The organism is Pseudomonas sp. NS1(2017) (genome assembly GCF_002269425.1).
GTDB lineage: Bacteria > Pseudomonadota > Gammaproteobacteria > Pseudomonadales > Pseudomonadaceae > Aquipseudomonas > Aquipseudomonas reactans.
On the sequence record NZ_CP022960.1, the window covers coordinates 4,348,922 to 4,391,469 of the forward strand.

General features: G+C 61.0%; 33 protein-coding genes. 16 read left to right on the forward strand and 17 right to left on the reverse strand.

Going from position 1 to position 42,548, the window contains the following annotated elements:
- From CI807_RS20495 to CI807_RS20515, 5 genes are all read right to left on the reverse strand, one after another.
- On the reverse strand, positions 1 to 479 hold a 479-nt coding region (locus tag CI807_RS20495), incomplete at its 3' end, for a carbohydrate ABC transporter permease (protein WP_177409591.1).
- 10 nt (positions 480 to 489) lie between these two features.
- Positions 490 to 1,380, reverse strand: a complete 891-nt coding sequence (locus tag CI807_RS20500) for a carbohydrate ABC transporter permease (RefSeq protein ID WP_032864136.1) — start codon at positions 1,378 to 1,380, stop codon at positions 490 to 492.
- 135 nt (positions 1,381 to 1,515) lie between these two features.
- Positions 1,516 to 2,826, reverse strand: a complete 1,311-nt coding sequence (locus CI807_RS20505; protein WP_095015960.1) for a sugar ABC transporter substrate-binding protein — start codon at positions 2,824 to 2,826, stop codon at positions 1,516 to 1,518.
- 180 nt (positions 2,827 to 3,006) lie between these two features.
- Entirely contained in the window at positions 3,007 to 3,912 is a 906-nt protein-coding gene (locus CI807_RS20510; protein WP_095015961.1) for an AraC family transcriptional regulator, read from the reverse strand.
- Positions 3,913 to 3,984: 72 nt separating this feature from the next.
- On the reverse strand, positions 3,985 to 5,274 hold the full coding sequence (locus CI807_RS20515; RefSeq protein ID WP_095015962.1) for a glycosyltransferase: 1,290 nt from the start codon (positions 5,272 to 5,274) through the stop codon (positions 3,985 to 3,987).
- Between the two features lie 158 nt (positions 5,275 to 5,432).
- On the opposite strand from CI807_RS20515, the gene tpx reads away from it, so the two are divergent.
- The 7 genes from tpx to CI807_RS20550 all read left to right on the forward strand — a co-directional run bounded on the left by tpx (position 5,433) and on the right by CI807_RS20550 (position 18,265).
- Positions 5,433 to 5,933 carry a thiol peroxidase gene (gene tpx / locus CI807_RS20520; protein WP_016980349.1) on the forward strand — a complete coding sequence of 167 codons (501 nt, stop codon included), beginning with the start codon at positions 5,433 to 5,435 and terminating at the stop codon, positions 5,931 to 5,933.
- Positions 5,934 to 6,164: 231 nt separating this feature from the next.
- Positions 6,165 to 7,469, forward strand: coding sequence for an MdtA/MuxA family multidrug efflux RND transporter periplasmic adaptor subunit (locus CI807_RS20525; RefSeq protein ID WP_095015963.1), 1,305 nt, complete (start codon positions 6,165 to 6,167; stop codon positions 7,467 to 7,469).
- Positions 7,466 to 10,567 carry an MdtB/MuxB family multidrug efflux RND transporter permease subunit gene (locus tag CI807_RS20530; RefSeq protein WP_016980347.1) on the forward strand — a complete coding sequence of 1,034 codons (3,102 nt, stop codon included), beginning with the start codon at positions 7,466 to 7,468 and terminating at the stop codon, positions 10,565 to 10,567. Before CI807_RS20525 ends, CI807_RS20530 begins: the two co-directional genes overlap by 4 nt.
- Positions 10,564 to 13,671, forward strand: coding sequence for an efflux RND transporter permease subunit (locus CI807_RS20535; protein WP_095015964.1), 3,108 nt, complete (start codon positions 10,564 to 10,566; stop codon positions 13,669 to 13,671). The genes CI807_RS20530 and CI807_RS20535 overlap by 4 nt, the downstream gene beginning before the upstream one ends.
- A 134-nt stretch (positions 13,672 to 13,805) precedes the next feature.
- The gene (locus CI807_RS20540) at positions 13,806 to 15,215 is read left to right on the forward strand and encodes an efflux transporter outer membrane subunit (RefSeq protein WP_016980345.1); all 1,410 of its coding nucleotides are present in this window, start codon (positions 13,806 to 13,808) and stop codon (positions 15,213 to 15,215) included.
- 152 nt (positions 15,216 to 15,367) lie between these two features.
- Positions 15,368 to 17,464 carry a bifunctional diguanylate cyclase/phosphodiesterase gene (locus CI807_RS20545; RefSeq protein WP_095015966.1) on the forward strand — a complete coding sequence of 699 codons (2,097 nt, stop codon included), beginning with the start codon at positions 15,368 to 15,370 and terminating at the stop codon, positions 17,462 to 17,464.
- A gap of 54 nt (positions 17,465 to 17,518) precedes the next feature.
- Positions 17,519 to 18,265: an SDR family oxidoreductase gene (locus CI807_RS20550; RefSeq protein ID WP_095015967.1), complete on the forward strand. Its 747-nt coding sequence runs from the start codon at positions 17,519 to 17,521 to the stop codon at positions 18,263 to 18,265.
- Positions 18,266 to 18,380: 115 nt separating this feature from the next.
- On the opposite strand, the gene mapR is transcribed toward CI807_RS20550, so the two are convergent.
- The 3 genes from mapR to CI807_RS20565 form a co-directional block, all read right to left on the reverse strand.
- Positions 18,381 to 19,790, reverse strand: a complete 1,410-nt coding sequence (gene mapR / locus CI807_RS20555; RefSeq protein ID WP_016980342.1) for a GntR family transcriptional regulator MpaR — start codon at positions 19,788 to 19,790, stop codon at positions 18,381 to 18,383.
- Between the two features lie 25 nt (positions 19,791 to 19,815).
- On the reverse strand, positions 19,816 to 21,225 hold the full coding sequence (ccoG, locus tag CI807_RS20560; RefSeq protein WP_095015968.1) for a cytochrome c oxidase accessory protein CcoG: 1,410 nt from the start codon (positions 21,223 to 21,225) through the stop codon (positions 19,816 to 19,818).
- A gap of 184 nt (positions 21,226 to 21,409) precedes the next feature.
- Entirely contained in the window at positions 21,410 to 21,649 is a 240-nt protein-coding gene (locus tag CI807_RS20565) for a DUF3203 family protein (protein ID WP_095015969.1), read from the reverse strand.
- A 120-nt stretch (positions 21,650 to 21,769) separates the two neighbouring features.
- On the opposite strand from CI807_RS20565, the gene CI807_RS20570 reads away from it, so the two are divergent.
- Positions 21,770 to 22,264, forward strand: coding sequence for an MgtC/SapB family protein (locus CI807_RS20570; RefSeq protein WP_095015970.1), 495 nt, complete (start codon positions 21,770 to 21,772; stop codon positions 22,262 to 22,264).
- A 27-nt stretch (positions 22,265 to 22,291) separates the two neighbouring features.
- Here the strand turns inward: CI807_RS20570 and CI807_RS20575 are convergent, their stop codons facing one another.
- Together CI807_RS20575 and CI807_RS31485 are read right to left on the reverse strand one after the other, a co-directional pair.
- A complete protein-coding gene (locus CI807_RS20575) occupies positions 22,292 to 22,867 on the reverse strand; it encodes a hypothetical protein (RefSeq protein WP_095015971.1) in 576 nt (191 codons plus the stop codon).
- A gap of 207 nt (positions 22,868 to 23,074) precedes the next feature.
- Complete coding sequence (locus CI807_RS31485) at positions 23,075 to 23,233, reverse strand: hypothetical protein (RefSeq protein WP_177409592.1); 159 nt, start codon at positions 23,231 to 23,233, stop codon at positions 23,075 to 23,077.
- A gap of 204 nt (positions 23,234 to 23,437) precedes the next feature.
- On the opposite strand from CI807_RS31485, the gene CI807_RS20580 reads away from it, so the two are divergent.
- Genes CI807_RS20580 through CI807_RS20595 form a run of 4 tightly spaced genes read left to right on the forward strand, consistent with a single transcriptional unit; the run spans position 23,438 to position 32,262 of the window.
- Positions 23,438 to 25,417 (forward strand): alpha-1,4-glucan--maltose-1-phosphate maltosyltransferase, encoded by a 1,980-nt coding sequence (locus tag CI807_RS20580; RefSeq protein WP_095015972.1) that lies wholly within the window; start codon positions 23,438 to 23,440, stop codon positions 25,415 to 25,417.
- Between the two features lie 30 nt (positions 25,418 to 25,447).
- Positions 25,448 to 28,810: a maltose alpha-D-glucosyltransferase gene (gene treS / locus CI807_RS20585; protein ID WP_095015973.1), complete on the forward strand. Its 3,363-nt coding sequence runs from the start codon at positions 25,448 to 25,450 to the stop codon at positions 28,808 to 28,810.
- Positions 28,807 to 31,044, forward strand: coding sequence for a 1,4-alpha-glucan branching protein GlgB (gene glgB, locus CI807_RS20590; protein ID WP_095015974.1), 2,238 nt, complete (start codon positions 28,807 to 28,809; stop codon positions 31,042 to 31,044). Before treS ends, glgB begins: the two co-directional genes overlap by 4 nt.
- 51 nt (positions 31,045 to 31,095) lie before the next feature.
- Positions 31,096 to 32,262, forward strand: a complete 1,167-nt coding sequence (locus CI807_RS20595; protein WP_016980332.1) for a diguanylate cyclase — start codon at positions 31,096 to 31,098, stop codon at positions 32,260 to 32,262.
- Between the two features lie 3 nt (positions 32,263 to 32,265).
- Here the strand turns inward: CI807_RS20595 and CI807_RS20600 are convergent, their stop codons facing one another.
- The 3 genes from CI807_RS20600 to CI807_RS20610 form a co-directional block, all read right to left on the reverse strand.
- On the reverse strand, positions 32,266 to 34,446 hold the full coding sequence (locus CI807_RS20600) for an ATP-binding protein (RefSeq protein WP_095015975.1): 2,181 nt from the start codon (positions 34,444 to 34,446) through the stop codon (positions 32,266 to 32,268).
- A 152-nt stretch (positions 34,447 to 34,598) separates the two neighbouring features.
- On the reverse strand, positions 34,599 to 35,450 hold the full coding sequence (locus CI807_RS20605; protein WP_095015976.1) for a CAP domain-containing protein: 852 nt from the start codon (positions 35,448 to 35,450) through the stop codon (positions 34,599 to 34,601).
- Between the two features lie 81 nt (positions 35,451 to 35,531).
- Positions 35,532 to 36,746 carry an MFS transporter gene (locus CI807_RS20610; protein ID WP_095015977.1) on the reverse strand — a complete coding sequence of 405 codons (1,215 nt, stop codon included), beginning with the start codon at positions 36,744 to 36,746 and terminating at the stop codon, positions 35,532 to 35,534.
- A gap of 113 nt (positions 36,747 to 36,859) precedes the next feature.
- On the opposite strand from CI807_RS20610, the gene CI807_RS20615 reads away from it, so the two are divergent.
- Both CI807_RS20615 and CI807_RS20620 read left to right on the forward strand, forming a co-directional pair.
- Positions 36,860 to 37,768, forward strand: a complete 909-nt coding sequence (locus CI807_RS20615; RefSeq protein WP_095015978.1) for a LysR family transcriptional regulator — start codon at positions 36,860 to 36,862, stop codon at positions 37,766 to 37,768.
- 20 nt (positions 37,769 to 37,788) lie between these two features.
- Positions 37,789 to 38,457 carry a GNAT family N-acetyltransferase gene (locus tag CI807_RS20620; RefSeq protein WP_095015979.1) on the forward strand — a complete coding sequence of 223 codons (669 nt, stop codon included), beginning with the start codon at positions 37,789 to 37,791 and terminating at the stop codon, positions 38,455 to 38,457.
- A gap of 20 nt (positions 38,458 to 38,477) precedes the next feature.
- Here CI807_RS20620 and CI807_RS20625 read toward each other — a convergent pair whose 3' ends face one another.
- The gene (locus CI807_RS20625) at positions 38,478 to 38,855 is read right to left on the reverse strand and encodes a hypothetical protein (RefSeq protein WP_016980326.1); all 378 of its coding nucleotides are present in this window, start codon (positions 38,853 to 38,855) and stop codon (positions 38,478 to 38,480) included.
- 111 nt (positions 38,856 to 38,966) lie between these two features.
- Positions 38,967 to 39,560 (reverse strand): TetR/AcrR family transcriptional regulator, encoded by a 594-nt coding sequence (locus tag CI807_RS20630; protein ID WP_095015980.1) that lies wholly within the window; start codon positions 39,558 to 39,560, stop codon positions 38,967 to 38,969.
- Between the two features lie 69 nt (positions 39,561 to 39,629).
- Here CI807_RS20630 and CI807_RS20635 point away from each other — a divergent pair, with 69 nt between their 5' ends.
- Positions 39,630 to 40,229: an NAD(P)H-dependent oxidoreductase gene (locus tag CI807_RS20635; RefSeq protein WP_095015981.1), complete on the forward strand. Its 600-nt coding sequence runs from the start codon at positions 39,630 to 39,632 to the stop codon at positions 40,227 to 40,229.
- A 68-nt stretch (positions 40,230 to 40,297) separates the two neighbouring features.
- Positions 40,298 to 40,561: a hypothetical protein gene (locus tag CI807_RS20640; RefSeq protein ID WP_095015982.1), complete on the forward strand. Its 264-nt coding sequence runs from the start codon at positions 40,298 to 40,300 to the stop codon at positions 40,559 to 40,561.
- Between the two features lie 47 nt (positions 40,562 to 40,608).
- Here CI807_RS20640 and CI807_RS20645 read toward each other — a convergent pair whose 3' ends face one another.
- Together CI807_RS20645 and CI807_RS20650 are read right to left on the reverse strand one after the other, a co-directional pair.
- A complete protein-coding gene (locus CI807_RS20645) occupies positions 40,609 to 40,995 on the reverse strand; it encodes a hypothetical protein (RefSeq protein ID WP_095015983.1) in 387 nt (128 codons plus the stop codon).
- Positions 40,996 to 41,027: 32 nt separating this feature from the next.
- Complete coding sequence (locus CI807_RS20650) at positions 41,028 to 42,284, reverse strand: 3-phosphoshikimate 1-carboxyvinyltransferase (protein WP_095015984.1); 1,257 nt, start codon at positions 42,282 to 42,284, stop codon at positions 41,028 to 41,030.
- Positions 42,285 to 42,548 lie beyond the last annotated feature (264 nt).

Genomic DNA, 42,548 nt, shown 5'->3' on the forward strand with positions numbered 1-42,548 from the left:
TAAACCATCCACACCACAATCGGCAGGTTGATCAGGGTGTAGATGATGATCAGCGCAATGCGCGTATCCAGCAGGCCAAAGCTCTTGGCCAACAGGTAGATCGGCATCAGTACGCCCACCGGCGGCAGCATCTTGGTGGACAGCATCCACAGCAGCGTGCCTTTAGTGCGCTGGGTTTCGTAGAACGCCATGGAGTAGGCCGCTGGCACCGAGATCAGTAGGCACAGCGCCGTTGCACTGAAGGAAATCAGCACCGAGTTCCACGCATAGCTGAAGTAATTGCTGCGCTCGTTGATGTGCAGGTAGTTCTCCAGCGTCGGCGTGAAGATGAACTGCGGCGGCGTGGCGAACGCGTCGATTTCGGTCTTGAAGCTGGTCAGCACCATCCAGAAGATCGGGAAGAAGATCAGGATCGCGATGGCCCAGGCCAATGTGCCGAGCAACAGGCTTTGCAGGCGGCGGGATTGTTGAAGCGTCATGGCGCGGCCCTCAAGGCTTGTCAGTCAGGTTTTTGCCGATCATCCGCACCAGGATGATCGCCGCGATGTTGGCGATGACCACGGCAATCAAGCCGCCGGCCGAGGCCATGCCCACGTCGAACTGCACCAGCGCCTGGTTGTAGATCAGGTAGGCGAGGTTGGTCGAGGCGTAGCCGGGGCCACCGTTGGTGGTGGTGAAGATTTCAGCGAACACCGAGAGCAGGAAGATCGTCTCGATCATCACCACCACGGCAATCGGACGGGCCAGGTGCGGCAGGGTCAGGTGCCAGAAGATCGCGATGGCGCCGGCACCGTCCAGGCGTGCGGCTTCCTTTTGTTCCTGGTCGAGGGACTGCATGGCGGTCATCAGCAGCAGGATGGCGAACGGCAGCCACTGCCACGACACAATGATGATGATCGACAGCAACGGGTAGTGCGCCAGCCAGTCCACGGGTTCTGCGCCGAAGAACTTCCAAACGGCGGCGAGAATCCCCGAGACCGGGTGGAAAATCAGGTTCTTCCAGATCAGCGCGCCGACGGTGGGCATGATGAAGAACGGCGAAATCAGCAACACTCGCACCAAGCCACGGCCGAAGAACTCACTGGCCTCCAGCAGGGCGCTGATCAGCACACCGAACACCACGCTGATCAGCAACACGCTGCCCACCAGCAACAAGGTATTGGTGGCGCCGGGCAGGAAGCCCGAATCGGTGATGAAATAGGTAAAGTTTTCCAGCCCCACGAACTGGTTTTCGCCGGGGTAGAGCAGGTTGTAGCGGATCAGCGAAAAGTACAGGGTCATGCCCAATGGCACGATCATCCACAGCAGCAACAGGGCGACTGAGGGGCTGACAAGGAACCAGCCGGGGTTGGCCAGGCGGTTTTTGGCGGGTGTATTCATGGTAATCAAGACCGATTAGAGGCAGGTGCGCAAAACCCCTGTAGGAGCGAGCTTGCTCGCGAAGGCATTCCAGGCCCAGTGCGGCTTCGGATGTACCTTTTTCGCGAGCAAGCTCGCTCCTACAGGTCAGGGAGGTTACTTGGGATAACCGGCCCGCTTCATCTCACGCTCGGTGGTGGTCTGCGCGGCGGTCAGTGCAGCATCCACCGTTTGTTGACCAGTCAGTGCACCCGAGAAGAACTTGCCGACCTGGGTCCCGATCGCCTGGAACTCAGGAATGGTCACCAACTGGATACCGACATACGGCACCGGCTTGAGCGTCGGTTTAGTCGGGTCTGCGACTTTCAGCGACTCCAGGGTCACCTTGGCAAACGGCGCCGCCTTCATGTACTCGTCGCTGTAGGTCGACTTGCGCGTGCCTGGCGGTACGTTGGCGATGCCATCGGTCTTGGCGACCAATGCACCGTACTCCTTGGAGGTCGCCCAACTGGTGAACACCTTGGCGGCGTCCTTGGCCTTGGAGCTGGTCGGGATCGCCAGGCTCCAGGAGTACAGCCACGAAGTGCCTTTGTCGGTCTTCTCGTGCGGGGCAAAGGTAAAACCGACATGGTCAGCCACTTTGCTTTGAGTCTTGTCGGTGACGAACGAGCCGGCCACGCTGGCGTCGACCCAGATCGCGCACTTGCCGCTGTTGAACAGCGCCAGGTTCTCGTTGAAACCGTTGCTGGAAGCACCCGGCGGGCCGGATTTCTTCATGTTGTCGACGTAGAAGTTCAGCGCGTCTTTCCATTCAGGACCGTTGAATTCCGGCTGCCACTTTTCATCGAACCAGCGCGCACCGTAGCCGTTGGCCAGGGTAGTGATCAGCGCCATGTTCTCGCCCCAACCGGCTTTGCCGCGCAGGCACAGGCCGTATTGCTCTTTGGTCTTGTCGGTGAGTTTGCTGGCGAATTCGCCGATCTGGGTCCAGGTCGGATGCTCAGGCATGGTCAGCCCGGCGTTCTTGAACAGGTCGGTGCGGTAATAGGTGATCGAGCTTTCGGCGTAGAACGGCAAGGCGTACAGCGAGCCTTTGACAGACAAACCGTCACGCACCGAAGGGAATACATCATCGAGGTCGTAGGACGCCGGCAGGTCCTTCATCGGTTCCAGCCAACCTTTGGCGCCCCACAGTGCAGCTTCGTACATGCCGATGGTCAACACGTCGAACTGCCCACCCTGGGTGGCGATGTCGGTGGTCAGGCGTTGGCGCAGCACGTTTTCTTCGAGCACCACCCAGTTCAGCTTGATCTCCGGATGCTCGGTCTCGAAGGTTTTCGAGAGCTTCTGCATACGGATCATGTCGCTGTTGTTGACGGTGGCAATGGTGAGGGTTTGCGCGCCAAGGCTGACGGCGCTGAGGGTCATACAAGAAAAGGCAAGCAGTGCTTTTGCTGTGAACTTCATCGCGCACTCCATTTCCGCGCCCAGGGGGCTACAGAAGGACGGTTATTGTTGTTGTGTCTTCCTACAGGGAGTCAGGAAGAGTGTGCGGTTGATTACAGCCTTGAAATGGCGATGTGACAAATCCTTGGGCGCACTGGGACTGATACTTTTTTGCACTCTGTCACACTGCGGCTGAAACCTTTAAGCCAGGTTCTGCTCCGTCAGGCGTTGCACGGCGAGGCGTCGGTAGTGAGAAGGGGTCATGCCCTTGAGTTGCTGAAAGCGCCGATTGAAGTTGGAAATATTGTTGAAGCCTGACTCAAAGCACACATCGGTCACGGCCTTGTCGCCATCGGCCAGCAGTTCGCAGGATTTGCTGATGCGCAGGCGATTGACGAACTCGATAAACGTGCGCCCGGTGGCCTGTTTGAACACGCGGGAGAAATAGGTCGGCTTCATGCCCAGGTAGTCCGCCACTTCTTCCAGCGACAGTTCCCGCGCGTAATGCGCAAAAATGTAGTCCACCGCGCGGTTGGTACGGTCGATGCTGTGCTCGTCCGCCAACTGTGGCGTGGTTACCCCGGACAGCAGTTGGTAATCCTCGCAGGCACTCAGTACCTCCAGCAGGATAAAGAAATGCCCCAGGCGCGCCATGCCCTGGGCGTCCTCGATGCGCTGCATCAAGGTCATGGCCTGGGCGATGGTTTTTTTGCAGCGGAATTCGATGCCGTACTGCGCGCGCTCCAGCAACGGCGCCAGGGTCTTGAGTTCGGCGAAGATGTGGCTGCCTTGCTCGAACAGCTCATCAGTAAAATTCACCAGCATGTCGCGCTTGGGCACCACCTCGTCTTCCTCCACCTGGCTGATCCAGTTGTGGGGCAGGTTGGGACCCGTGAGAAACAGGCTTTCCGGGTAAAAGTTGCCGATGTAGTCGCCGATGAACACCTTGCCCGAGCTGGCCACGATCAGGTGCAGCTCATATTCCTTGTGGAAGTGCCAGCGCACCAGCGGGCAGGGGAAACCGTGCTGGCGATAGATGATGGACAGGCCGTTGTGGTCGTCCATCAACTCGTAGGAAGGGTCGGTAATTCGCGTTGCTCGGGTCATGTTGCCGTCGCTTTTTTGTGGTTGCTGCGTAGGATAATGCCCCGTCGCGCGCGCCCTCGCCAGCGCTGGTGTTTATAGGCTGCGGTTTTTTGCCTCGATCCACTGGGACATATACTGCGTACTTTTATGCGCATGGTGGCGCAGCATGCTGCCGGTGAAGTTGTCCCGGCGGTGGGCAGCCAGGTTGCCACGACAGTGTTCCAGGCACGCCACCAACGCCGGCCCGTGGGTGGCCGCGTTGTAGCGTCGGGCCAGCAACCGGCGGCCGTCTTCCTGGGCCTGGGTCCAACGTTCACGATCCTGATACAGCGCCACGGCGGCGGCTGCCAGGGCGGGGGCGCTGTGTTCGATCATGCCGGGCCACGGCTGATCATCACCCATGGCTTCGGCACCGATGGGCGTGGTGATGTTCGGTGTACCGCAGAGCATCGCGTCCGCCAGTTTGCCCTTGATACCGGCACCGAAGCGCAGGGGCGCCAGGCAGATACGCGCGGCGGTCATGACTTGCAGGGCATCTTCGGCCCAATTCATCACATGAAAACCCTGCGCCGGGTTGTGCAATGCCGTGGCCTTGGGCGGGGTATAGGACCCGTAGATATGCAACTGCGCGCCCGGCAATTGCTGGCGGATCAACGGCCACAGGCTGTTTTTCATCCAGAGCACCGCATCCCAGTTGGGCGCGTGGCGGAAGTTGCCGATGCTGAGGAAGTGCGCACGGTCTTCAAACGGCACGAAGGGCTCGGTCGGCGGCTGCAACATCAGCGGGCACCAGTGGAGCAGGGCGGCGGGTACTTTGAATTGCTCGGTGAGCAGATGCGCTTCCACGTCCGAGATCATCAGGCTGATGTCACAGCGGTAGATCGCTGCAATTTCACGCTTGGCGATGTCCGTATCGGCCATCAGCTGGAATTCATCATCCAGCGCCGGCACGAACAGTGCGCTGAAATCCTCGCTGTGGGGATGGGCTTTGAGGTGATCCTTCAGACGCTGCTGGCGCGCGTCGCGAAGGCTTTGCAGGTCGCAGGTTTCCAGCACCCGCAGGGCATCGGGACAGTGCTTCTCGACACGCCAGCCGAACTGCTCCTCCATCATGAAACGGTCAAACAGCACGATATCCGGCACCAGTTCGCGGATAAAATCATCGAAACTGCTGTTATTCAGTTCGATAGCGCATTCGGCGATGCCCAGCGCAGGCAAGTCGGCCTTGTGTTCGCCGATGGTGGCCGGGCTGCTGAAGGTGATATCCCAACCTTGTGTAAGAAAGCTCTCAAGAATTTGCATCATATGCCCGCCGGCAGCCGAGGAACGGGGTTCCGGCCAGACGTATCCAATGACCAGGACTTTGGTGGCAGGGGCATTCATCGACATCGTTTTCCTTGAAGGGCAGGGCGCAAAGCGTGCAATTAAACCATAACCGCCGACATGACAATTTATGTTTGGCGGTAGGTAGCGAACGTACTTTGTGGTTAACTTCGGCCTCTCGAATTCGTTAAACCCAAATCAGCATAAGGATTCCGTTCATGGCTCAAGTCACCCTTCGTGGTAACCCTGTCCAGGTTGAAGGCGAATTGCCGAAAACCGGTTCCACCGCTCCTGAGTTCAGCCTTGTTGCTGTCGACCTGTCAGAAGCGTCCCTGGAAACCTTCGCCGGCAAGCGCAAGGTTCTGAACATCTTCCCAAGCGTTGACACCCCGACCTGCGCCACTTCGGTACGCAAGTTCAACGCCCAGGCCAACGACCTGAGCAACACCGTCGTGCTGTGCATCTCCTCTGACCTGCCGTTTGCCCAGAAGCGTTTCTGCGGCACCGAAGGCCTGGACAATGTGCTGAGCCTGTCGGACTTCCGCAACGCCGACTTCGCGGTCGACTACGGCGTTTCGCTGGCCGACGGCCCTCTGCAAGGCCTGACCGCCCGCGCCGTGGTGGTATTGGACGAGAACAACAACGTGCTGCACAGCGAACTGGTGCCAGAAATCGGCCAAGAGCCGAACTACGAAGCAGCCTTGGCTGTTTTGAAGTAACTGTTTCGGTACGTTACTGTCGTTTTGCAGTAACACGCTTGATGCATGATTGCGGCCTGGCCTAGTCCAGGCCGTTTTTATTTGTAGCTCAGATGCTTAGCGAAACGGCCGATGAACTAAGGTCAGAAGTTAAAAGTTGTAAGCCCAAGGTAAATAGCCGGTAAAGGCGCTTTTCTAAATGCGCCCCAGTGCTTATCTTTCAGCCTCCCAAAGAAGAAGCTCTCGCGCCCAATGGTTGATCACTCCATGCAATCCTCCCCCCGTAAGTCCCGTCGCTGGCTGTTCGGCCTGCTTGTGCTGCTGGTTATCGCCGGCCTGTGCTGGAAGTTCTGGCCCGCCAGCCACAAGGATGGCGCCGCGCAGGCGCCAGCCGGACGTGCCGGCAAGTCGGGGATGATGCGCCCGGGTTTCGGTGGTTCTACCGGCCCGGTGCCAGTGCGTGTGGCGCCTGCGGTGCTGGGCGAATTCCCGGTGTACTACAAGGCCTTGGGCACGGTCACCGCACTCAATACCATCAATGTGCGCAGCCGGGTGGGCGGCGAGCTGGTGAAGATCGCCTTTGAAGAAGGCCAGATGGTCAAGGCCGGCGACCTGCTCGCCGAGATCGACCCGCGCAGCTACCAGAACGCCTTGCTCCAGGCCCAGGGCACGCTGATGCAGAACCAGGCCCAGCTGAAAAACGCCCAGGTCGACGTGCAGCGTTATCGCGACCTGTATGCCCAGGACAGCATCGCCAAGCAGACTCTGGACACCGCCGAAGCGCTGGTCCTGCAATACCAGGGCACGGTCAAGACCAACCAGGGCGCGGTGGATGACGCCAAGCTCAACCTCGAATTCACCAAGATCCGCGCGCCGATCAGCGGCCGCGTCGGCCTGCGCCAGGTGGACGTCGGCAACCTGGTAGCAGCCAACGACACCACGTTCCTCGCCGTGATCACTCAGACCCAGCCAATCAGCGTGGCCTTCACCTTGCCGGAGAACACCCTGGAAACCGTGCTCACCCGCTACCACGCCGGCAACAAGCTGCCCGTGGAAGCCTGGGACCGTGGCGATGTGAAACAGCAGGCCGTCGGCGTGCTGCAGAGCCTGGACAACCAGATCGACGTCACCACCGGTACCCTGAAATTCAAGGCACGTTTCGATAACAAGGACCAGGCACTGTTCCCGAACCAGTTCGTCAACGTGCACCTGTTGGCCGACACCCTGCATAACGTGGTGCTGGCGCCGTCGGCGGCGATCCAGTTCGGCAACACCGGTACCTTTGTTTATGTGCTCGACGGCGATAAGAAGGTCAAGGTGCAGCCCCTGGTGGTGGGGGATACCGATGGCGACAACACCGTGATCAAAGAAGGCCTCAAGGCCGGCGATCGCGTGGTGCTGGAAGGCACCGACCGCTTGAAGGACGGCAGCGAGATCGAAGTGGTCAACGACAGCAGTGAAGTGCCAACCACGCCGACTGAACACCTGCAAGGCAAGCCCGCGGCGAAAGGGGAGACCGGCACCACTGCCGGCAAGGCGCAAAAGGTCGGTTCATGAACCTGTCGCGGCTGTTTATCCTTCGCCCGGTCGCCACCACGCTGAGCATGCTGGCTATTGTGTTGGCCGGTATCATTTCGTATCGCTTGCTGCCGGTGTCGGCCTTGCCCCAGGTGGATTACCCTACGATCCGCGTGATGACCCTGTACCCCGGCGCGAGCCCCGACGTGATGACCAGTGCGGTCACCGCGCCGCTGGAACGCCAGTTCGGGCAAATGCCCGGCCTTACGCAGATGGCCTCCACCAGCTCCGGCGGTGCGTCGGTGCTGACCCTGCGTTTCAACCTCGACATCAATATGGATGTCGCCGAGCAGCAAGTGCAGGCCGCGATCAACGCCGCGACCAACCTGTTGCCCAAGGACCTGCCGGCGCCGCCGGTGTACAACAAGGTCAACCCGGCGGATACCCCGGTGCTGACCCTGGCAATCACCTCCAAGACCATGCTGCTGCCCAAGCTCAATGACCTGGTCGACACGCGCATGGCGCAGAAAATCGCGCAGATCAGCGGCGTCGGCATGGTCAGCATCGCGGGCGGCCAGCGCCAGGCCGTGCGCATCAAGGTCAACCCCGAGGCCCTGGCGGCCAATGGCTTGAACCTGTCGGACGTGCGGACCCTGATCGCCGCGTCCAACGTCAACCAGCCCAAGGGCAACTTTGACGGCCCCACCCGCGTGTCGATGCTCGACGCCAACGACCAGTTGGTTTCGCCCCAGCAATACGCCGAGCTGATCCTCGCTTACAACAATGGCGCGCCGCTGCGCCTGAAAGACGTGGCCCAGATCGTCGATGGTGCCGAAAACGAACGCCTTGCCGCCTGGGCCAACGAAAACCAGGCCGTGCTGCTGAATATCCAGCGCCAGCCGGGGGCCAACGTGATCGAGGTGGTGGACCGCATCAAGGCGCTGTTGCCGAGCATCACTGATAACTTGCCAGCCGGCCTCGACGTGACGGTGCTCACCGACCGCACCCAGACCATCCGCGCCTCGGTCAAAGACGTGCAGCACGAATTGCTCATCGCGATTGCCCTGGTGGTGATGGTGACGTTCCTGTTCCTGCGTCGGGTCAGCGCCACGATCATTCCGTCCATCGCCGTGCCGCTGTCCCTGGTGGGCACTTTTGGCGTGATGTACCTGGCGGGGTTCTCCATCAATAACCTGACGCTGATGGCCCTGACCATCGCCACCGGCTTTGTGGTGGACGACGCGATCGTGATGCTGGAGAACATCTCCCGTTATATCGAGGAAGGCGAAACGCCGCTGGCCGCCGCGCTCAAGGGCGCCAAGCAGATCGGCTTCACCCTGATTTCCCTGACCCTGTCGCTGATCGCGGTACTGATTCCGCTGCTATTCATGGCTGACGTGGTCGGGCGCCTGTTCCGCGAATTCGCGATCACCCTGGCGGTGGCGATCCTGATTTCCCTGGTAGTCTCGCTGACGCTCACGCCGATGATGTGCGCGCGTTTGCTCAAGCGTGAGCCGAAGGAAGAGGAACAAAGCCGCTTCTACAAGGCCAGTGGCGCCTGGATCGATTGGTTGATCGCGCGTTACGGCAGCATGCTGCAGTGGGTGCTCAAGCACCAGCCGCTGACCCTGCTGGTGGCCATCGCGACCCTGGGCCTGACTGTGTTCCTGTACCTGATCGTGCCCAAGGGCTTCTTCCCGGTGCAGGACACCGGCGTGATCCAGGGCATTTCCGAAGCGCCACAGTCGATTTCCTTCGCCGCCATGAGCCAGCGCCAGCAGGACCTGGCGAAGATCATCCTGGCCGATCCGGCAGTGGAAAGCCTGTCTTCCTATATTGGTGTGGACGGCGACAACGCGACCCTCAACAGCGGGCGCTTGCTGATCAACCTCAAGGCCCACGGCCAGCGCGACCTGAGCGCGGCCCAGGTGATCACCCGTTTGCAGCCGGAAATCGACAAGCTGGTGGGTATCCGCCTGTTCATGCAGCCGGTGCAGGACCTGACCATCGAAGATCGCGTCAGCCGTACCCAGTACCAGTTCAGCATGTCGTCGCCGGACGCCGAGTTGCTGGCATTGTGGAGTGACAAACTGGTCCACGCGTTGAGCCAGTTACCCGAACTCACTGACGTCGCCAGTGACCTGCAGGACAAGGGCTTGCAGGTGTACCTGGTGATCGACCGCGACGCGGCGTCGCGCCTGGGCGTCAGTGTGTCGACCATCACCGACGCGCTGTATGACGCCTTCGGCCAGCGGCAGATCTCCACCATCTACACCCAGGCCAGCCAGTACCGCGTGGTGCTGCAGGCCCAGTCCGGCGAAACCCTCGGCCCGGACGCGCTGAACCAGATCCACGTGAAAACCACCGACGGCGGCCAGGTGCGCTTGTCCAGCCTCGCCCGCGTGGAACAGCGCCAGGCGCAATTGGCGATTGCGCATATCGGCCAGTTCCCGGCGGTGATGATGTCATTCAACCTGGCCCCTGGCGTTGCGCTGGGCAAAGGTGTGGAGCTGATCAACCAGACCCAGAAAGACATCGGCATGCCGGTGGGCGTGCAGACTCAGTTCCAGGGCGCGGCCCAGGCCTTCGAAGCCTCGCTGTCGAGCACTTTGCTGCTGATCCTGGCGGCGGTGGTCACCATGTATATCGTGCTGGGTGTGCTCTACGAGAGCTATATCCACCCGATCACCATTCTCTCGACCTTGCCATCGGCGGCGGTGGGGGCCTTGCTGGCGTTGCTGCTCAGCGGCAATGACCTGGGCATGATCGCGATCATCGGCATCATCTTGCTGATCGGTATCGTCAAGAAGAACGCGATCATGATGATCGACTTCGCCCTCGACGCCGAACGCAACCAGGGTCTTGACCCACAGACCGCGATCTACCAGGCGGCGCTGCTGCGCTTCCGGCCGATTCTGATGACCACCCTGGCGGCGTTGTTCGGCGCGGTGCCGTTGATGCTGGCCACCGGTTCCGGCGCGGAACTGCGCCAACCGCTGGGTCTGGTAATGGTCGGTGGCCTGCTGGTGAGCCAGGTGCTCACCCTGTTCACCACGCCGGTGATCTACCTGTATTTCGACCGCCTTGGCCGCCGTTGGCGCAAAGAGCCGCAAAGCCTGGAGCCGGTTGAGTCATGAACCTGTCCGGACCTTTCATCCGCCGGCCGGTCGCGACCATGCTGCTGAGCCTGGCGATCCTGTTGCTCGGCGGCGTCAGTTTCAACCTGTTGCCGGTGTCGCCGCTGCCGCAGATCGACTTCCCGGTGATCGTGGTGTCGGCCAGCTTGCCCGGCGCCAGCCCCGAGGTGATGGCATCCACTGTGGCGACGCCGCTGGAGCGCTCGTTCGGCGCGATTGCCGGCATCACCACCATGAGCAGTTCGTCGAGCCAGGGCTCTACGCGGGTGATCCTGGCGTTCGACTCCGACCGCGATATCAACGGCGCGGCGCGGGAAGTGCAGGCGGCGATCAATGCCTCGCGCAACCTGCTGCCCAGCGGTATGCGCAGCATGCCCACCTACAAGAAGATCAACCCGTCCCAGGCGCCGATCATGGTGCTGTCGCTGACCTCGGACGTGTTGCAAAAGGGCCAGCTGTACGACCTGGCCTCGACCATTCTGTCGCAGAGCCTGTCCCAAGTGCCTGGCGTTGGGGAAGTGCAGATCGGCGGTAGTTCCTTGCCGGCGGTGCGCATCGAGCTGGAGCCCAAGGCCCTCGATCAGTACGGCGTGGCCCTCGACGATGTGCGCAACACCATTGCCAATGCCAACCAGCGTCGGCCTAAAGGTTCGTTGGAAGACAGCCAGCGTAACTGGCAGATCCAGGCCAACGACCAGTTGGAGAAGGCCAAGGACTACGAGCCGCTGCTGATCCGCTACCAGAACGGCGCGGCCCTGCGCCTGGGGGATGTGGCCAAGATCAGTGACGGCGTGGAAGACCGCTACAACAGCGGATTCTTCAACAACGAACCGGCGGTCCTGCTGGTGATCAACCGCCAGTCCGGCGCCAACATCATCGAGACGGTCCGGCAGATCAAGGCGCAGTTACCGGCGTTGCAGGCGGTGCTGCCGTCCAGCGTCAAACTGAGCCTGGCCATGGACCGCTCGCCGGTGATCACCGCGACCTTGCACGAAGCCGAGATGACCTTGCTCATCGCCGTGGGCCTGGTGATCCTGGTGGTGTACCTGTTCCTGGGTAACTTTCGCGCGTCGCTGATTCCGACCCTCGCGGTGCCGGTGTCACTGGTGGGCACTTTTGCGGTGATGTACCTGTACGGGTTCTCGCTGAACAACTTCTCGTTGATGGCGTTGATCCTGGCCACTGGGTTGGTGGTGGACGATGCCATCGTGGTGCTGGAAAACATTTCCCGGCATATCGACGAAGGCGTGCCGCCGATGAAGGCGGCGTTCCTCGGCGCCCAGGAAGTCGGCTTTACCTTGCTGTCGATGAACGTGTCGCTGGTGGCGGTGTTCTTGTCGATCCTGTTCATGGGCGGGATTGTCACCAACCTGTTCCGCGAGTTTTCCATCACCTTGTCGGCGGCGATCATTGTGTCGCTGATTGTTTCGCTGACCCTGACCCCGATGCTCTGCGCGCGCTGGCTCAAGCCGCACGTGAAGGGCGAGATGACCGGGTTGCAGCGCTGGAGCCAGAAGGTCAACGACCGCATGGTCGCCGGCTACGCCACCAGCCTGGACTGGGTGTTGCGCCATCGGCGCCTGACCTTGCTCAGCCTGTTGCTGACCATCGGCATGAACGTCGCGCTTTACGTGGTGGTGCCGAAAACCTTCATGCCCCAGCAGGACACTGGCCAGTTGATCGGTTTTGTGCGCGGTGATGACGGCCTGTCGTTCAGCGTGATGCAGCCGAAAATGGAAACCTTCCGCAAGGCGGTGCTCAAGGACCCGGCGGTGCTCAGCGTGGCCGGCTTTATCGGCGGCAACAACGGCACCAACAATGCGGTGATGCTGGTGCGCCTTAAACCCATCAGCGAGCGCAAGATTTCCGCCCAGGCGGTGATCGAGCGTCTGCGCAAGGATGTGCCGCTGGTGCCGGGCGGGCGGTTGTTCCTGATGGCCGACCAGGACCTGCAATTCGGCGGCAGTCGCGACCAGACCAGCGCGCAGTATTCCTACATCCTGCAAAGCGGCGACCTGGCGGCCTTGCGCCTGTGGTACCCGAAAGTGGTGGCGGCCTTGCGCGAGCTGCCGGAACTCACTGCCATCGACGCCCGTGAAGGCCGGGGTGCGGCGCAGGTCACGCTGATTGTCGACCGCGACCAGGCCAAGCGCCTGGGCATCGACATGAACATGGTCACGGCGGTGCTCAACAACGCCTACAGTCAGCGGCAGATTTCCACCATCTACGACAGCCTCAACCAGTACCAGGTGGTGATGGAGGTCAATCCCAAATATGCCCAGGACCCGATCACCCTCAACCAGATGCAAGTGATCACCTCCACGGGTGCGCGGGTACCGCTGTCGACCATTGCCCATTACGAGAACAGCCTGGCCGACGACCGCGTCAGCCACGAAGGCCAGTTCGCCTCGGAGAACATCGCCTTCGACATGGCGCCCGGTGTGACGGTGGAGCAGGGCACGGCCGCCATCGAGCGGGCGATTGCCAAGGTCGGCTTGCCCGAAGACGTGATCGCCAAGATGGCCGGTACCGCCGATGCCTTTGCAGCCACGCAGAAGGGCCAGCCGTTCATGATCCTCGGAGCGCTGGTGGCCGTGTACCTGGTGCTGGGCATTCTGTATGAAAGCTATATTCACCCGCTGACCATTCTCTCGACCTTACCGTCGGCCGGTGTCGGCGCCATGCTCGCGATCTACCTGACCGGGGGCGAGTTCAGTCTGATTTCCTTGCTGGGCCTGTTCCTGCTGATCGGCGTGGTGAAGAAAAACGCGATCCTGATGATCGACCTGGCCTTGCAGTTGGAACGCCACGATGGCATGAACCCGCTGGAATCAATCCGCAGCGCCTGCCTGTTGCGTTTGCGCCCGATCCTGATGACCACCCTGGCGGCCATCCTCGGCGCCTTGCCGTTGCTGCTGGGGGCGGGCGATGGTGCGGAAATGCGCCGTCCGTTGGGCCTGACGATTATCGGCGGTTTGGTGTTCAGCCAGATCCTGACCCTCTACACCACCCCGGTGGTCTACCTCTATCTCGACCGCGCGCGCCATCGCTTCAATAAATGGCGCGGCGTGCGTACCGATGCTGCCCTGGACACTGCGCTATGACCGATTCAATCAACGCCAATGCACCGCAGTCCCCTATAGGAGCCGGCTTGCCGGCGAAAAACTCACCGTCACCGCGTACTTTCAGGCAGGGCGCGTTTTCGTTGACGACCTTCGCGAGCAAGCTCGCTCCTACAATGGGATTGGCGTTATTGCTCAGTGCTTGCGCTATTGGCCCCGACTACAAACGCCCGGAAGTCGTCGAACCGGTCCAGTACAAAGAAGCCCAAGGCTGGCGCCAAGCCACGCCCAGCGACTCCCTGGCCCGTGGCGCCTGGTGGGAGCTTTACGGTGACCGCCAGCTCAATGACCTGGTGGTACGCTTGAACACGTCTAACCAAACGGTGGCCCAGGCCGAAGCGCGCTTCCGCCAGGCCCAGGCGCTGGTGCGCAGCTCCCGTGGGGCGTTTTACCCCACCGTTGACCTGAGCGCCGGGAAAACCCGCGCCAGCCAGGGTACCGGTAGCAGTAACGCAAGCCTGAGCAGTTCCAGCAGCGGTATTCGCGACACCCTCAATGCCCAGTTGGGCGTGAGTTGGGAAGCGGATATCTGGGGCAAATTGCGCCGAGGCCTGGAAGCCAACGAAGCCAGCGCTGAAGCCAGCTCGGCGGACCTGGCGGCGATGCGCCTGAGCCAGCAGTCCGAACTGGTGCAAAGCTACCTGCAACTGCGCGTCATGGATGAACAGACGCGCTTGCTGCAAGCCACGCTGGAAACCTATCAGCGCTCCCTGCAAATGACCGAAAACCAGTACCGTGCAGGGGTTTCCGGCAAGGACGCGGTGGCCCAGGCACAAACCCAGCTCAAGACCACCCAGGCCAGCCTGATCGACCTGATCTGGCAGCGCGCCCAACTGGAAAACGCGATTGCCGTGTTGATCGGCGAGGCACCGGCCAACTTCAACCTGGCGGTGAGCAAGGACATCCCGGCATTGCCGCAGATTCCGGTGAGCCTGCCGTCGCAACTGCTGGAGCGCCGCCCCGACATCGCCTCGGCGGAACGCTCGGTGATCGCCGCCAACGCCAATATCGGCGTGGCCAAGGCCGCCTACTACCCGGACCTGAGCCTGAGCCTGGCCGGTGGTTACTCCAGCAGCACCTACGCCGACTGGATCAGCCTGCCGAACCGTTTCTGGTCGGTAGGGCCGAAACTGGCCATGACCCTGTTCGACGGCGGTCAGCGTTCGGCGGAAGTCGACCGCACCGTGGCCAGCTACGACGAGACTGTCGCCAAATACCGCCAGACCGTTTTGGATGGCTTTCGCGAAGTGGAAAACTACATGGTGCAGCTCAAGGTGCTGGAAGACGAGGCGGTGGTCAGCAATGAAGCACTGGACGCCGCCCGTGAGTCTTTGCGCCTGACCCAGAACCAGTATAAGGCGGGGCTGATTGCCTATCTGGATGTGGTCACCACGCAAGCTACAGCGCTGAATAACGAGCGCACAGTACTGACCCTTTTGCAGACGCGCCTGGTGGCCAGTGTGCAATTGATCGCGGCGCTGGGTGGTGGTTGGGACGGGCAGACGCCGATCAGCGCAAAGGACTGATTTGGGCGGGGTGAGCAGCCAGTTGATTGACGTCAAAATGCCACTAATGGCCCTCTGATAATTAATCAACTGCTCAAGAATTATTCTCGCTACAATCGCCCGCTTTGCCACCTGGCACGGGCTTCTCAGGCCCGCTGCGCACGAGAAGTCCCATGCTCATCGGTAGTTATTCTCCCTCACTGGTCGTGATCTCACTGTTCGTCGCGATCCTGGCTTCCTACACCGCGCTGGATCTTTCCGGTCGCATCGCTACCGCCAAAGGCCGCGCCGTTTATTTATGGATCGCCGGCGGGGCCATGGCGATGGGCGTAGGGGTGTGGTCGATGCACTTCATCGGCATGCTGGCGCTGCGCCTGCCGTTTGCCCTGGGATTTGACATAGGTATCACCGCGCTGTCGTTGTTGATCGCGGTGTTGTCTAGCGGCTTTGCCTTGTGGCTGATCAGCCAACCCCGCTTGCCGGCCTGGCAACTGGCGTTTGGTGCGCTGGTCATGGGCACCGGCATTGCCTGCATGCACTACACCGGCATGGCCGCGATGCGCATGACGCCAGGCATCGACTACGACCCTGCCTTGTTCGGTGCGTCGTTGCTGATCGCCGTCGCGGCGTCAGGCGCTGCCCTGTGGATAGCCCACAATCTGCGCCGCAACATGCCTTACGTGCGCCTGGCGCGGGGCGGGGCGGCGGTGGTGATGGGCTTCGCCATCGTCGGTATGCATTACACCGGTATGGCCGCAGCACGTTTTGCCGATGAGAGCTTCTGCGGTGCCGCGTTAAACGGCTTGAGCGGTAAGGGCCTGGACAACCTGGTGCTGGTCACGACCCTGGCCGTGCTGGCCATTGCCTTGCTCACCTCGTTGCTCGACGCGCGCCTGGAAGCGCGCACCGCCGTGCTGGCCGATTCCCTGACCCAAGCCAACCAGGAACTGACCCACCTGGCCCTGCACGACATGCTCACCGGCCTGCCGAATCGCACGTTATTGGCCGATCGCATTCAACAGGCCATGCAGGCCGTGAAGGAGCAGGGCGGTTGCTTTGCGCTGATGTTTATCGATCTCGACGGCTTCAAGCCGGTCAACGATGCCTTTGGTCATCACATGGGTGACCAATTGTTGCGCGAAGTCGGCCTGCGCCTGCGCGAAGACTTGCGCAGTCAGGACACCCTGGCACGCATTGGCGGCGATGAATTTGTATTGCTGGTGCAACTGACCCAGCCGGACGATGCCCTTGGCCTTGCCGAGCGTCAGGTGATCCTGATCAACCGAGCGTTCCAGGTGGCCGAGCACGAGCTTAAAATTTCCGCCAGCGTCGGCATCGCCATGTTCCCTGGCAACGGTGGCAACCCTCAGGAATTACTGATGAACGCCGACGCCGCGATGTACCACGCCAAGGGCATGGGCAAGAACGGCTACAGCTTTTTTGATGTGTCGATGAACACCAACGCACGCAAGCAATTGCAACTGTTGCAGGACTTGCGCAATGCTGTGGAACAGGAGCAATTTCGCCTGTACTACCAGCCCAAGTTCGACGCCGTCAGCGGCATCCCGGTCGGCGCCGAAGCCTTGCTGCGCTGGGAACACCCGCAGCAGGGGTTGCTGCTGCCGGCGACGTTTATCGAGCTGGCGGAAAAGACCGGCTTGATCATTCCTATCGGGGAGTGGGTGCTCAACGAAGCCTGTCGTCAAATGAGCCTGTGGTACGTCCAGGGCTACGAGGATTGGCGCATTGCGGTAAACCTGTCGGCATTGCAGTTCTGCCACGCCGGGCTGGTCAAGAGCGTGGCGGCGGCTCTGGAGCGGCACCAGTTGCCGGCCAATAACCTGACCCTGGAAATCACCGAAACCACCGCCATGAGCGATGCCGATGCGAGCATGACGGTGTTGCAGCAGTTGTCGGACATGGGCGTCGACTTGTCCATCGATGACTTCGGCACCGGTTATTCCAGCCTGATGTACCTCAAGCGCCTGCCGGCCAATGAGCTGAAGATCGACCGGGGTTTTGTGCGCGACCTGGAACACGACAGCGACGACGCCGCCATCGTCTCGGCCATTGTCGCCCTGGGCCAGGCCCTGGGGCTGCGGATTGTTGCCGAAGGTGTCGAGACCGACGTGCAGCAGAATTTCCTGACACGGCTGGGCTGCAACTCCCTTCAGGGCTATCTGCTGGGTCACCCATTGCCGGCGGAGGGCTTCATGGCGGATATCCAACGCGCTGAAGAGGCCGTTGCGCCTGACAAAAGCCGTGCGTGACAGGTATTCTTGGATCCAACCCTAAACATCAGGTTGAATCAGGAGACCGCACGCATGGACAAAGTCGTCATCATCACCGGGGGCAGCCGTGGGATTGGTGCCGAGACGGCCTTGCTGGCCGCTCGTCAGGGCTATCGCATCTGCATCAACTATCAGTCCGACGAAGAGGCGGCCCATCGCGTACTGGAACAAGTGCGTGCGCTGGGCGCCCAAGCCATTGCCGTGCGGGCAGATGTGAGCATCGAGGATGAAGTGATCGCGTTGTTCCACCGTGTAGACGCCGAGTTGGGCCGTGTTACTGCACTGGTCAACAATGCGGGTACGGTGGGGCATAAATCCCGCGTGGATGAGATGTCCGAATTTCGCATCCTGAAAATCATGAAGACCAACGTGCTCGGCCCGATCCTGTGCGCCAAGCATGCGGTGCTGCGCATGTCGCCCAAGCATGGCGGGCAGGGTGGGAGTATCGTCAATGTGTCGTCGGTGGCAGCGCGCCTGGGGTCGCCGGGTGAGTATGTCGACTACGCCGCCTCCAAGGGTGCACTCGACACGTTCACCATTGGATTATCGAAAGAAGTGGCGGGCGAAGGCATTCGCGTGAATGCCGTGCGACCAGGCTACATTTTCACCGACTTCCATGCCCTGAGCGGCGACCCGGACCGGGTCAGCAAGTTGGAGTCCGGTATTCCCATGGCCCGTGGCGGACGCCCAGATGAGGTGGCGGAAGCGATTGTCTGGCTGCTGTCGGATAAGGCGTCGTATGCCACTGGCACATTCCTGGACCTGGGCGGCGGTCGCTGAATAGGTAGCGCTCATACCGGCGCCATCGCGGGCAAGCCCGGCTCCCACAGGGGAACGCATTCCAATGTGGGAGCCGGGCTTGCCCGCGATGGCGTCAGTGCAGACGACCGTTAATTCAAAACGACCGAACAATCCGCCCCAGCGTCTCCATTGCTTTCTCCGACGCCTCGGTCCATGGGCTGCCGTAATTCAAGCGGATGCAGTTCCGGAAGCGCTGGGTTGCCGAGAAGATCGGTCCCGGCGCGATGCTGATGCCCTGCGCCAACGCCATCTGGAACAACTTCAACGAGTCCGTCTGCTCCGGTAGCTCCAGCCACAGGAAATACCCGCCGGCGGGTTGGCTGACCCGCGTCTGCGCCGGGAAATAACGGGCGATGGCGGCTAGCATGGCGCTTTGTTGCTCTTCCAGTGCATAGCGCAACTTCCTCAGGTGGCGGTCATAGCCACCGTGCTGCAAGTAATCGGCAATCGCCGCCTGGGCCGGCATCGACGGGCAGAGCGAGGTCATCAGCTTCAGCCGCTCAACCTTCTGCGCAAAGCGTCCGGCTGCCACCCAGCCTACGCGATAGCCCGGGGCCAGGCTTTTGGCGAAGGAACCGCAATGCATCACCAGACCTTCGGTATCGAAGGCCTTGGCGGGTTTGGGCGCTTGTTGGCCGTAATACAGTTCGGCGTACACATCGTCTTCTATCAGGGGCACCTGATGGCCGCGCAACAGTTCCACCAGCGCCTGTTTCTTGGCTTCCGGCAGGGTCGCGCCCATAGGGTTCTGGAAGCTGGTCATGGTCCAGCAGGCCTTGATCGGGTAGCGCTCCAGGGTTTGCGCGAGCGCGTTGAGGTCGATGCCGTCGCGCGGGTGCACGGGAATCTCCACCGCCTTGAGTTTCAAGCGTTCCAGCACCTGCAGGCAGGCATAGAACGCCGGGGCTTCAATGGCCACCAGGTCGCCGGGTTCGGTCACGGCTTGCAGGCACAGGTTCAAGGCCTCCAGCGCGCCGTTGGTGATCAGCAGTTCTTCCATCGGCAGCATCAACCCGCTGACCATGTAGCGCAGGGCAATCTGCCGGCGCAGTTGCGGGTTGCCCGGCGACATGTCGGTGACCACCAGGCGTGGGTCCATTTCGCGGCTGGCGCTGGCCAGGGAGCGGGCCAGGCGCGGCAGTGGGAACAGCATGGGGCTGGGAAACGCCGAGCCAAAGGGCACGGTGTTCGGGTCCTTGATCGAGTCGAGTACCGAAAACACCAGCTCGCTCACGTCCACCTCGGTGGACTCATGCACCTGCTCGCTCACCACCGGCTCGGAAAACGGGCTGGGGGCGTGGGTGTTGACGAAGTAGCCGGAGCGCGGCCTCGCGCGGATCAGGCCACGGCGCTCCAGCAGGTAGTAGGCCTGGAACACCGTGGACGGGCTGACGCCGTAGGTCTGGCTGGCATAACGCACCGAGGGCACCCGCTGGCCGGGGCCGAGTACGCCGGAGCGGATCAGTTCTGCGATGTCGTCGGCGAATTTTTCGTAGCGTTTCATGGGGGCTCAGTCAGTGTGAGTGTTTTTATCGGTTCAACGGCGCTACAAAGCGGCTGTCAGCAATGCTATAGATACCCGGCTCATCCACGTCCGTGACCTTGAAACGCAAGGTCTGCGAACTGCTCGCCGGTTTATCCGCCAGCAATGCCACCGACACCGGCACATCGCTGATTTCCCCCGGCGCCAGGCTGATCTCGGTCTTGCCTTGCAACTGGAAGCCCTCGGCGTCCACCAGTTCCAGGCGATAATCCTGGCGCTGCTGGGTCTTGTTGATCACTTTGAGGCTGTAGATGTTTTCGATCAAACCCTGGGCATTCTCGCGGAACATGCCACGGTCCTTGGTTACGTCCAGCGACACCATCGGCCGTTCCACCAGCGCCACCACCAACGCAGCAATCATCACTAGCAGCACGGCACTGTAGCCGATCAGGCGCGGCCTTAGCAGGTGCGTCTTGCCGCCTTGCAGTTGATGTTCGCTGGTGTAGCTCACCAGGCCACGCGGGTAGCCCATCTTGTCCATGATCGAATCGCAGGCGTCGATGCATGCCGCGCAGCCGATGCACTCCATTTGCAGGCCGTCGCGGATGTCGATGCCGGTAGGGCAGACCTGCACGCACAACTGGCAGTCGATGCAGTCGCCGAGGCCGACGTCGGCAGGTTTGACTTCACGTTTGCGCGGGCCACGGCTTTCGCCGCGGGCCACGTCGTAGGAAATGGTCAGGGTGTCTTTGTCGAACATCACGCTCTGGAACCGTGCATACGGGCACATGTGCATGCACACCGCTTCGCGCAGCCAACCGGCGTTGATGTAGGTGGCGCCGGTAAAGAACAGCACCCAGAACAGGCTGACGCCGCCCATCTGCCAGGTCAGCAGTTCGGTCGCCAGGGGACGGATCGGCGTGAAATAGCCGACAAAGGTCAGACCCGTCAGCACGCTGATCCCCAGCCACAACGTGTGCTTGGCCGAGCGTCGCGCCAGCTTGTTCAGACTCCAGGGCGCCGCTTGCAGCTTGATACGCTGGTTGCGCTCGCCTTCGGTGACTTTTTCGCACCACATGAACAGCCAGGTGAACGAGCTTTGCGGGCAGGTGTAGCCGCACCACACGCGGCCGGCAAACACAGTGATCGCAAACAGACCGAAGGCGCAGATGATCAACAGCGCCGACAACAGGATGAAGTCCTGCGGCCAGAAGGTCGCGCCGAAGATATGGAATTTGCTTTCAGCCAAGTCCCACAGCACCGCCTGCCGATCGTCCCAGTTCAGCCACACCGTGCCGAAAAACGCCAGGAACAGAAAGGTTGCACCGCTCACGCGCAAGGTACGGAACAGGCCAGTGAAACTGCGGGTATGAATCAGGTTGTCGCTGGATTTGGCCTTCACCTTCTTTGGGTGTGTGGGCTCAAAAATTTCCACGGTTGGGATGTGTTCGCTCATGGTCGTTCGCTCATCAGCCTCCATCAGGCGGATGAACTATGCGCGTGGCACTGTTTGCATACCAGACTCAGGTATGGCGATAAAAAGCGGATCAGATGGGGCGGATGAAGATCGCTGCGACAATGTGTTGCACCCCATGGAGCCAGGGGTGCAGCATTATTTTGAGAGCGCTGACACAGATCAATTAAATCAGCGAACCAGGTTCATCGGCCTTCAGATGCTGACGACCATCGTGGGCACCGGCCACGGTCAGGGCATCGGCCTCGGCCTCGGTGATATAGATCCGCTGGGCTGCCAATTCCACGTAGGACATGGATTTAGCCGTGTCGGTAACAATGTTGACTCGGGTTGCCGGCACGCTCTGTTCCTGGCCGTTGTCATCAAGCGTGAAATAGCACAATTGGTTATCGATACGAATAGGCATGCCGGACTCCTTTTTCATGGGCTATGAGGGTTAGGGGGCAGCGATGTGCAACGGTTCCAGGCAACTGACTGGCGGTCGTTGCTGTCCACCTTTTAACGACAATGACAAAGGACGGCACCCATGAACGCCTGGTGGCATGAAGTGTGGCAAACCCTGCAGGCTGAATTCGCCGATATCGGCGATGCCAGGCAGCTCACCCAGATCACGGTACGCCTGCTGATCGCCGCCATCCTGGGCGGCATCCTTGGCTTCGAACGAGAGAGCAAAGGCAAGGCTGCCGGGGTACGCACCCATATGCTGGTAGCACTGGGGGCAGCGTTATTCGTACTTGTCCCGCAAATGTCCGGCAACCAGGCGGACGCCATGAGTCGAGTGGTGCAAGGGGTGATTGCCGGGATCGGCTTTCTGGGTGCGGGCACGATCATCAAGGGTAAAGATGATGCAGAAGGCCATGTAAAAGGGCTGACGACGGCGGCGGGGTTGTGGATGACCGCTGCGATTGGCGTCTCCGCTGGCCTGGGGCGGGAGTCGACAGCGGTGCTCAGCACATTATTGGCCCTCGCGGTATTCAGTGTCATGCCGCGGATCGTACGGTTGCTGGAAAAGGATGAATGATTCGGATCTGTCAGGCGGCGTTTGCGCTCAGTTCTTGTGCTCGCGCCGCACCCCGTCGATTTTCTCTTTGCTCAGCATGCCACCGAAACTGCTGAGTTCCTTGCTAGTCGATTTTGTATCTGCGATCCGCTGCCGGAGGTTGCCCAGGGCTTCATTGGAGGTGCTTAGGAACCCGTACATATCCTCCAGCCCTCCATCAAAGATTTTGGTCAGTAGCTCGAGATTTCTCAGCGAAGCGCGGCGCATGAAATCTTTCTCCAACCCTTCGAAGATGGAGTTCTGGCCTGTTTCGAGCTTGTCTTTGTTCAACAACATGCCGATTTCTTCAAGTACTTTGGCTCGTGCTTCTGCATGGGGCCCCCGCAGCATTGAACTGATATTGGCTGGGGTCATCAGTGGGCGAAGCTCGGCGAGGAATTCACGGGACTCTGCAGAGTCGGGGTGTTCCAATAGGTGCTTTATGTTTGCAGGGGTCAATTGTGTTTTGAGCTTTTTGAGGGTCATGTCCCCTTGTTGATCCTGTGCCTGCGAAGTCGAAGCGGACTTTTCCAAGGTGGATGGCTGTATTGGGTAAGTGGGCTGGTTGGGATTGATGGTCGACATTGCTCGTCCTCGCGTTAAATCAAAAAATATAAAACGCTACCACCCGCAATCAGGAGGGCGTCTACGCATAGGAGTATAAGAGCGGTCAGTTGATTTATCGGGAAGCTGTTTGCTGCCAAGCATGTAAGACGTTTCGGCTTTTCTTGTTTTTTTTAACCGGTAAGCAAGGGCTCGACCGTCAATAACCGAACCCTGCGCCCGTGTGTTTCAGACGATTACCGGTGGCATCGTATTCGGCGGTTCTTCCACCGCAGGCGGCTCGTTGTCCGGCGGTTCTTTCTCTGGAATCGGTTCGGGTTCCGTCGGCGGTAGTGTCGGTTTGTCAATATTCGGGTCCGGCGTTTCCGCCGGGATCGGGATATTCATCGGTGTGGCCTCCTTTGTGCTTTGCTCTATCGGTGGACAGCCGCCGGGGCGAATTGATTCCCCGCCGGATGGCGGCACATCCAGCTGAACTTTTAACCGCAGCCCGGGCTCGGACCTATTACGGCCTCGCTCAGGAAGAGCTCGGCCGCCTCAGAATTCGGATCAAGCAAAGAGCGTCCACAGGGCGTAAGGGGAAGATGCTCGATGACTGCTGAAACAGACTCCTTGTTACCACTGTCCCAAGCACTGTTGTTGCCCAGGATCGCAATCGAAAGCACCACCCCCGTGATCGATGGCGGCGAATTTGCCGTCAAGGTCGTGGTCGGCCAGCGGGTCAATGTCAGCAGCAAAGTGTTCGCCGACGGCCATGACAAGCTGGCCGTGCTAATCCGATGGCGCCCGCTGCAGGACGAAAGCTGGCACAGCGTGGTCATGACCGACGCAGGCAACAACGGCTGGGAGGGCGCGTTTACCGTGGCCCAGCAAGGTCCTCACGAATACTGCATTGAAGCCTGGATCGATACCTTCGCCAGCTTTTGTTACGAGCTGCGCAAGAAGCATGAGGCGGGTGTGCCGGTCAGCCTGGAACTGCAGGAAGGCCGCAGCCTGGTGCTGCAGGCCGCCGAGCGCAGTGACAATGAGCTGCGTGACCGCCTGATGCTGTTGCACCACGAACTCTCCGGCCTGCTGGAAACCGAGCAGGTTGCGCAGTTCCTGCACGAAGACAGTGCACACCTGATGACCCAGGCCGATCACCGCGCGTATCTGAGCATCAGCACCGTCTACCCGATTGATGTGGAGCGCGAGGCGGCGCTGTTTGCCAGTTGGTATGAGCTGTTCCCGCGCTCGATCACAGATAATCCTGCGCGCCACGGCACCTTCAATGACGTGCACTCACGGCTGTCGATGATCCATGACATGGGTTTTGACGTGCTGTACTTCCCGCCGATCCATCCCATCGGCCGTAGCCACCGCAAAGGCAAGAACAATTCCCTGACCGCCGGCCCCGATGATCCGGGCAGCCCCTATGCCATCGGCAGCGAAGACGGCGGCCATGAGGCGATTCACCCTCAACTGGGCAGTCGCGATGACTTCCGCCATCTGGTCCAGGCGGCCGCCGAGCATGGCCTTGAGATCGCCTTGGACTTCGCCATCCAGTGTTCCCAGGACCATCCATGGCTAAAGGAGCATCCGGGCTGGTTCAACTGGCGCCCGGACGGCACGATCAAATACGCGGAGAACCCGCCGAAGAAGTACCAGGACATCGTCAACGTCGACTTCTATGCGGCAGACGCCATCCCGAGCCTGTGGACCGAGTTGCGCGACATCGTCGTGGGCTGGGTGGAAGAGGGCGTGAAGACCTTTCGCGTCGACAACCCCCACACCAAGCCGCTGCCGTTCTGGCAATGGCTGATCAGCGATGTGCGCTCCAAGTACCCGGAAGTGATCTTCCTGGCCGAAGCCTTCACCACGCCGGCGATGATGGCGCGCCTGGGCAAGGTCGGCTATTCCCAGAGCTACACCTATTTCACTTGGCGCACTACCAAGGCCGAGTTGAGCGAATACCTGACGCAGTTGAACGAGTCGCCGTGGCGCGAATGCTACCGGCCGAATTTCTTCGTGAATACGCCGGATATCAACCCGGCCTTCCTGCACGAATCCGGCCGACCCGGCTTCTTGATCCGTGCCGCGCTGGCAACCATGGGTTCGGGGCTGTGGGGCATGTATTCCGGCTTCGAACTCTGCGAGTCGGCGCCGGTGCCGGGCAAAGAGGAATACCTCGATTCGGAAAAGTACGAAATCCGCCCGCGGGACTTCACCGCGCCCGGCAACATCATTGCCGAGATCGCCCAGCTCAACCGCATCCGCCGGCAGAACCCGGCGCTGCAGACGCACCTGGGGCTCAAGCTCTACAACGCCTGGAACGACAACATCCTGTATTTCGGCAAGCGCAGCGAGGATGGCAGCAACTTCATTCTGGTGGCGGTGAACCTGGATCCTTATAACGCCCAGGAAGCCAGTTTTGAGTTGCCATTGTGGGAATTGGGGCTGCCGGACGATGCCCAGACCCAAGGTGAAGATCTGATGAACGGCCATCGTTGGACCTGGTATGGCAAGACCCAGTGGACACGGCTGGAGCCGCAGATGCCGTTTGGCATTTGGCGCATCACCCCATCGTCTTGAACCTTCCGATGAATTTTCCAGGAGTTTCCAATGGCGAAGAAACCCAACGCTGCCACCTTCATCAAAGACCCGCTCTGGTACAAGGATGCGGTGATCTACCAGGTTCACGTTAAATCCTATTTCGACTCCAATAACGACGGTATCGGTGATTTTCCAGGCCTGATCGCCAAGCTCGACTACATCGCGGACCTGGGCGTGAACACCATCTGGTTGTTGCCGTTCTACCCCTCGCCACGTCGCGACGATGGCTACGACATTGCCGAATACCGTGGCGTGCACAGCGATTACGGGACCATGGCCGACGCCAAGCGTTTCATCGCTGAGGCGCACAAACGTGGGCTGCGGGTGATCACCGAACTGGTGATCAACCACACCTCCGACCAGCACCCTTGGTTCCAGCGCGCACGCAAGGCCAAGCCGGGTTCGGCGGCGCGGGACTTCTATGTGTGGTCGGATGACGACCAGAAATACGACGGCACGCGCATCATTTTCCTCGATACCGAGAAGTCCAACTGGACCTGGGACCCAGTCGCCGGCCAATACTTCTGGCACCGTTTCTACTCCCACCAGCCCGACCTCAACTTCGACAACCCACAGGTGATGAAAGCCGTGTTGTCGGTGATGCGCTACTGGCTGGACATGGGCATCGACGGCCTGCGCCTCGACGCCATCCCGTACCTGATCGAGCGTGACGGTACTAACAACGAAAACCTGCCCGAAACCCACGATGTGCTCAAGCAGATCCGCGCCGAAATCGACGCCCATTACCCGGACCGCATGTTGCTGGCCGAAGCCAACCAGTGGCCGGAAGACACTCAGCTCTACTTTGGTGAAAAAAAGGGCGACGACGGCGATGAATGCCACATGGCCTTCCATTTCCCGCTGATGCCGCGCATGTACATGGCCCTGGCCCAGGAAGATCGTTTCCCGATCACCGACATCCTACGGCAGACCCCGGAGATTCCAGCCAACTGCCAATGGGCGATCTTCCTGCGCAACCACGATGAACTGACCCTGGAAATGGTCACCGACAAGGAACGCGACTACCTGTGGAACTACTACGCCGCTGACCGCCGCGCGCGGATCAACCTGGGCATTCGTCGCCGTCTCGCGCCCTTGATGGAGCGTGATCGTCGTCGTGTCGAGTTGCTCAACAGCCTGTTGCTGTCGATGCCCGGCACGCCGACCCTGTACTACGGCGATGAAATCGGCATGGGCGATAACATCTACCTCGGCGACCGCGATGGCGTGCGTACCCCTATGCAGTGGTCCATCGACCGCAACGGCGGCTTCTCCCGCGCCGATCCGGCCAGCCTGGTACTGCCGCCGATCATGGACCCGCAGTACGGCTATCAATCGGTGAATGTCGAGACTCAGGCCCAAGACCCGCATTCGCTGCTGAACTGGACCCGGCGCATGCTGGCCGTGCGTAAGCAATCCAAGGCATTTGGCCGTGGCAGCTTGAAAATGCTCTCGCCGAGCAACCGCCGCATCCTGGCTTATACCCGTGAATTCACCGGCGAAGACGGGCGCAACGAGATCATCCTCTGCGTGGCCAACGTGTCGCGCAGTGCCCAGGCGGCCGAGTTGGACCTGTCGGCGTTTGCGGGCATGGTTCCGGTGGAGATGCTGGGCGGGAATGCCTTCCCGCCCATCGGCCAGCTTAATTTCCTGCTGACCCTGGCGCCTTATGGCTTTTATTGGTTTGTGTTGGCGCCGGAAAACCAGATGCCGAGCTGGCACGTGGAACCCGCCCAGAGCATGCCGGACTTCACTACATTGGTATTGAAAAAACGCATGGAAGAACTGCTGGACGAACCGTGCCGCACCTCGTTGGAACAGGCGGTGTTGCCGACCTGGTTGCTCAAACGCCGTTGGTTCGCCGGCAAGGACACGGCCATCGACAGCGTGCGCATTGCCTACGGCGTGCGCTTTGGCGATCCACAGCATCCGGTTTTGCTCAGCGAGCTTGAAGTGATGGCCGGTGGCCAGGTCAGCCGTTATCAGTTGCCGTTCGGCTTCCTCAGTGAAGACCAGTTCACCAGCGCCTTGCCGCAGCAATTGGCCCTGGCCCGTGTACGCCGAGTGCGTCAGGTGGGGTTGGTGACCGATGCCTTTAGCCTCGAACACTTTATCCGCGCCGTCATCCAGGGTTTGCAGGCGGGCACCGTGCTCAACACCAGCGAAGGCGAGCTGCGCTTTGCTGCGACGCCTCACTTGGCCAAGCTGCAACTGACGGATGAGTCCGAGGTGCGTTACCTGTCTGCCGAGCAATCCAACAGTTCGGTGGTCGTGGGTGAAAGCCTGGTGCTCAAACTGATCCGCAAAGTCGCTTCCGGCGTGCACCCGGAACTGGAAATGAGCGCCTACCTGACCGAAGCTGGCTACCCCAACATCTCGCCGCTACTGGGCTCGATGGTGCGCCATGATGCCGAAGGGCAGGACAACCTGCTGATGATTGCCCAGGGCTACCTGAGCAACCAGGGCGACGCCTGGAGCTGGACCCAGAACAACCTGGAACGCGCGATCCGCGATGAGCTGGCTGAAGCCATCTCCGAGCAGGAGCAGCATTACAACGCCCTTGGCGAGCTGGCGGACTTCGCCGGTCTGCTCGGCCAGCGCCTGGGCGAAATGCACCTAGTGCTCGGCGCCAAGACCACCAATAAAGACTTCAAGCCAGAGGTCACCAGCGCCAAGGACACCCTGGCCTGGGCCAAGGACGTCGGCGCGCAACTGGACCGCGCGTTGCAGTTGCTCAAACTTCATCAAAGCCAGTTGAACCCGGCCGATCAAGCGCTGGTCAGTGAATTGCTGGCGCAGAAAAAAGCCATTGCCGGTCATGTGCAGGCCCTGGCGAAGGCCACGGCAGGCGGCTTGCGCATTCGGGTGCATGGTGACTTGCACTTGGGCCAGGTGCTGGTGGTGAAAGGCGATGCCTATCTGATCGATTTTGAAGGCGAACCGGCGCGGCCCTTGCACGAGCGCCGGGGCAAGCACAGCCCGTATAAAGATGTGAGCGGCGTGTTGCGCTCCTTCGACTACGCGGCAGCCATGGCCTTGAATGTGCAAGGGGTGGACCATTCGTCCGAAGCGGACCAAGCGCGCAAACGCGTCACCGACCGCTATCTGAAAGAAGCACGCCAGGCATTTATCCAGGCTTATCAGTCAGCTACGTCTACACTGGCGCATGACTGGCAGGATGCCAAAGGCCAGGACGCCGCGCTGACGTTGTTCAGCCTGGAGAAGGCCGCGTACGAAGTGGCCTACGAAGCGGAGAACCGCCCAACGTGGTTGCCGGTGCCCTTGCAAGGGTTGCACGGTTTACTGAGCGGGATTGCTTCTATAAAGGAAGCATCTATATCTAAAACTGCACGCGGTGGGGAGACGTCATGAGCTTTACACATAAAGAACCGCTGCAACCGAAGTTGACTGCATTGCCGGCGTCCAAGGACGTCGAAGCGCTGGTACGCGCCGAACATCACGACCCTTTCTCGATTCTTGGGCCACACGATGATGATCACGGCGGCCAGTTTATCCGTGCATTTCTGCCGGAGGCCTTGAGTGTCCAGGTACTGGCCCGCGATAGCGGCGAGCAGATCGGCAGCCTGGACGCGACCCAGGTGCCAGGCCTGTTTGTCGGGCACTTTCACACGCGCCAGGCTTACCTGCTGAAAATCCAGTGGGCCGGTGGCGAGCAAGTCACCGAAGACCCTTACAGCTTCCAGCAACTGTTGCTGGGTGAAATGGACTTGTACCTGTTCGCCGAAGGCAATCACCGCGACCTCGGCAGTTGCCTGGGCGCTCAGGTAACCAGTGTCGACGGCGTGCAAGGTGTGCGCTTTGCCGTGTGGGCACCGAATGCGCGGCGCGTGTCGGTGGTGGGCGATTTCAATATCTGGGATGGGCGTCGGCATCCGATGCGTCTGCGCCATCCTTCCGGCGTGTGGGAGATCTTTATCCCACGCCTGCAACCGGGCGCGGCCTACAAGTACGAAGTGCTCGGCGCCAATGGGATCCTGCCGCTCAAGGCCGACCCCGTGGCGTTGGCCACTCAATTGCCGCCGGACACGGCGTCAAAAGTCGCCGAGCCCTTGCAGGTGGATTGGCAGGACCACGAATGGATGCAGTCGCGGGTCGAGAAGCAGAAGACCACCGCGCCGTTGTCGATCTATGAATTGCACGTGGGTTCCTGGCAGGCCGAACTGGACGAAGCGGGCGAAGTGGCGCGCCAATACAACTGGCGCGAATTGGCCGAGCGCCTGATTCCCTATGTGCAGCAGTTGGGCTTCACCCATATCGAGCTGATGCCGATCATGGAGCACCCGTTCGGCGGCTCCTGGGGCTATCAGGCCTTGTCTCAGTTCGCACCGACGGCACGCTTCGGTTCGCCGCAGGATTTCGCCTATTTCGTCAACGCGCTGCACCAGGCGGATATCGGCGTGATCCTTGACTGGGTGCCGGCGCATTTCCCCACCGACACCCACGGCCTGGCGCAATTCGACGGCACGGCGCTGTACGAGTACGCCAACCCGCTGGAAGGTTTCCATCAGGATTGGGACACGCTGATCTACAACCTGGGGCGCACCGAAGTGCATGGCTTCATGCTCGCCTCGGCCTTGCACTGGCTCAAACACTTCCATATCGACGGGTTGCGTGTGGATGCCGTGGCCTCGATGCTCTACCGCGACTATTCACGCAAAGCCGGCGAATGGGTGCCGAATCGCCATGGCGGCCGCGAAAACCTGGAAGCCATCGATTTCCTGCGTCACCTCAACGATGTGGTCGCCATCGAGGCGCCTGGCGCCCTGGTGATCGCCGAAGAATCCACCGCCTGGCCCGGCGTCAGCCAGCCGACCCAGCAGGGCGGCCTGGGCTTCAACTACAAATGGAACATGGGCTGGATGCACGATTCGCTGCATTACATCCAGCAGGACCCGGTGTACCGCGCCCATCATCACAACGAGTTGAGTTTCGGCCTGGTCTACGCCTGGTCCGAGCGTTTTATCCTGCCGATCTCCCATGATGAAGTGGTGCACGGCAAGCATTCGCTGATCGACAAGATGCCTGGCGACCGTTGGCAGAAGTTCGCCAACCTGCGTGCTTACCTGGCATTCATGTGGATGCACCCCGGCAAAAAACTGTTGTTCATGGGGTGCGAATTCGGCCAATGGCGCGAGTGGAACCATGATCAGCAACTGGATTGGTATCTGCTGCAGTACGCCGAGCACAAAGGCGTGCAGAAGCTGGTGGGCGACCTCAATCGCCTATACCGCGAAGAACCCGCCCTGCATGAACAGGACGATGCGCCCCAAGGCTTCCAGTGGCTGATCGGTGACGACGCGATCAACAGCGTCTACGCCTGGCTGCGCTGGAGCAAGGACGGCAGGCCGGTGCTGGTGGTGGCCAACTTCACCCCGGTGCCGCGCGAGGGCTATAAAGTCGGCGTGCCGTTCAGCGGGCGCTGGAGCGAGGTGATCAACAGTGACGCCGACATGTACGCAGGCTCCAACTACGGGAATGGAGGCGAGGTATTTACCCAGGACGAGCCGCACCATGGGCAGGCGGTATCGCTGTCGTTGAATCTGCCGCCACTGGGCGTGCTGATTCTGCGCCCGGAACCGCTTTAAAGGCTCTACTGTGCTGGATTCTGTTGTCCGCACTACTGGCAGGGTGCCACAATGGCGCCTTTGTCGTGGCAGTCGAATCGGGCGAATTTCATGAATGGCCTTGGGCGTGGGCAGGACCAGGATTGCTTTATAGAGGAGCAGGTGCGGACCGATCGTTTGCACCAGCTATTCCGGCAGTCATTTGCTGCGATTTTCGGCAGTTACCTGGCCGCGGTGATGCTGTGCTGGCTGTGCTGGGATCGGTTTGACCATCAGGTCATCCTGGTCTGGCTGGTGGTATTGGCGGTGACTTCCCTGGTTCGCATCAAGATGTTCATGGAGTGGTTCCGCTGCCCCAATGCCGAACGTACGCCGGACCGTTGGGAGCGCCGCTACTGGGTCACGTTGATGCTGTCTGCCGCAACCTGGGGAATCGGAGCGTTGGCGGTCATGCCTACCGATGATCGGTTGTCCCAGGTGCTGGTGATGCTGTTTACCGTGGGCATGTCGGTCAGCGCCGTGTCCTGTTATTCGGCTTATCGCTATATGACGCTGGCCTCCATGGCCGTAGTACTGTTGCCGTGCACGCTGTGGTTGCTGTTCCAGCCGTCCTCGATGCAAGTGGGCGTCGCCATTGCCGTCCTGGTGTTCTCCACCTTTGTGGTCAGCGCCACGCGCAAGCTGTCGGATGCCTTGGAAAAGGCCTTCCGCCTGACTCGCCAGATGGAGCGTGCCCACAATATTTCCACCCGCGCCGCACAGACCGACGAACTCACCGGCCTGATGAACCGCCGTGCCTTCTTCGAACATGCCCAGGTGCTGTACGCACAATGCCGTCACAATCGTCAGCCGCTGTGTGCGTTGATGATGGACATGGACCACTTCAAGGAAATCAACGACACCTACGGCCACCAGGCGGGTGATCAGGTGCTGCGCCAAATTGGTGGGGTGATCAGCGCCTCATTCCGCCAGGCCGACGTGTACGGGCGCTTGGGCGGCGAGGAATTTGCGGTGTTGTTGCCCAATACGTCGCTGGAAACCGCGCGGGACATTGCCGAGCAGTTGATCAAGGCCATCTCGGGCCTGGCCTCCGAGCCGGTGCATGGCTTGACCGCCAGCCTCGGCGTCGCGTCCACCCACACCCAGGATCAGGACTTGCACGGCCTGATGAACACGGCTGACAAGGCGCTGTATCGGGCCAAGGCCCAGGGGCGTAATCAGGTGGCGGTGGCCGAATAGGACTCAGGGCATCGCCTTGGCGAGCGCGCGGGCAACCTGGTCGGCGGAGTAGGGCTTGGGCAGGAACTCAAACCCTTCATAACCACTCTCGGCCAGTTCCTCGCTGTAGCCTGAGGTGAGCACCACCGGCAAATCCGGGCGCCGTTGGCGCAGCACCTTGGCCATGGCCACGCCGGTCATGCCAGGCATCACCACATCGGAAAATACCCCATCGAATGCCAGGGCATCCGTGCCGGCCACCGCCAGTGCCTGTTCCGCGTCGGTAGCCCATGTGGTCCGGTAACCGAGGTCCTGCAGGATCTGGTTCGCGAAGCGGCCCACTTCCAGATTGTCTTCCACGATCAGGATATGGCGCTGTGCCGTGTCGGGGATCGGCGTCAGGTCTTCCTGAAGAGGCTCATGGGACAGCACCTGGGGCGCGACCTGCGGCAGGTACAAGGTAAATACGGTGCCTTGTCCCAGTTCGCTGGCTACGTCGACGTTGCCACCGGATTGCTTGGCAAAGCCAAATACCTGGGATAACCCCAGCCCAGTGCCTTTGCCCACGGCTTTGGTGGTAAAGAACGGTTCAAAAATGCGTTCGACTGTTTCGCCGGGAATACCGCTGCCGGTGTCGGTCAGGGCGATGCTCACAAAAGGTTGGCGGCTTTCCTCGTCGCCCCGGATACGCGGCATGGTGTCCACCGGGGCCACGTGCAAGGTGAGGGTGCCTTGCCCGTCCATGGCGTCCCGGGCGTTCAAGGCGATATTGATCAACGCGGTTTCAAACTGGCTGGCGTCGACGCGCACATGGCAAGGACGCTCGGGCAAGTGCACCTGTACATGGATGCGCGCGCCGGTGACGCTTTCGAGCATTTCGCCGATGTTCTTGACCCGCAGACCTGCATCGAAGACTTCCGGGTTGAGCGGCTGGCGTCGGGCGAAAGCGAGCAGTTGGCTGGTGAGTTTGCTGGCGCGCTCGACGGTGTCGGAAACGGCGCTCATATAGCGTTGGCGCCGTTCCTCGGACAACCCCGGTTGGCGCAGGAAGTCCACCGAGGAGCGGATGATGGTCAGCAAGTTGTTGAAGTCATGGGCCACGCCGCCGGTCAATTGGCCGATGGCTTCCAGCTTCTGGGACTGGCGCAACGCCGCTTCCGTCTGGGTGAGGGCGAGAGTGCGCTCCTGCACCCGTTGTTCCAGGGTGGCATTGAGCTCGGTGAACGCCGCCAGGCCCTCGCGTACGGCGGCGTCGGCGCGGACCCGCTCGATATGCGCCCAGGAACGCTCGGTGACTTCCCCGACCAGCGCCAAGTCGTAGGGCGACCAGACGCGTGCCGTCTTGTGGTGCACCGCCATCAACGCGGTCAGGCGGCCATCCTTGATCAGCGGGAAGCAGACGGTCGCCAGCGCGCCCAGGGCTTGGTAGCTGGCGGCTTCCTCCGGCGGGAATTCGACGCGGTTGTCCTGCACCACCAGCGGTTCTCCGGCACGCAGTTGTTGCACGGCCCGCGCGCCGAATGACGCCAGGCTGTAGTGGCCGACGATGCTCGGTGAGCCCGGCGCGGCCCAGTTGCCTCGAATAGTGAAGCCGTCTTCATCGGCATCCATGTCGGCGTAGGCGCAATTGGAGACGTGCAGGTGCTCGGCCAACAGGCGCGTGGTGGTGGACATGATGCTTTCGGCGTCAGTGGCATTGGCCACGGCGCTACCCACGGCGTCCAGCACCACCAGGCGGCGGTTGAGGAACACGGTGGCGGTGGTTTCGGTGACGGTATCCAGCATCCCGACAACCTTGCCCTCGGGATCGCGGATAGGGCTGTAGCAAAAGGTGAAATAGGCTTGTTCGAGGCCAGCGCCGCGCTCGATCAGCAGGGGGAAATTCTCGATATAGGTGGCATGCCCCTCAAACGCCGCAGTGGCGATGGGACCCACGTCGGCCCAGACTTCACGCCACACCTCATTGAATGGACGACCCAGTGCAAAAGGTTTGTCGCCCAGGATCGGAATGAATGCGTCGTTGTACAACGTGGTCAGGTGAGGCCCCCAAATGATTGATTGTGGGAAGCTCGAGGCAAAACACAACGCTACGGTGGTCTTGAGCACATCCGGCCACTGCTCCAGCGGCCCCAGAGGCGTACTCGTCCAATCATGCTGGCGAACCCGCTCAGCCATGTCGCTGCTGCTTTGCAGCCAATTCATCATTGCCAGAACACCTTGTTTGCCACGGTCTGTTTAACGCCTGAAAGGGGCGGCCCAACAAGCAACAGACCGGAATGCCCGCTGGCAGTTCAGCGGGATTATCGCGGTGATAGCAATTTGACGCACTATCCATTTGAGTGGATCGGCATGTGGGCCTACTGGGCGCCAAAAACTCCCGTCCAGTAAATTCCTGCATCGCTCTTCGGGTCCATGGCATAGGCCGCGCCCAACTCACGAAATTGCGGGTTCATCAGGTTGGCACAATGGCCCGGACTGGCAAGCCAACCGTCGACCACTTTGCGTGGTGTATCCAGACCGGCGGCGATGTTTTCGCCGATGTTCTTCGCAATATACCCAGCCAGTTCGGCTCGATCCCCAGGCGTGCGGCCGTCGTGGTCGAGGTGATCGAAGAAATTACCGTTGGCCATGTTGCGTGTGTGGCTGTTGGCGGCGCCAGCGAGGTCGTCGTTCCAGGACAAGGGCGTGGTGGCCGTGAACGTCTGGGTGCCGCACTGGCGTGGTTGCGACCGCGCGGTGTTGACCAGGTTGAGCAGTTGCTTGCCTTCAGTCTGCCAATCGCCGAGGCCACTGGTGAGCAACGGGCGGGCGAGCACGATGCGCCAGTCCTGGCCGCTGTTGCTCACGCCGATATCGACAAATTGCGGGTCCAGCACCACGCGGCAGAAGCTTTCGCGCACCGCCTTCATGGCCGCTTGGGCATCCTTGGGCCCCGACAGGCTGATGGCCTGCACATTGACCATCGGGTACGCGGCCCGCGCCAGCGCCTGCTGCAGGTCGCCGACATTGGTGGCCGGCAGCACCAGCCGCGTGTCGCTGGCCAATGGCGGCAGTTCCTGGGAACCCTGGTCGCCGCAGCGTTGCACCTGGCTGCGGTATTGGTTGATCTGTTGTACCAACTGACTTTCTTCATTCGCCATCGCGCTGGCGCAGAACACCGTAGTGGCGGCCAGCGTCGTAAGACCCATCATCAATGACAGAACGCGCATGGACGTTACCCTTGAGCTTGAAAGTGCCCATGATGCGCGATGTAACCCGGTCTGGTGCAACGCCTTTTTTGTTTTTTTGCCTCAATGGGTGTTCTGCAGGGGGTTGAAGGCACTGAATCGGCGCCATGCCATCACCCATGCCAGCAGGATCAAGGCCAGTGCGACGCCGAACGTTGCATGCAGGCCATAGGCCACGGATTGGGGGAGCGCACGGGTGACATCCGGGCTGGCCCAGGCGAACACCGCGCCCAGCGCCCAGGCGCCGACAATCAGCCCGAGGTTGCGTGACAGGTTCAACAGGCCCGAGACCGTGCCACGCCGCGCGGCCTCCACATCGCTCATCACAGCGGTGTTGTTGGCGGCCTGGAACAGGCTGTAACCCGTGGTCAGGATCACCAGTGCGCTCAGGTAGGCGAACAGACCCGAAGCGCAGGACAACAGCAGCGCACCACAGGCCATCAGGCCCAGGCCGGCCAGTGTCACGCGCGAGCTGCCGAGGCGGTCGGTGAGCCTGCCGGCGGGGACGCCGCTGATGGCCGCGACACAGGGCCCGACTGCCATGGCCAGGCCCATCCATTCGGGATCGAGTCCCAGGCCTCGGGACAAATAGAACGGTCCGACCACAAAAGTGGCCATGATCACGGCGGCGACCAAGGCACTCATGACCAGGCCGGTGAGCAACGACGCATCTTTTAGTGATGCCCGGAAACTTGAGCCGTCGCGGGATGCCACGCGGGGTCGGTCAACTGGCAGATAGCGGTAGGCTAGGGCGACGGCCACCCCTGCCAATGGCATGCCTATCAGGAAAATCGCGCGCCAGCCCCACACACTCAGCAACACACCGCCAACACTGGGGCCCATTGCAGTGCCGACGGCGGACATCGTGCCCAGTAAACCCATCACGCGGCCGGTACGCTCCTTGGTCACGGTGTCTGCGACCATGCCGAGGGCCATCGCCATCATCACGGCTGCGCCGAGGCCTTGCAGTACGCGTGCTGCAACCAGCCACGCAAGGGACGGCGCCAAGCCGCACAACCCGCACGCGACGGCGAACAGTAGCAACCCGGCAAGCAACAATCGCCGCCGTCCAAACCGGTCTCCGAGGCGTCCGGCACTCACTATCACCGCCGTGATCGCCAACAGGTAAGCCAGCACCACCCACTGCACCGCGTGGAAAGAAGCATCAAACGCCCGCGTCAGGCTGGGCAGGCCAACATTGGCAATGCTGGTACCCAGCGAGGCCAGCAGCATGGACAGGGATAGACTGATGAGGCTGCCGCGTGGGGAGTGCTGCATGGGTAATTCCTTGAATGAAGAGAACTGTCACAAATCTACGGCGCGGCCTACCATGGCGGAAGACGCATGGATTGCAGTTAATAGATGCATGTAACGCCTTATAAGGAGCGCGGATGCCCGATCTCAACCTGCTGATCACCTTGGATGTGCTGCTCGCCGAAGGCAGTGTCGCCGCTGCGGCCAAACGCCTGCGCCTCAGCCCTTCGGCCATGAGCCGTGCCCTGGCCCGTTTGCGCGAGACCACCGGCGACCCCTTGCTGGTACGCGCCGGTCGCGGCCTGGTGCCCACGCCCAGGGCGGTGGCGTTGCGTGAGCAGGTCAGCCGCTTGGTGCAAGAGGCCAATGCTGTGCTGCGTCCCGTGCAATCCCTGGACATGGCCCAGGTGGCGCGCACCTTTACCCTGCGCACCAGCGAAGAGTTCGTCGAAAATTTCGGCCCGGCATTGCTGGCGCGTATCGCGCAGGACGCGCCCGGCGTGCGCCTGCGCTTCATCAACAAAATCGACAAGGACAGCACCTTGCTGCGTGAGGGCAGCGTCGACCTGGAAACCGGCGTGGTCGACCCCACCGCCAGCCCGGAAGTGCTGACCCAGGCGCTGTTTCGCGATCGCTTGGTGGGGGTGGTACGCAGTGGGCATCCTCTCAGCCGAGGTGGCGTCAGCGTCGAGCGGTATGCCGCAGGCCAGCACGTCTACGTCTCCCGGCGCGGCCAGGACCGCGGCCAGATCGACGACGCGCTCGAAGCCCAGGGCCTCACGCGCCAGATCAATACCGTCGTCGCCGGTTTCGCCACAGCCATCGCGCTAGCCCGCGACACCGACCTGATCGCCAGCGTGCCGGAACGCTACATCGCCCACCAACGGCAAGGCCTGCACAGCTTCGCATTGCCGCTGGCGTTGCCCGCCTTCACCGTGTCGATGCTCTGGCACCCCAGGCTGGACGCTGATCTGGCCCATCGCTGGTTGCGCGGATGTTTGCGTGAGGTGTGCGGGCTGCAACAGGTACAATCGCCGCTGCCTTGACGCTAAACCCAGGAATTTGCATGTTCAGCCTTACCCGCTACACCACACCGTGCCCCGAGCCCATCAATGCTCAGATCCTGCAGATGGTGGTGGACAACCTCACCGACATCAGCAGCGTGGCGCTGCCGCCGAGCAACCTGCTGTACAACATCTACCAGTACGCTATTGGCTTTGAGGTGCACCTGTACCTGGAGGCGCTGAATGGTGCCAAGGGCATTGCCGTCGAGTTGGTGGTGGCGATGGAAGAGGACAAGCTGATCGGCTTTTGCCTGTACCTGCCGGTGAAGGATGACCCGCAAGCCTGCGGCATCGCGTTCATGGCGGTGCAGCTTGGCCACCGGCGCCAGGGTGTGGCACGTGCAATGATGGGTGACGTACTGAGCCGTTATCCCCATGCGGAATTGGCGTGTTCAGTGGAGAAAGTGCCGGCGTTCGAAGCCATGGGCTTCCAAGTGCGCGGCGCGCGGGGCACCCAGGTGCTGATGAACACACGGGACTACGGCACGGACGGCTTGATGGGCGTGCTGGATGTGGCGGCGATCTACAGCTCATTGGAGGTGCGGCAGATTCATACCTACCTGCTGCAAAAACATGGCAAGCGCGCCATGGTGGATGCCGAGAAACAGCGGGATCGGCATCTTGATCAACTGGCGCACAAGGTACAGGTGTTTATGCAGAAGCGGGGCTGAACGACAGCCCCGCACTGACCTCATGGCTTGGCCAGGTTCCAGTTACCGCCAACCCCGTCACCGGTGATGTCGCCCGGCTTGCTGTCCTTGACCCAGGTGTACAGCGCCTGGCCCTTGTAGGCCCACTGCTTGCTGCCGTCGTCACGGGTGATCACGGTGTAGCCGTCAGCATCCTTCGCCGCTGCCGAGGCGGTGAACGCCGGCCAGTTGGCCAGGCACTGGCCGTTGCACACGGATTTGCCGGCGCTGTCTTTGGCGAAGGTGTAGAGGGTCATGCCTTTGCTGTCCACCAGCACTTTGCCCTTGGCGCTGTCGGCCACCTTGGCCGGGGCGGCGAAGGCCATGGAGGAGGCGCAGGCGATGACGACGGCAGCCGCGAGGGAGAATTTTTTCAGCATGACGAACTCCTGGTATTTATAGGTTTGAGTACTGGCGTTGTGCTGTATTCACACGCCGTACTCAGGTAAACACCCGCCGCGCCGGTTTATTCCTCACCCGTCAGAAATTATTTAAACGCGGCCACGATTGACCATCGCCAGAATGGTTGCCAACAACTCCTGCTGCGCCTCTTCGCGACTGATCTCAGCACTGGCCGCTGCCTGGGACAGCGCCTCCGCCGCCCCCAACATGCCGCGCAGCCCTGCCTGGGAGAGGCGGCCAAAGGGCGACAGCGCGTCACGGCATTTGTCGAGGAAGATCGCCTCGTACTGGCGCTTGAGGGCTTCCAGTTCCGGCGAACTGCTGAGGGCTGCAATCACCCCCGGGATTTCCCGACCCTGCAACAGCACGCAGTCCACATAGGACGCGGCGATCACCCAGGCACGGTCGTCAAGGGTTGCGCTGCTGGCCGCGATGGCGCTGGCAAAAACCTGGTCCTGACGCGCATCGAAATCTTCATACAACGCGGCCAGCAACCCGGCGCGGGTGACGAAATGGTCATAGACCACCGGCTTGGTCACGCCCGCCAACTCCGCCAGGCGGCCGAGTGTGAGGGCTTCGGTGCCTTCATCGCGCACCAGTTGCCAGGCCACGTCCAACAGTTGGCGCAGGCGATCTTCGCGGGACAGGCGACGACGAGGAGCAGGGGACGCTGTGCTTGACATGCTTATATACCAAAAGTAACTTACTAATCGTAACTTAAGCCCAGCGTAACCTCTCAGGGAGTCATTGTCATGCACGCACTCATCGTTGTTGCTCACCACGACCCGCAATCCCTCACCCACAGCGTGGCCGCCCAGGTCGCCGCCGGCCTTGCTGCGTCGGGCCACACCTTCGAAATGGCCGACATCGCCGCCGAAGGGTTCGACCCGCGCTATAACGCCGCCGACCACCTGGTACACCGCACCCGCGCCACGCCACCGGCCGACGTGCTGGCCGAACAGGCACGCATCGACCGCGCCGACGCCCTGGTGCTGGTGTTTCCGATCTACTGGTGGTCGCTGCCGGGGCTGCTCAAAGGCTGGATCGACCGCGTATTCATCAATGGCTGGGCCATCGATTACGGTCCCGATACCCCGGTGGTGAAAAGACTGCGGCACTTGCAGGTGCATCTGCTGGCGTTGGGTGCAGCCGATGACGATGCATTTGATCGACATGGCTACGCCAAGGCGATGCGCACGCAGATCGACTACGGGATCTTCGATTACTGTGGCGCGCAGGTGGTCACGTCCGAGTTGTTGCTGGACTCCGAAAGCGGCGGGGCGCAGGCGCATTTGGAAAAGGCCAAGACCTTGGGCCTGGGTCTGTTCCAAGTCGAAACGGTCGCCGGTTGATTCAACTCATGGAACCGAAAGGTATTGGATGACCAATCAGGGAGTTCATAACCACTGGAGATTTACTGATGACTTCAATTTCTGGCATATCTGGAACCGCGTATATTGCTCCCATTATTGATACGTCCCAGGGAAAACCCACGACAGATCAAGTGAGGCAAGATCAACAAAACAATGCGAACAAAAGCCATCCATTTCCCAACGTCTCACCTGAACAACTTCAGGGCTTGAACGAGGAACAACTGAGCAGGCTCAACGAATATCCCAATATGACCTATCAACAAGTGATCGGTGGGCATGGAATGAAAGGTGCCGATAATTTTATCTGGTAACTACGTCGGTTGGTGCGGGCGCCGTGCTGATGCGCTGAGATAACTGGTTACCGTCCAAACAGATCATGTGCATCCAGCAACCGATGGGCAATCTCCGGCCGCCTCTCCATACCCTTACGGATTGCGGCCGGAATCGACAGCCGAGTCTTGCGACACAAGCCTGGCAGTTCGTCGATCACGATTTGAATCCCGCGCATGCTTTTAACTTCGGTGTGGCCGGGTGCGATATGTATGCGGATGCCCAGCTGTTGGAGCATCAAGTGTTGCATGTGTTCCAGGTCGGTCAGGCTTTGAAGATTTTCCAGGCGCTCTAGCAGCTTTTTCTCTTCCTGACGGGTCAGTTGCAGGATGCGTTGGTCTGCACCAGGAGTACCCAGCAGTTGTTCGCGCTCGCAGTCACACACAGCAGGTGGGCAGGGTTGGCGAATTGTCATGATCACTCCCTCCCCACGCGGTTGCCGACGGCTTAGTAGGTCAGTTGCACGCCCAGGCTACCCAGAGCATTCCAGTACTCAGGATAGGTCTTCCCCACGCAGTCGGGGTCCTGGATCTTAACCCCTGAGACTTTCAAACCCGCGAGGGCAAAGCACATGGCGATGCGGTGGTCGGCGTGAGTGTTGATCAGCGCGTTGCACGACGTGCCGGCCAGGGCAGGATCGCTGGCCACCAGCAAGTCGTCGCCTTCGATGGTCGCCAGGCCCGGGCGGATCTCGTTGAGGCCGTCATGCAGCGCCTGTACGCGGTCACATTCCTTGACCCGCAGGTTGGCCAGCTCGGTGAAGCGCACCGGGGTGTTGTTGAACGCGGCGAGCACCGCCAGGGTCGGGATGGCATCCTGCATCTGCGAGCCGACCACCGTCGCCTGCATGTCTGGGAACTGCGCGATCACCGCCTGGGCCTTGGCGTCCGGCTGGGTGAAGTCCTGCGCGGCCACGCCGATGTCGATGCGGCCACCGGTCAACACTTCAGCGGCCCACAGGTAGGTGGCGGCAGAGGCGTCGGGTTCGATCAGGTAGTCGTGGGCGGTGTAGCCGGTGGGGGCCACGCGCCAAGTGGTGTCGTCGACCGCTTCGACCTGGGCACCGAAGGCGCGCATGCAGTCAAGGGTCAGGTCCACGTAGCCACGAGCACCGATGTCCTTGCCGGTCAGCGCCACTTCAATCGGCGCCTCACCACAGGCGGCGAGCATCAGCAGGGCCGATACGTATTGGCTGGACAGGCCGCCGTCGATCTCGAAACGCTTGGCTTTGATTTTGCCGACGCCGTGCACGGTGACGGGTGGGCAACCGGTGGGGCTGTCGACCTGGATGCCGTTCTGGCCGAGGGTTGCCAGCAGCGGGCCGATCGGGCGTTTTTGCATGTAGTCATCGCCGTCCAGCACCACGGTGCCTTCGACCGTGGCGACGGCGGCGGTGAGGAAGCGCATGGCGGTGCCGGCGTTGCCGAGGAACAGGGGCTGTGGCGGCAGTTGCAGTTTGCCTTGGCCGGTGACGACGAAGGTGGTGTCGTCGGGTTCGTCGATGGTCACGCCCATTTGGCGCAGGGCCACGGACATGTGGCGGGTGTCGTCGCTCTTGAGCGCGCCGCTGAGGCGGCTGGTGCCTTTGGCCAGGGCGGCGAGCAGCAGGGCGCGGTTGGTAATGGATTTGGAGCCGGGGGGTGCGACCTTGCCATTGAGGGGGACGTTGGGCGGGGTGACGGTCACGGTTTTCTGCGAACTCAAGGTACAGGGCTCCTGATTCATGGCACGGGCGGCGGGCGGACCCGAATAATCAGCCAAAGCGGCGGTGCTTGTCGAGCGCGGGGTCATGGCCGCTGATATTTATTGTGTGTACATCAATCCAACTGTAGGAGCTGGCTTGCCAGCGATGGCGTTTGTTCGGTGTACATATCCGTTATTTGGGTGATTGCTGGTATTGGTTCCGCCCTTACGGCGGCTCACTTTTCAAAAGCGCAAAAGTAAGCAAAACGCTCTTGCCCCAACACT

Coding starts and splice junctions, on each gene's coding strand:
- CI807_RS20500 (WP_032864136.1), bottom strand. CDS start 1,380: ATGAATACACCCGCCAAAAACCGCCTGGCCAACCCCGGCTGGTTCCTT.
- CI807_RS20505 (WP_095015960.1), bottom strand. CDS start 2,826: ATGAAGTTCACAGCAAAAGCACTGCTTGCCTTTTCTTGTATGACCCTC.
- CI807_RS20510 (WP_095015961.1), bottom strand. CDS start 3,912: ATGACCCGAGCAACGCGAATTACCGACCCTTCCTACGAGTTGATGGAC.
- CI807_RS20515 (WP_095015962.1), bottom strand. CDS start 5,274: ATGAATGCCCCTGCCACCAAAGTCCTGGTCATTGGATACGTCTGGCCG.
- tpx (WP_016980349.1), top strand. CDS start 5,433: ATGGCTCAAGTCACCCTTCGTGGTAACCCTGTCCAGGTTGAAGGCGAA.
- CI807_RS20525 (WP_095015963.1), top strand. CDS start 6,165: ATGGTTGATCACTCCATGCAATCCTCCCCCCGTAAGTCCCGTCGCTGG.
- CI807_RS20530 (WP_016980347.1), top strand. CDS start 7,466: ATGAACCTGTCGCGGCTGTTTATCCTTCGCCCGGTCGCCACCACGCTG.
- CI807_RS20535 (WP_095015964.1), top strand. CDS start 10,564: ATGAACCTGTCCGGACCTTTCATCCGCCGGCCGGTCGCGACCATGCTG.
- CI807_RS20540 (WP_016980345.1), top strand. CDS start 13,806: ATGGGATTGGCGTTATTGCTCAGTGCTTGCGCTATTGGCCCCGACTAC.
- CI807_RS20545 (WP_095015966.1), top strand. CDS start 15,368: ATGCTCATCGGTAGTTATTCTCCCTCACTGGTCGTGATCTCACTGTTC.
- CI807_RS20550 (WP_095015967.1), top strand. CDS start 17,519: ATGGACAAAGTCGTCATCATCACCGGGGGCAGCCGTGGGATTGGTGCC.
- mapR (WP_016980342.1), bottom strand. CDS start 19,790: ATGAAACGCTACGAAAAATTCGCCGACGACATCGCAGAACTGATCCGC.
- ccoG (WP_095015968.1), bottom strand. CDS start 21,225: ATGAGCGAACACATCCCAACCGTGGAAATTTTTGAGCCCACACACCCA.
- CI807_RS20565 (WP_095015969.1), bottom strand. CDS start 21,649: ATGCCTATTCGTATCGATAACCAATTGTGCTATTTCACGCTTGATGAC.
- CI807_RS20570 (WP_095015970.1), top strand. CDS start 21,770: ATGAACGCCTGGTGGCATGAAGTGTGGCAAACCCTGCAGGCTGAATTC.
- CI807_RS20575 (WP_095015971.1), bottom strand. CDS start 22,867: ATGTCGACCATCAATCCCAACCAGCCCACTTACCCAATACAGCCATCC.
- CI807_RS31485 (WP_177409592.1), bottom strand. CDS start 23,233: ATGAATATCCCGATCCCGGCGGAAACGCCGGACCCGAATATTGACAAA.
- CI807_RS20580 (WP_095015972.1), top strand. CDS start 23,438: ATGACTGCTGAAACAGACTCCTTGTTACCACTGTCCCAAGCACTGTTG.
- treS (WP_095015973.1), top strand. CDS start 25,448: ATGGCGAAGAAACCCAACGCTGCCACCTTCATCAAAGACCCGCTCTGG.
- glgB (WP_095015974.1), top strand. CDS start 28,807: ATGAGCTTTACACATAAAGAACCGCTGCAACCGAAGTTGACTGCATTG.
- CI807_RS20595 (WP_016980332.1), top strand. CDS start 31,096: ATGGCGCCTTTGTCGTGGCAGTCGAATCGGGCGAATTTCATGAATGGC.
- CI807_RS20600 (WP_095015975.1), bottom strand. CDS start 34,446: ATGATGAATTGGCTGCAAAGCAGCAGCGACATGGCTGAGCGGGTTCGC.
- CI807_RS20605 (WP_095015976.1), bottom strand. CDS start 35,450: ATGCGCGTTCTGTCATTGATGATGGGTCTTACGACGCTGGCCGCCACT.
- CI807_RS20610 (WP_095015977.1), bottom strand. CDS start 36,746: ATGCAGCACTCCCCACGCGGCAGCCTCATCAGTCTATCCCTGTCCATG.
- CI807_RS20615 (WP_095015978.1), top strand. CDS start 36,860: ATGCCCGATCTCAACCTGCTGATCACCTTGGATGTGCTGCTCGCCGAA.
- CI807_RS20620 (WP_095015979.1), top strand. CDS start 37,789: ATGTTCAGCCTTACCCGCTACACCACACCGTGCCCCGAGCCCATCAAT.
- CI807_RS20625 (WP_016980326.1), bottom strand. CDS start 38,855: ATGCTGAAAAAATTCTCCCTCGCGGCTGCCGTCGTCATCGCCTGCGCC.
- CI807_RS20630 (WP_095015980.1), bottom strand. CDS start 39,560: ATGTCAAGCACAGCGTCCCCTGCTCCTCGTCGTCGCCTGTCCCGCGAA.
- CI807_RS20635 (WP_095015981.1), top strand. CDS start 39,630: ATGCACGCACTCATCGTTGTTGCTCACCACGACCCGCAATCCCTCACC.
- CI807_RS20640 (WP_095015982.1), top strand. CDS start 40,298: ATGACTTCAATTTCTGGCATATCTGGAACCGCGTATATTGCTCCCATT.
- CI807_RS20645 (WP_095015983.1), bottom strand. CDS start 40,995: ATGACAATTCGCCAACCCTGCCCACCTGCTGTGTGTGACTGCGAGCGC.